Here is a 57,671-nt window from a genome sequence, read left to right as displayed (position 1 = left end):
ATTTACAATAGAGACATTTTCAAATCCAGCATATTTCAACATCCACCAAGCACGAGGAGCAAAAGGTGCTCCCCCTTGGTCATAAATATAAATACGATCTGCTAAATGTAAGCCAACATGCTCAAATAATTCAATAAGTTGCTCTTTTTCTGGCATTGGATGACGACCAGCTTGTTTTGACATGTCCGATAAGTCTTTTTCCAAATCAAAATAAACGGCTCCTGCCACATGCTCTTTTTCGTATTGTGTACGCCCTTCATTGTTGTCCATTAAATTAAAGCGTACATCAATAAAGCGGGCAGGTGTTTCTACTTGATCTACCGTTACAAATACATTTGTCATTTGAGCCACCCCTTATTTTTGAAGTTGTGCATAAATTTCTTTCCACGTTGCAAGACGACTTTCTTCTTGCAGTAGCATGCGCTCTGTTTCGATTTGCTCCAGTGCTTGTCCAAACAGGTGTAGACGTAACCCTTCTGCTTCCTGTGCAATAAAACGCATTGCCCAATCTTGCAGGCGGTTCTTTTCATCTTCAACATATTGTTGTGCATCTGGTTTTGTTAAGTTTTCCAGTGCTTCTTTTAGCTGTTCTTTCTCATTTTTCTCAAAGAACGCTTTTTGATTTTTATAATACGATTTTACGCTCGCGTACTTCTCACGATGACTAAATGGCCCTACGAAGTCTAAAATGCTAGGCTCTTCTGACTCATAAGCTAAAAATGAGAAGCTATGGTTAAACTCTTTTAAGTTTTGTGCATCTTCTTTGAAGCGTTCTTTCATTTTCTTTTGTACAAACTGTGCTAGACGGAAGTTTGTAACACGCATTTCCTGTGAAAAATCAAAACTTAACGCTTGTAATACTTCTTTTAACGCCGTATCTAATGCTTGTTGTGTTGGCATTTGCGCAAACGTTGACGGGTTATAGCTTTCACGGAAGAAATCTGGATAACGATAGTACACACGTTGCATGACGTAGTACAATAACTCATCAAGCTCTTGTTTTGTATCCGACTCAAGCATCGCGGTATTCGTTGAGCTATATGTGTTACGCACATGTTGCTCAAGTTGCGTCAGTTCCGCTAGACGCTCATCTTTACGCTTTAAGTTTTCTTCTGTTTGCTGGATTAAATCATGAAGACGTGCATGTGTCTTCTCTACTTCCTCGTGTAAAGCTTGTACGGCAATACTCATTAACTCATCATTTAGGAAATGATGGAATGCATCTTCGAATGGTGCCATACCTGAATCGAAGTGAGCTTGCTCTTGCTTTTCCTTCAACGCCATTAAACTTGATACGCCGTATAGACGAGGGAAACGGATACCAAAACGTTGTAATTCTGAACGAACATACCCTTTTACCTCTTCGGCTTCTTCTGCTGTTGAAGCTAAGTCAATCGCATTTACGACGAAGAACATTTTATCCAGCTCAAACGCATCTTTTACGCGCCCTAACTGAATTAAAAATTCGCGGTCTGCTTTAGCAAATGCGTGATTGTAATACGTAATAAATAAAATCGCATCTGCATTTCGAATATAGTCGAACGCTACCCCTGTATGGCGTGCATTAATGGAGTCCGCTCCTGGTGTGTCTACTAATGTGACACCCATACGAGTTAACGGTGAATCAAAATAGAAATCGATATTGTCAACAAAACATGATTTGTTTTCTTGCGCAACAAATTTCTCAAAGTCTTCACGATTAACACGAATGACTGTGCCAAGCTTTTCTTTAAATTCATTGTAGCCTTCTGAATAAGCGCGAATAAATGATTTATGCACATTTAAACGCTCATCTGTTAACTCCACAGCCAGTCCTTCTGCAGCACGATTGAATGCCTCATCTAATGAAGAAACACGTAAACCAATTGCTTCATAGGAGCCTTGAATATCTTCTAAAAGCTGAGCGGCTGTTTTTAATTGAACATCTGCTGTTTCGTGTGGATGCTCTGGTGTGACTGGACGGATTTTATTGATGGCTGCCGTCGTTGGGTTTGGCGATACAGGCAGTACCTTTGAGCCCATTAATGCGTTAGAAAAGCTTGATTTCCCTGCACTAAATGCACCGAATAAGGCAATGGTGAAGTCTTTTTTCTGTAAACGCTCCACCTTTTTCGTTAAGAAGTTTGCTACTTCTTTAAAGCCTTGAACATTCCCTACTGCTTGAGCAGTTTTCAGTGCACTTGCAACAACTGCCTCCGTATTATGAGATGAACTTGCTTGCGTTAGCGCCATTTCTTCAAATACTTCTTGCTGCTGCTCTTTTGGTATAAGCATCGATTCATCGAATGGGCGAATATCAGCTAATGCCTTTTCGTAATCTTGTTGCCACTTCACAAATTGATTTTTCGCAGCTGCTCGCGTCTCTTTTGAACTTTGCTTCATTTGCTGATCGCTGAATACTTTCTGTTCATCAATTGCTTGAATTTGTTTAATCGCATGAATTTTATCTTTCATTGCATTCATTTTTAGCTGAACCGGTGCTGCTGCTTCTTGTGCCACTTGCTGTAAAACAGGTTGCATTTCTTTTAACCACGCATCTGTGTCACGAATGAAGAAACGTTTTGTTGCTTCTGCTACACGGTTTGCAAAGTTTAAGACGGCATCCCCTGTTACCATGACGTTTCCTTGTACTTGATCTTCAATTACTGAAAACGGCACCGTAAACTCACGCGCATCAACCTCTGCTGCACGCGCATCTGTTAAAGCACCTACATCTTTTAATGCTTGCTTCATTAAAGACTTCATTAAACCGACGATTTGTGATTGTAAAACGGTTTGGTATTGATCTTTAACCTCTTGTGCACGACGTTCTTTTTCTTCGGCCGTTTTCTTTTTCGCTGTAAATAAACCACCGACTTTGAACCCCTCGGCGCGTGATTCTAAATATGCGCGCAACTTTTCACGCAAATCAGCTGGAATAATCGTTGCATTATCTAAAATATCTTTCCGTTTCTCTTCAAAACGCTCCGTCCATTGTTCATATGAGAATAATTCTGTTTGTGTCGTTAATCTATTGTATTGTTCTAATAAATCCTCGCGGTGTTGCCAATCATCTTCAGATAGTACTTCTTCATATGTTTCAAAGCGCTCCTCTTTTTCAGTCGCTAAAAACGCCTCATGCTCATGGTGCAACTTCACTAATGTATTTTTCGCTGTTAGTACAAGCTGCTCCTGCCAATCTTCCATAGAATCCATGACAATTTTCTTTACTTTTGGAAAATCATTATGTGGATGATCTGTTGCCTTTAATGAAGTAAAGAAAATATCTTTTGGATAAACGCCCCATGCCGCAAATGAACTATGAACAGACTGTTTAAAGTCTTCAAAAGATAATTCTGCATCGCGGTGTTTATCGATTTGATTCACGATTAAATAGACATTTGCATTGTATTTCATTAATTGCTTTGTAAATTGGAAGTTCAATTCAGATTGAACATGGTTATAGTCCATTGTATAAAACACAACATCCGCAATATGTAGTGCTGATTCCGTACTCATTGCATGTGCGTCATCTGTTGAATCTACCCCAGGTGTATCCATAACTGTTACCCCCGCTGGTAAAGTAGATGTAGAATGACCAATTTCAATTTGAGATACAAGCTCACCATTTTTACTTAATTCTTTTACTTGTTTAATATCATATCCTGCTTCAAATTTAACAGGCTTTTCATTGTGCAAATACAGAATCGCGAAATCTTCATCAGATTTATGCACCTTTACAATGTTCGCACTTGTAGGGATTGGACTTGTCGCTAAAATGTTTTCTCCGGAAAGGGCGTTAATCATGCTCGACTTCCCTGCTGAGAAGTGACCGGCAAAGCCGATTACATATTCTTTTTGCAATAGCTTACGGGCAAATAAATGCAGCTTCTCCATTCGTTCTGTGTCGTGGTTTTGTTCATAGATTGTGTATTGGATAGAAGATTGTTGTAATAACTCTTCAATTTGTTGCTCTAAAGCATTCATTCTTTCTAATGCCCCTTTGTTCTTATTTTTGTCATAAACATATAGTAACACGAATGAGCTTGAAAATCGGCTATAAAATTACACGATTCACTACTTTTTTCTATTTTTCTGTTAATTTATTGTTTTAAAATCTGTCTATTTTCTTGAAATTGCATGATAGAAATGCAATAAATAAAATATTCTATTTATTACCTTGCTATATTTAGTCTGTACATACATAAATTCCTTATGATACCATGGGGAAAAAGCAAGAAAAGGGGGATAAGGTTATGAGTACATCGAAGCACATTCAAACAATTTTAAATGGAACGATTCACGCACTACAAACTATTTTACCTATGAATATAAATGTTGCCTCCCCATCTCTTGTAGTAGAACCTTATATTCAGGAGGAAATGGGTGTATTAATTGGGATTGTAGGAGATTTAAAGGGTCGTATTATTATTGATGGCTCGCCTTCTACATTTGGCAGTATTGGCTCAAGTATGTTTGGTATGCCACTTGAAGGTGAAATGCTCGAATCATTTACAGGGGAATTTGGTAATATGATTGCAGGAAATCTTTGTACACACGCTGGTCAACATGAACTTGAGTTAGATATTACACCGCCTACTGTAATGGTTGGTAATACGAAGCTATACGGTTTCCACCATGCTTTTCAATTACCTGCTACTATTAGTGATATCGGCGACATTACTATTTTACTGACAATTGACGAAGAAGATTAAACACGTAAGCAACCGCTTGCGTGTTTTTTTGTTTCAAATTTATTTTCAAACGACTCTCTTCATTTCTTAAATCCTTCAATTTTTTCACACTTTCTTCACAAAATCCCCCTCTCCCTGTGAATTTTCTCACATCGTGTAAAAAGCTTTTTTTATATGATGAAAACACGTACTACTCTAATAAAGCTTAATAAGGAGGGATCTATATGGCACATAAGAAAAAGGCTGAGGCAGATTTAAAAGGTACGCTCCTCATGACGTTCGGAGTAGGTTTAATCATCATCATTGTTTGGGGCGCTTGTTTTGGCATATTCATGGATCGTTTTTAAAATCAAATTGACGCTTTAAGGAGGGGATTATGATGCACATACATAAGTACGAAAAATGGTGGCTTATGTTTGGTGGCGGTGCGCTTGTAGCATTTCTTATTATCTTAGGGATTGGTGCTTTCCATAACGGGACGCATCCAAATGAAGGAAGACAGACAATCGATTATGAAAATGTAGACAATATTGCACCGTTTAACAACCCAGGTGTACACAAAGTAGAGGGAAAAGATTGGGATTATGAAGTTGTACTTGTCGCTTCAGCATTCAACTATAACCCTAGTGATATCGAAGTCCCTCTTGGATCGGTTGTTAAGTTTTACGCAACAACAAAAGATGTCATTCATGGGTATCAAATCGCCCAAACTAATATTAACATGATGCTTGAGCCTGGTTATATTTCCGAATACGTGGCAGAGATGAACCAAGCTGGTGAATATGTAATCGTATGTAACGAATACTGTGGTACTGGACATACATTCATGTACGGTACACTGAAGGTGGTGGACGAAAATGCAGAAGACAGTCAATAATGTACTTGTAGAGGAAAGAACGGTAATTGAAAAAGATTCTAAGCCTACATTACCAAAGCAAAAAAACGTCGCTCAATTTATTCGTGTAGAAGGCAAAGACGCAAAATTAGCCATGGCACATATGTATGTCGCATTTATCGCTTTATTATTAGGTGGCCTTGCAGGTTTACTACAAGTTTTAGTTCGCTCTGGTGAATTCACATTACCAACAGGCATTAAAATTGGCTATTATCAAGTGTTAACCGTTCACGGGATTTTACTCGCGCTTATTTTAACAACTTTTTTCATTCTAGGGTTTCAACTAGCCGCTGTTAGTCGTACTGCTGGTGCCTTTACAAACACACAACGCAAAATCGGTTGGATTGGTTTTTGGTTAATGGTCATCGGTACCGCTGCTGCTGCAACAATGGTTTTATTAAATAAAGCAACTGTACTTTATACTTTTTATGCTCCGCTACAAGCACACTGGATTTTTTATCTTGGTTTAACGCTTGTTGTAGTTGGCTCTTGGCTACTATGTATTATGCAAATAATGAAATACCGCGAGTGGAAAAAAGCGCACCCTGGTGAGATATCGCCTTTACTAACATTTCTGGCGATAGTTAATTCGATTCTGTGGATTACAGCGTCTTTAGGCGTAGCTGTTGAAGTGCTATTCCAATTATTACCATGGTCACTCGGTTTAGTTGAACGAATCGATATACTTTTATCTCGTACATTATTCTGGTATTTCGGGCATGCATTAGTATACTTCTGGTTATTACCTGCTTATATGGCTTGGTATGTTGTAGTTCCAAAAGTGATTGGTGCAAAAATTTTCTCTGATTCGCTTGCTCGTTTATCATTCATGTTATTCTTACTATTCTCGTTCCCAGTAGGTATTCACCACCAGTTAACAGAACCTGGTATTGATGGATTCTGGAAATTCATTCAAGTTGTCTTAACATTCTTTGTTGTGATTCCTTCTTTACTAACAGCCTTCTCCATGTTCGCCACATTTGAACTGCGTGGTCGCGAACTCGGTGGACGTGGCATTCTTGGTTGGTTTAAAGCATTACCTTGGGGCGATTCTCGCTTCTTATTACCATTCATTGGGATGGTAGCATTTATTCCTGGTGGTGCAGGCGGTATCGTCAACGCTTCTCACCAAATGAACCAATTAGTTCACAATACGATTTGGGTAACAGGTCACTTCCATTTAACAGTGGCAACGACAGTCGTGTTAACCTTCTTTGGTGTAGCATTTTGGTTAATCCCTCATTTAACGGGACGAACGCTCACACCAAAATTAAACTACTTAGGTAACATTTCAGGTATTCTTTGGGGTACAGGCATGCTCATTATGTCTTTTACTATGCATATTGCCGGCTTACTAGGAGCCCCTCGCCGCTCTGAGTTTTCAACGTACGGCGGTGCTGAAATGGCTTATGATTGGGTTCCGTATCAAATTGCTCAAGCAATTGGTGGTACCATTTTATTTATCACGATTATTCTTATTATGTATATCGTTATAAACTTAACTTGGTTTGCACCAAAAGGGCAAGAAGAGTTCCCTGTTGCTGAAGTTGCTGCTGGTGCTGAAAAAACACCTGCCATTCTAGAAAACTTTAAAGTATGGGGTATCATTTTAGTGGCGCTTATCTTGTTTGCTTACACAATCCCGATCTATGAAATTATTACGAACTCACCAGCAGGCTCAAAAGGGTTCCAGTTCTGGTAATAAGAAAAGCACAAGCAGCCCACACTCTAGCCCCAACATGCGTTGGAGATAGGGCTTACAGTGTGCTTACACACGAAGAGACTTTCGAAACGTCACGAGGGGCTGGGCGCTTGCCCTAGACACTCTTTAAACTAGAAAAAGTTTATACTTTCTTATCTTTAACTAAAACCTCCCCCTTCTTCAGTTGAGTTGAAGTTGGGGGAGATTTTTTATAATTTATATAATGCCGTATACTTTTCTTTTAAATAGTTCGCTAAATAGGAAGCGTTAAGACCTTCCCCTGTTGCCTCTTGTAATAATTCAAACGGCTTTTTCAATGCTCCGTATTGATGTACTTTTTCTGTTAACCATTCACGGATTGGCTGAAGGTCCCCTTTGCCACATAACTCATCAAAGTTTGGAATAGCTTGATCCATCGCGGCCTTCCACTGTGCTGCATACATATAGCCTAATGCATATGACGGGAAGTAACCAAAGCTCCCACCACTCCAGTGCATATCTTGCAGTACACCTTCCGCATCGTTTTTCGGACGAATGCCTAAATATTGTTCGTACTTATCATCCCATACTTGTGGTAAGTCCTCCACTTGCAAGTTTCCATCAAACAATTCACGTTCAATTTCATAACGAATCATAATATGTAGCGGATATGTTAACTCATCTGCTTCGATTCGAATAAATGAAGGCTCTACAAAGTTAATCGCTTTTAAGAAATTCTCTACCGCTACATCGCCAAACTGCTCTGGTGAATGTTTTTGTAATAGCTTGAAGTTATGCTTCCAAAATTGTTCGTTACGACCAATGAAGTTTTCATAAAACAATGACTGTGATTCATGAATGCCCATTGACGTACCGGTTGATAATGGTAGTCCATTAAGCTCAGGATTAATATTTTGTTCATAGATGGCATGACCACATTCATGAATTGTGCCAAATATAGCTGAACGAAAATTATTTTCATCGTATTTTGTTGTGACACGAATATCTCCACTATTTAGTCCAATCATAAACGGATGTACGGTTTCATCGAGTCTACCTGCTTCAAAATCGTAGCCAAGTTGCGTTAAAAGCTCCAGTGAAGCCGCGCGTTGTCCTTCTTTTGGAAAATGCTTAAACAGCATCGATGTATCTGGTTTATTTGGCGATTCCTTAATTGCTTTCACAAGTGGTACGATGGTGTCACGAAGTTCTCCAAAGACACGATCTAAAATGTCCGTTGTCATTTCTGGTTCATATTTATCTAGCAAAGTGTTATACACTGAGCCATTTTTAATCCCCCAATAGTGTACAAATTTCTTTTGGTATTCAACAATTTGTTTTAAGTACGGTAAGAATAAAGAGAAATCCGATTTTTCTTTCGCCTCTTCCCATACTACTTCAGCTTTTGATTGTAGGATAACATATTCTTTGTATTCATCTGCGGGAATTTTTTTTGATTCATCGTATGATTTTTTCACTTCTTCATATAGACGCTTTGTCACAAAATCTAGCTCTTCCTTCGCAATTTCCTCCAGCAGCTGACCTAATTCGTCAGAACTTTGAAGCGCGAATAATTCAGCTGATAATGTGCCGACTACTTCAGCACGTTGTGGCAACCCTTTTTTAGGTGCCCCAGTACGCATATCCCAATAAATAACCGATAACGCCTCACTATAATTTTGCATTTTTTTCACATAGTTCATAAATGATTGTTTCACTGACATAATACACTCTCCTTTCCAATATTATAATTCGACTTCCGAAATAAAGCCACTTTACATACTTTAAACAAAATAATTTCTACTCAATTATTAAGGCTCTTCACCAAAACGTGTACTTGACCGCACATTCCGTTACGGGCGGACGCTTTCCGCGGGCGAGGTCGAGCCTCCTCGTCGCTCATTCTTCGCTCCTGCGGGGTCTCGACTATCTCGCTTTTCCCGCTGGAGTCGCCGCCCTTCACTCCATGTGCTTTTAGAATCCTACATTTTTTAATCAAGAACATATTTTGATATTGAACCATTATTGATTTCCCTATTAAATATTCATAATTCCACTTAATTTATTACAGTATCTCATTTGTTTAACTATTTCTTTGTACTATTTATGTTTTTTTATGTATTTTATTATAGGGACATTATACTAACATATACATATATTAGAAAACAGTCTATTTATCCTATTTCGAGAGAAGAGAAGTGAATAAAACAATGTCTATTAAGCGAAGAATTTCTATACTAACAACTGCTCTTGTCATGTTTACTGTTATTGCTACATTTAGTATAGACCTTTACTTAAATTGGAATAAATTATTAGATGACAAATACAACGAAGTGACTTCGATTAGTACATTATTAGATAATAGTCTGACAGGTACTTATAATGATTTACTGGAACACCCTAACATGACAGATGCAGAAAAAGTCGCTAGTTTAAACGAAAAACTGCAGCCTTATATCAATAATATCACCGATTCCTACGCAAATTTTGGCGCAGGTTATTATTCGAAAGAGTTAAACTCAGTTGTGGCATTTGGACCCAATTTTGATGAAGTTGGTTTAACGGATATGAGCAAAACATCTGAGGCTAGCGAAGTGTATACAACAGGTCTACCGTTAAAGCTTTATAACTATTCGCCAACACGCAAGAGCTATGTAGTTGCTAATATTCACCCCATCATTCGGGATGGTGAAATTATTGGTCATATATGGACCAATGTATTAGTAGAGGATCTATTTACGTTGTTCAAAGATGCTTTAGTTAAAATGTCATTACTATTGTTTAGTATGATTGCTATTGGATTAATTGGCTCTCGCATCATTACGAATCAATACTTTAACAATTTAAAGTTATTTAAGGATCAAATTATAAGTGAGCAAGAAAATATTGACTTATCTGCTTTCTCACCAGAATTAATTGAAGTGTACGAAGCAGTGTCAAATAGTCGGCTTGCACTCATTGAGAGTGAAAAACGTTTTCGCGATGTCGTAACCGCCTTTGACGAGTATGTTTGGGAAACAGATTTAGATGGACATTATACATATGTCTCAGAACGAGCGAGTTCTATTTTAGGTTACTCTCCTAATGAGTTACTTGGAACATTGAAATTCGACTATATGACGAATAATGACAAAAATCATGTAAGAGAAACATTTATCAAACAGTTTGAAAGCAATGCAAGGCCAGTCTACACAGGTGAAGAGGTATATACTAAGCAGTCTAAAAATCTGACCACTTTCCGAAATATTGTATATAAAAAGCAGAAAAAATCGGGTGAAGTCGTCTATTTAAGTACAAATACGTTACCCATATTTGATATGAACAACCAACTAATCGGTTATAGAGGTGTTACACGCGATATCTCGCTTCAAATGCAACATGAACAACATATAAATCAATTAGCGTATTTTGATACACTCACTCAATTGCCTAACCGAGCATCTTTAACGCAAGAAATAAATCGCTTACTTCAATCCTCCAACAACTTAGCTATACTTTTTATAGATTTAGATCATTTTAAATCAATCAATGATACACTCGGACATCGTATTGGGGATGAATTGTTAGTCGTTTTATCACAAAAAATTGCACACTGCTTAGAAAAAGACGATGCCATATACCGATTTGGTGGCGATGAATTCATTGTTGTTATGCAAAATTTTAAAAATGTAGAGGAAGTCATTTCACGAACACATCGTATTTTACATACTGTAAACACCCCTATTGTCGTACATGATATGTCATTCTTTACAACATTAAGCATCGGTATTAGCCTGTATCCTGCCCACGGATTAACGCTTGATGTATTAATTAAAAACGCTGATATGGCTATGTACAAATCAAAGGAAAATGGTAAAAATCAATATACGATTTATAATGATTCCATGAAAGATGAAGTAGCTGAAACATTTGAAATCTCCAATCTATTAAATGAAGCGATTAACAATTATCAATTTGAGCTACACTATCAACCCCAAGTATGTATTACATCAGGGAAAATTATTGGGGTTGAAGCACTTGTGCGTTGGATACATCCGACAAAAGGATTTATCTCACCAGCTAAGTTTATTCCGATAGCTGAAGAATCCGGGCTAATTATTAAACTAGGCGAATGGATTTTACGACATGCTTGTAACGCGAGAAAACAGTGGTTGAATGACGGCGTTGACAATATTCGAATAGCTGTTAATATTTCACTAAAACAATTTCAGCAGCCTGATTTTATTGAGAAAGTGTTGTCCATTTTAGAGGAAACTGGCTTACAAGGTCGTTATTTAGAGCTTGAAATTACGGAAAGTATCGCGATGAACAACCCTGAAGAAGTAATTAAAAAGCTACAAGCATTGCAACGTCATGCTATTTATATTTCAATTGATGATTTCGGTATGGGGTATTCTTCACTAAATTATTTAAAACGCTTACCCATCCAACAACTGAAAATTGATCGCGCATTTGTGCAAGATATTACAGAAGAAAATGATTACGCGATCGTCAAATCCATTATTACAATGGCTCAAAGCTTAGGGCTTGATGTTGTAGCTGAAGGTGTTGAGACAACTGAGCAAGCAACTATTTTAAATCAATTAAATTGCCCTGTTGCCCAAGGTTATTTATACTATAAACCGATGCCAACACACGAAATTCACCATGAGCTAATAGCCCAAAGAACTACTTAAAGTGTTATGGTATACCTTCAGTCTATGGAGGTATGCCATTCCTTCCCAAAATACGAAGCGCCTATGTCTCCTGTATAAATTTGACCTCATCATATCCACATTCTTGACAAACCATTAAATGCGGACAAATTTGATCTTTCGCCGTATTAGGGTAGCCATCCCCCATTTTTACAGTCTCTTCATCGTTATAATGACCATAGGGGTCTAAAAAATCAGATACCTTTCCTGAATCCTCTAATCTAGCCTTACATGTTGGACAAGTCATTTCTACTGTTTTCAATGCATTACATAAAGGGCACATTGCCATACATATCGCTCCTTTTTCTATTAGTGTCTGTCCTTTTGTAGATAGTATGTAACATATGTTTTCTCTCATTCTCCTCTTTTTCTACAAAAAGCAATTTTTTACTATAAATCTTACTATCCTTCCTTTAGTAAAATGAATTTCGCTATAATACAGAATAAAAAGAAAGTTGTGACGATATGAAATTTGATTCGATTATTATTGGTGCTGGGTCCATGGGGATGGCTGCTGCTTATTTTTTAGCGAAAGCTGGCAAAAAAGTATGTATGATTGATGCATTTGACCCTCCTCATACAAATGGCAGCCACCATGGCGAAACGCGCATTATTCGCTATGCTTACGGAGAAGGGATAGAATACGTACCACTTGCTTTACGGGCTGCAGAACTGTGGGAAGAACTTGAGCACGAAGTAGAGAAACCGTTATTGTTAAAAACAGGTGTGATAAACATCGGTAACAAGGATAATGCGTTTGTCCAAACTGTTATTGAAAGTGCTCGGGCATTTGACTTACCTCTTGAAGTATTAAACGCTGAAGAGATCACCAAACGTTGGCCTGGTATCAAGGTAGATGATCATATGATTGCTGCATTTGAGCCAACTTCAGGTGTCCTGCGCGTAGAAGATTGTGTAGCTGCCTACAAAGCATTAGCAATAGAAGCAGGGGCTACACTTCATGTAAATGAACCTGTACAAAACATTAGATGTGGTGACGTGGTTGTAGTAAAAACAGCTGTTGCTACGTATGAAGCAGACACTTGCATTGTTTGTGCAGGAGCTTGGACCAGTGAATTGTTGAAACCATTCCGTTTATCCCTCAATCCAATTCGTAAAACATTCGCTTGGTTTGAAGCAGAAGAAGGGCTTTACGGACAAGAAAACTTCCCTGCGTTTGCGGTGGAACTGAAAGATGCGTGTTACTACGGTTTCCCTAGCATCGATAGAGCTGGTTATAAAATTGGGCGGCATGACGGCGGTGAAACGATTCACCCGAACGACGAGCTACGACCTTTTGATGAAGGCGATGCATTGGATTTACAGCAGTTCATTCAATCTTATATGCCACAAGTTGGCGCGTTAAAAGAAGGAAAAGTATGTAAGTATACAATGACACCCGATGAGCACTTTATCATTGACTATTTACCTGAACATAAAAACATAATTGTTGCATCAGGATTCTCTGGCCATGGTTTTAAATTTAGTAGTGCAATCGGGGAAATGCTCGCACAGATGGTGATCGATGGCAAGTCAAAATTATCAAATGAGCTATTTAAGTTAAGCCGCTTTTAGAGAAAAAGGGCATACTAAAAATAAACTACTTTTAACATTACAAAGGAGGTGTACAGAAAGTAAAAATCTTCGGTACACCCCTCACTTCTTAATAAAAATATTACTCTTATAGTGATTGGAAAGTTGTCTTCTCAAAATTTCTTTTCAGACGCCCCCTTTCTTAGTTACTTTGCACGACCGAACACCGCTACATACATCCATTTAAAATAACAGCTTGCTTTAGCTTTATTTTATCAATCTTTCCAACTGTTGTTCTTGGTAGTTCATTCAATAGAAAGATTTTCTTCGGGATTTTATATTTTCCTAACTGTTTCGTGCAGCTTATACGAATTTCCGCTTCGAAATCACTCACTTCCTGCTTGCAAACAATACAAGCGGCGACAATTTCACCCCAGTATTCATCTGGTATGCCGATCACTGCTACTTCTTTCACATTTGGGTGTTGAATAATGCATTGTTCCACTTCTTGTGGATAAATATTTTCTCCACCTGAAATAATCATTTCTTTTTTTCGGCCAACAATATAGACATCTTGTTGCTCATCCATCTTTGCTAAATCCCCTGTTTTAAACCAACCATCACTAAATGCCGCTTTCGTTGCCTGCTCATTTTCCCAATATTCCTTGAATAAATGCTTTCCTCTTAGTTGCAATTCGCCAACCTCACCAATAGCGCATAACGAACCATCTGCTTTTACGATACGGATTTGATTAAATTGCATACTTTTTCCGACAGCCCCGCGCTTTTTCACCGCTTGTATCGGATCAATATAAAAATTATTCGGCCCCGCTTCGGTTAAACCATAGCCTTCCTTAAACAGCAGTCCTTTTTGATGAAAAGTTTCGTAAATGGTTTGTGGACACGGTGCCCCGCCAGATAAAAATACTTTCACGGTTGGAAAATGCGCCTGTTGAAAATACTCCGTTTGCACGAGCTCTTGATACATTGTTGGGACAAATAATGAAATGGTCGAATGATATTCATTTAACGCTCGTGCGGCAATTTCTGCATTAAATTTTTTCCCAACAACGACCGTCCCACCTGCCATTAATAACGGCACTGCTAACGCATTAATTCCCCCCGTATGGAAAAGGGGCATATAATTAATCGTGCAATCTTCGTTAGTTAAATTCCAGCTCACAATCGTATTAATTGCATTCCAATTAACTGACTCAAATGACAATACCACTCCTTTCGGATGTCCTGTCGTTCCACCTGTATAAATAATGAGCCATGGTTTTGTTGGTTGCCATGATGAAAAGCTAGATAGCTGTACGGTTCTATCCCCTAATTGCTCAGAAAGCGACCATTTATGCGGTACTGGAAGATTTTCTACAATAGACGCAAATGTATGCTCATATATACAAAGCTGTGGTTTACAATCCGTCACAACATATACTATTTCCTGCTCACTTAAGCGCCAATTAATCGGTACAAAAATAGCCCCTTGTAACCCACATGCAAATAACACCGCAAATGTATCTATATTATTTTCACTCATCATACATACGCGATCACCAATTTGAATGTTATGTGCACATAAAATACGTTGCCACTTCTCAATTTCCTTTGTGAGCTGACGATATGTCCAGTACCGCTTTGTTTCGATTTCAATTAGCGCCTTTTTATCAGGGGTTAGTTGTGCACGCTTTAAAATCCATTGTTGCCCATCATACATCAAACTCCCCCCTTACATCATAATACCCCCATCGACATGAAGAACATGACCTGTGATATAATCTGATTCATTGGAAGCTAAAAATAAATACGCATTAGCAATATCCTCAGGTTGACCTAACCGCTGAAGGGCTGTAACAGATTCCATTCTCGTTAATATTTCCTCAGGCATTTTTTGAACCATTGCTGTTAATGTAAAGCCTGGTGCTACGGCATTTACATTAATGCCCTTTCGTCCTAACTCCTTTGCCCATGTCTTTGTCATGCCAATTAAAGCTGCCTTCGTTGCCGCATAATTCGTTTGCCCTACATTCCCATAAACACCACTGACAGATGACGTGTTAATAATTTTGCCATAACCTTGTGCTATCATGTGGGGAATAACAGCTTGCGTACAGTTAAATACCCCCTTTAAATTAACATTTAGCACATCATCAAATTGCTGTTCCGTCATTTTGTGTAACATCGCATCCTTTGTGATCCCAGCATTATTTACTAAAATATCAATTTTGCCGTACGTATCGACAGCCTTCTGAACAAGTGCCTCTACACTTTGACGTTTAGATGTATCCGTCTGAACAAATAAAATTGGCTTTTCATGTTGCTCATAAGAAGCTACTAGTTCTTTTCCTGCTTCTTCATTAAAATCAGCTACAACGACTGCAGCTCCTTCATCTATAAATTTTTTTACCGCTACTAACCCAATCCCACTTGCACCGCCCGTAATAATGGCTACTCTGTTTTGTAATCGCATACTACCCCTCCAATAAAAATTTTTCAATTTCGCTTGTCAATTGTTCCAAGTTGTCTATTAACGGGGAGTGACCACAGTTTTCCATTTTGACTACTTTTGCTTTACCGCCAAAATCTTCAATTATTTCGTTTGTCATTTGCTCTACTACCACAAAATCTCGGTCACCATACATCACAAGTACGGGTTGTGTAATATGATTTACTTCACCCGTTCCTTTTCCCGCTTCGTGATCTATAGTACTCATATTAAACGTATTTAAACTATAATAAACATCCGCTAAATTTCGTTGTGTCAACATATCCTCTAAATACGCCTCATACCGCTCTGGCTGTGGTTGGCGATGTGTGTAAATAGCGGCATTCCAGATTGCCCGGAGACCTTCCTTATTTTTTGTATCATATAAATACTGTACTGCCTTTGTTTTATATGGGTCCTGTTCAATTTCTTGTAACGTTGTAAACCGATTCTCCATGTCGATTTGTCCAGTAGGTGTCATGCCATAAAACGGATAACCACGTGTAGACCCTGATGCCATCAGTATAAGTTTATGACAGTCCTCTGGATAAAGGGCACAATATTGCATACATACCATCCCCCCTGTTGACCAACCGACTAAATGAAAATCTTTTAATGACAATGCATCGACAAATCGTTTTAAATCTTCAGCAAAATCACTTATATGTGTAATTCGTGTATTGTAACTAGAACCCCCAAAGCCCCTTAAATCAGGGGCAATAATATGGAACCCCTCATGCAAGTTTTCCATTAATAAATCCCAATGTTTCGAGGAAGTCATGTTTCCATGTACAAGAAGAATTACTTGTTCTCCACCTGGCCGTTCACGATAGGCAAGCGTTTCGCCATTGGATAATCGTACTTCTTTTAAACAATCTATACTATTCATATGCATGTTCCTTTCCCCATTTAATTGTAATCGCTCCCCAAGCATAGCCGATCCCAGCACTTACTAATGTGACAATATCCCCTTGTTGAACTTTATTTTCATGCAGTGCTAATTCTAGTGATAAAATTTGATCAAGCTGACCTATATGACCGTATCGCTCTAAATAAATGGATTGCGCCGCAGACAATCCTAGTGTATTTAATACGTAATTATGAGCTGACCTTTTCATATGCAACATCGCAATATATTTTAAATCTTGCTCACTATAGCCACTTTTCGCTAACGATGAACGAATAACTTTAATAAAATTATTCAGTGATTTTTCCTCCAAACGCATCTTCATGCCTTCAGGATCTAATACATCTAAACGATATGCCCCTTGCGCAAGCAATTCAGCTGTAAGCGGCTGCTTTGTTCCACCTGCTGGCACGACCACATCTTCTGAAAAAGAACCATCCGTCATCATTTCAGCTTCTAACACCGTATTTTCATTGAGGTTTTTTTGAAGAATCATCGCGCCTCCGCCTGCAGCTAAATTAAACATAAAACGCGTTCGTTCATTGTGATAGTCAATCAAATCACTATTGCGATATCCTCCTGCCAGAAGAACGGTATGAATGGACTCATCTGTAAGCATTAAGCTTTTCGCTACCTTCATCGCCATAATCGTAGTTCCGCAGCGTAATTGAACGTCAAATGCCCATGCATTACTAGCCCCGAGCTCTTCCTGCATTTTAATGGCTGCTGTCCAAAGCGGATATTCTTTATGTTCCTCCCCAATATAAATAATGACATCAATCTGCTTCGGGTCGATTTTCGCTTTCGCAATTGCTTTGTGAGCCGCCCAAATACCCATTTGAACTGTGTGATCATATTTAGCAGGAATTGGTTTTTCAATTACGCCCATTTTCCCTTTTATAATATTAACAGGGATATTAGACTGTGCACTAATTTCTTCCGCTGTCATCCTGAGTTCAGGTAAATAAACACCTGTTGATAAAATACCGATGTTCATTTTATCTCACCTCTTTCATCCACAGGTATAGACTGCACCTTACTTGGAGGGGGATGATGATTCACTGTTCTCTTCATTTTCCATTCTCCATACTTTTGCGCAAACGTACCGGCAATTCCTTTTGGGAAAAAGATGACGGCTAAAATGTAAATAACCCCAAAGATAATAATCCACCGTTCAAAGATTGGATAGTCTCTTGCTAAGCCCGATAAATAGTGTTGTGCAAATTCAATAACGGCTGCACCAATTAAAGGACCGACTAATGTACCGACCCCACCAATAATCGTCATCAGAAGAGCATCTAACGTAATATCCATTGACATCACACTCGTATTCACAAAACGTAAAGACACGGCGTACAATGAACCAGCAACGCTTGCAATTACCCCTGCTATCATAGAAGCAATAACTTTATAATATAACGTTTTATATCCTAATGAGGCCGTACGTTGCTCATTTTCCCGCACTGCTATTAAAACCCTTCCAAGAGGGGAGCTAACAAAGCGTTTACAAATAATAAAGAGGAGTATTAAACAAGCTAATACAAATAAGTAAAACATCATGCGATCTCGAAAAATCTCTGGTGCACGAAATGTGAAGCCGTCATTTCCTTTTGTCATCGTACGCCATTTTTCCGCTACGACTAATAAAAGTCCTGAAATGGCCAGTGTTAACATTGCATAATAATGACTTTTTAAGCGTAATGTCAATAACCCTACAAAAAAGCTTAAAATAGCGGATAGTATCATACCAATGACAATCGAAATCATAAAAACAAGCATTGTATTTTCATACAGATTAAGCAGTATCGCTGAACTATAAGCACCTAGTCCAAAAAACATGGCATGCCCAAATGACACAATTCCTGTAAAACCTAGCAATAAATCATAGCTCATTGCTAAAATACCAAAAATAAATATTTGTGTCAGTAAAATAAGCATTGTTCTTGAATCTGAAATGAACGGTAAAATAATGAGTGCAATAGCTATTAAACAAAGGACAATATTAGAGGTTGTAAACGCAGATTGTTTTTTCATCATCTCACCCTTTCGCTACCGTAAATAAGCCTTGTGGACGGAAAACAAGGACAATGACCATAATAATCATATTCACCGCAAGTGATAAATACGGTACGTAATAGGCCATAAAGCTACCTGCTAATCCAACTAAAATCGCCGCTAATAATGTACCCGAATAACTACCCATACCGCCGATTACAACAACGATAAAACCTAAAATCGCATATTCCATGCCCATTTCCGCATAAATCACACCAGAATATGGCGCCATTAACACCCCACCAAGTGCCGCAAGTGCTGCACCGACCATAAAAACATATAAAAACACGCGTTTAATATTGATTCCTAATGCTTGCACCATTTCCTTATTCATAACGCCCGCTCGGACAATTAAACCAATCTTCGTTCTTGTCAAAATATAATGGAATATACCGTAAATAATAAAGCCAATGACGATGATGAAAATACGATACTTAATAATGATAATATTGCCTACTTCCCAGCTACCTGCAAGCAATGGCGGTACACTAACAGGAATCCCATTAGGGCCAAATACGACTTTTATACATTCGGATAAAACAATCATTAAGCCTAACGTAATTAAAATTTGTTGAATGTGATTTCCATACACAGGTGTAATAATCAATTTTTCTGTAATTAGTCCAAGTACCGCACCCGTTACGAGCGCTATCAATATCCCGATGATAAAACTATCTGTCGCTGCATAAGCAAATATACCGGTATAAGCGCCCCAAACGAACAAACCACCATGCGCAAAGTTAAGTACGTCCATTAAGCCAAAAATTAATGTAACCCCAGCCGCTAATAAGAAGATTAACATCCCTGTGGCTAAGCCATTAATGATTAAACTAATGATTAGCTCCATTCTCATCCCCCCTATCCGATTCCTAAGTATTTGCGCTTTAATTGCTCATTCTCTATTAACTCCTTCATCACTCCCGATTGCACCGTCTCTCCATCATCAATAATCGTATAATAATTCCCAACCCCACTTGCCATTAAGAAATTTTGTTCGACGAGTACAATCGTTGTTGCTTTTTTCATCTCATTGATCGCTTCCATTACTTTCTCTATCACAATCGGGGCTAACCCTTTGGAAGGCTCATCAATTAATAGCATTTCACTATCATTGACAAAAGCCCGTGCCATCGCTAGCATTTGCTTTTGCCCCCCTGAAAGTTTACCCCCAGCTTTTTTCCAAAATGTTTTTAAGTCTGGGAAAAGTTCAAGTACATAGTCTCTTTTTTGCAGTGTTTGCTCGTCTTCCTTTCGCATCGCCACACGCAAATTTTCCTCTACTGTTAAGTCACTAAAAATCCCCTGATCTTCAGGAACATAGCCAATGCCCATATTGGCAATTTCATACGTCATTTTTTTTGTAATATTCGTTTCATGAAAATGAATAGCCCCTTTGGATGCTGGTGTTAAGCCCATAATGGTTTTTAATGTTGTAGTTTTGCCCGCACCATTTCGACCTAATAGCACATTTACTTCATTTGCTACAATTTCAATATTGATGCCTTGCAAAATATGATATTGCCCAATATGTGTGTGTACATCTTCAAGTCGAAGTAAGCTGTTCATCGTAGAGCCCTCCTAAATACGCATTTTGGACTGTTTCATTATTCATAATTTCCTGTGGTGTACCATCTGCTAATAAGCGTCCATTAAATAGCACCATGATGGAATCCGATAAGTCTAAAATCATATCCATCTTATGTTCAATCAATAGAATCGTTTTTTCACCACTTTGCTTAATTGTGCGGATCACATCTAATATCGCTGGTACTTCCTCTAATGACATACCTGCAGTTGGCTCATCTAATAACAACACTTCCGTATCTAAAGCTAATAGCATGGCAATTTCTAACTTTCTCTTTTCACCATGCGATAATTGGCTTGCTAGTACATAGGCTTTGTTTGCAAGCATCACCTGCTCCAGCATATTCATCGCATCTTCTAGCATTTTGTTATAGGAGGTGAAATGTTTAAATACGTGAAATCGTACCTGTTCTTTTGACTGCACTGCTAATCTCACGTTTTCTAATACAGTTAAATTCGGAAATACATTTGTAATTTGAAAGGAACGCCCGAGCCCTAACCGTGTCCTTTCTACTGGAGAAAGCTTAGAAATATTTTGGTTTTTATAAAATACTTCCCCGGTAGTCGCTCGTAGCTCACCGCTAATCAAATTAAAGAACGTTGTTTTACCCGCACCATTTGGTCCAATAATCGATTTAAAATGTTTTTCAGAAATTTCAATCGTCACATCCTCCACAGCCTTATGTCCACCAAACTGTATACCTAAATGAGTAGTTTTTAAAATAGGCTCCATATTTCCCCTCCTTCGATCTGACTCTCTTAATGTTTCTTTTCGTTCAGAAAGACTAAGAGAGTCAGACCGCTTTTTTTTGCGGTCTGTGTGTAGCATTTATTCATTCATAATTGGAGGCTCTGTTTCTTCAGGTGAAAGTTCACGAATGAGAACAGGTACTGGATAGTCCACACCTTCCACCGTCTCTAAACGGATTGAATACATCGTTTGCAATGCTTGATGGTCTTCTTCACGGAAAGTCATTGTACCCTTTGGTGTTTCAAATGACATGCCTTCCATTAACGGAATTAACGTATTGCCATCTGCATCTCCACCAGATTGTTTTAAAGCCTCTACAATGGCTACAGCCGCTGAAAACCCTCCTGGTGTAAATAAATCAGGTACTTCATTGTTATAGCGTTTTTTATGTTCTTCTACTAACCACGTATTCACTTCATTATTAGGCAGCGTGTGATAGTACACACTAAAGCCTTCCATACCAACTAATGGTCCCATTAACTGTAAGGCAATAATATCTGGGGCTCCTGTCGATATTTTAATCCCCTTCTCTTGTACCTTCATATCTGAAATTTGTTGCCATGGGGAGTTTGCCCCAGCCCACACAACAAATAGGTAATCCGGTTTGGCATCTATAATTTTTTGAATATTGGATGTGAAGTCCGTCGCTGCTGGATCTGCATATTCTTCTAACACAACTTCAGCTCCAAGCTTTTCAGCAGCTGTTTTGAATGCTTTTACACCATCCCATCCAAATGAATAGTCTGGGGCAAATGTAGCGATTTTCACGCCTTCCCCTGCAATCGCAGCCGCAGCAGCGTACGCATCTTGTGAAGAATTACGTCCCGTACGGAAAATATATGGATTAAACTCTGAACCTGTAATACTATCTGCTACTGCAGGCTCTACAACCATAATTTTCTCGTACTCTTCCGCAAGCGGTAACACAGCAAGTGTATCGCCAGAACTAGAAGATCCTACTAGGAAATCTACGCCATCATCTTCTAATAATTTTGTTGCTTTCTGTACAGCTACTTCTGGTTTTGTTTCTGTATCTTCCCAAACTACTTCGATTTTTTTGCCTTCCACTTCTAACGTACCGTTTGTAGCATAATCTAAACCGAGCTCAAAACCGCGCTGCGTTTGCTTACCATAGGATTCTAATGCGCCCGTTAAAGAGGCAAGTACCCCAATTTTAACTGTGCCACCTTCTGCTGCATTTTGACCTTCTTCTGAAGCTACATCACTACCATTTGAAGTAGAATCAGAGTTTGTTGTACCCTCATCCCCCGAACAAGCGACTAACACTAACATGAACAAACATAAAAATAAAAGCGACCACATTTTCTTCATCTTCATTCCCCCTTCACATGAAATAAAGCGCTTACATAATACTTTGATTCTATCTTACTTATTAGTAGTTACAAACGAGTTACAAAAAGCTCTCGAGCTATCCGGTGAGTTTCTAACTCGTAATGAGCAAATCCTAAAATATATTACCATTCGAATAACCGTTGCTTTCCGCTACGGCACTCGCTTTCCACGGGCGAGATCAAGCCTCCTCGTCGCTCATCCTTCGCTCCTGCGGGGTCTTGATTGTCTCGCTTTTCCCGTAGGAGTCTCGTGCCTCCGCTACAAGCAACTATTGTTCAATACGATAAGCGGTTGCTCAAAAATAATGAAAGATTCTCATTAATTACAGTAGAGACTGGGTGATGCTATACACAAGTTGAAAGAAAATGATTTCTTTAAGAGGTGCAATACTAAAATATATTGTTGATTAAAAGGCAGAGCTCTAAAAGCGCATGGAGTGAAGGGCGGCAAGTGTAAGTAACAACATCTACTTTTCGCTACAGGGCATATAACTTCCTACGGGATATAAGAACAAAGGATAAGGTCGGCCACGTCACGAGTCCGACGCCTTTGTGAGCAACATCATGTTACCCTGAGCTGAAGCCAAGCCCATGGAAAATGTCCATCCGTAAAGATATGTGCAATTAATTATATATTTTATTGAAAAGCCCCTTAAGATAAGTAAAATCCATTTTCAAAACATTAAGAAGTAGTAACTTTTTCGCCGTAGCGCGCCATAGCCACAGGAGCCGTAACAGGAGATCCAAACAGGCCACGCCTGTTTTAACTCCTGTGTAGGCTGTGGCAAAGCGCGGAGGCTACGATTACGCTTTCATTTAATATCTTTTACTATTTATCAGGTATTTTTAGGATGCATTTTTGCTCATTACGAGTTCTAAAATAAAAAGGGCGTCCTCAAAAGTCATTGCATCATAACTTTTAGGACAGCCCAAGTGCTTTTATATTTTGATAAGTTTTTCAAAAATTTCTGTTGTGGATGACATCGGTTCCATCTCATACTCTTCTAATAGCACCCTCTCACATCGTTCATATGTTTTTTGAACTTGTACTTTATTTTCAAGATAGAAATGACACCACATCATCAGTCGATACGCTTCTTCCCAAGTGGGATCTTTTACTATGATTTTTTCACATTCTTGCAAACATTTTTCAAACTGTTGTTCTTCAAAATAAATATGCGCCAATTGCTGTAATGTTTTTACATAGAGTGTTTTGTACCGTTCTCTCTCTTGCTGGATCCATTCAACCTGTGCACTGTCTTCGTATAAATCGCCTGTGTATTGCTGGACGGCTTTTAGTAGCCATTGTTTTTGAAGCGACTGATCATCTTGCCTGTCCGCTAGAGAAATGAGCTGTTCGAAATATTCAATATCACTCATAATATACGGCCTCTGGCACATACGATACATGGACTGCTTGCGCTCAATATAAAAAGGTTCTTCCCGTGCACTTCTGTTAGGCTCTAACACTTTTAATAGCGCATTATAGGCCACTTTAAAATCCCTTACAGCTACTTCTTCTATACTATTTGGAAATAGCTTAGCGGTCATTTCTTCTTTTGAGCAATATCGATTTCGATTTAGGTAAAGATAAATAAATAATTCCTTCGCTTTTTCTCGATGCCATACTTTATGCTCAGCTTGCCAGTTCCTTACAAATAATGTTGGTCCAAAAAGCTTTATATAGATGGCAGGCTTATGATCTCCTCTATTAAAATGAAGTACTCTTTGCGTTTCCACCAAATCTCTTGCACCAAATAACGTAACTTTCGATAAAAAGAAATGATAGGCATGCTGATTGATTAATAATTCAAACATTCTCTTATATTCATTATATTCATGTACATCGTTTGTTTTCATTGCTACATACATAGACCAGAAATACGTGACCATTAGACAGTAAGAATCTTTTACCTCTTCAAAAGCAATCCGCGTTTCCTTCGCCATTTGTCTCGCTTCATCCATCAAGTCATTTTCTACATATAAAATGAGAAGAGCTAGTTTCAATAACCCTGTTACCCACCGATCTTCCACCTTTTCCGTCACTGTTAAACCTAAAAATGCATAACGCTTTGCTTCGATTACATTGCCAGTACGGCCATAGGCTATCGCTAATCCTACATAACATTCCGCTTTAATACGTTTAATTCGTATTTGTTCCATTTGCTGTACTGCTGTTTCATAATGGGTAATTGCTTCCGACGGGTCATATGGATTTAGTAATAGCTCTGCATGTCCATTACGTATATGAGCAACAGCTATGTTAAACGCTTCATGCGTCGCTGTACTGTTTTGCAAGCCTCTATAAGCACTTTCCTTAGCACGCGCTCTATTTCCCATCATCGCATAAATCAATGACAATAATGCATCTGTTTCGCGATGAGCAACCGTTCCACCTTGTTGTTCAAATAGCCTTGACTCTGCAAGTAACTTTGCCTCATGTAAAGCCCCTTGTCTTAAATACATACGAATATCGATATTGCCTAAATGCAATAAATCATTATCTAAATTTAATTGCTGCCAATAGTGAATGCCTTGATAAGCTTGCCCAATATTCACTAAATTTTCTACGTACTGAAGATTCAACTGAATATATTCTTGCTTCGGCATTTGACATTTCGCTGATAACGCTAATGCCTCATGTAAATAACCCTTTGCAATAGAAGGTTGCAACGTATCTACATATATTTTGGCAAGCCCCACCTTAGAGCGAACAATCGACAGTAAATCCTGATGGTGTGTCGCCTTTTCGATACATGTATCAAACGCCATACTCGCTTTTTTATAAAAAGCACCGATTCGTAAGCATTCTCCCTCTATATAATAAAGTGGATAAAACTGTTCTCGCATTTCAAACGAACATTTCTTGATTCGTTCTAACAACCATTTATAATTGCCTCTTTGCATAAAATAATCCGCATAATGAATGAACATCTCACAAATAAACGGCTCGTCATTTGTTTGGGTAATATGATAAAACGCTTGTACAATATTGTTACTGTTAATAAAATAAATAGCTATTTTTTTATGCATATTTGCCACATCTTGCTGGTTTAATTTTTCGTATTGTTGCACTAAAAACTGTTTGATTAAGCTGTGAAACCGATATTCTTTATCGTTAGACAATTTTTGTATAAATGCATAATGATTTAAAATATAATCGAGTCGCTCTACTTCCTCTTCCCCAAAAATATCTTGAATAATGTCAGCAGAAAATGTATCAAATAAACTAAATTTAAACAAAGACTGTTGATAATCCCAATCTAAATGCTGAAATAACTCATAGGATAAGTACTCATCAAAGTCTTGCAATGTAATTTTTGAAAAATCAAAAGGATATCGCTCATTTTCAACTTGCATCGCAAGAAGGATTACAGCCATTACCCACCCTTCCGTTATTTCATAAATTTTATTTACTTCATTCTCCGTTAAGATCGTTTCATAATAATCCTCAAATAAAAGGCTAATCTCATCTGTCGTAAATACAAAATCTTCTTCCGAAATAACCGTTAGTAAACGCTTATTTTTTAAATGATGTAGACAATCCCATGTAGGATATGTGCGGGTCGCTATCACAAAGTGCACGTTTGGTGGTGCAAACTTCATCATCTGGTCCAGTACATAATTGATTTGAAACACATGCTGTACCATATGAAAATCGTCGATTACAATAAAAATCTCTTGTTTCATTTGAGCGAATGCATTGCAAAATAATGTGAATAACTTGTTTAAATGTTCTACTTTTAAAAAAGTTGTCACTTGATCCCAAGAAGGGTCAAGCAGTTCAAAGTCCGTATAAACTGTTTTAATACTTTCATATAAATATTTTAAAAATGGCAAAATACTATCATCGTTTTCAGTTACTTGATACCAACTAAATAATATGTTCTCATCTGCAAAATATTGGGCTAACGAAGAGCTTTTCCCATATCCCGGACCACTATGTAACAACGTCAGTGTAAAAATTTTACTTTTTTTTAACTTTTTCATAATCGATGACTTTCGCATATAGTGTGCAGCCGGATTGGGCGCCACTATTTTCGAATATAAAATATCCAACTTCTCTCCCCCCATAATTATCCACTTTGTAATACAAACTATCTATTAAATCACGCGTGTTGATTGACCTTGTATTGTTAATACGTGTATGGGAATACGTTGATTTGCGCTAACAGCTCGTTCCTTGCTGTTCTTGTGGATCCCCTTCTCCACACTCATACGGCGTTAAAAGCGCAAATACATTTTACCACATTATGTAAAATATAACCCTACCTTATATATCACAATACAGGAAAAAACCTTTTCTCTTAAGTATATGAATTATTCAATGCGTTATGAAACATATAAAAAGTGCAGAATAAGTATCACACTTATCCTGCACGCTTTATTTTAACAAGGCTCCACCGGCAAAATGCTTTCAAATTCCGCTTTTACTGTTGCCTCTTGTTCATTTAATAAAATATGAATATCCCCATAATCATTCGATGTGCGAATTAAACGCCCTATTCCTTGTTGCAAACGCAGTTGCATAAATGGCAGTTCCACTTCTTCAAATGGATTTTCTGCAAAAGAGCGCTTTGCATCAAATAGCGGATCGTACGGTGGGAATGGTAAATCAAAAATAATGACACGTGTTAATGCTTCCTCTGGTAAGTCTAACCCTTCCCATAGGTGATACGAGCATAACGTTTTCACTGTGCCTTCTTGGAAATCACGCACGATAGCTGATAATTCCCGATCTCCTTCAAATGCAACTGACATACGGTCCATAATAGATAAGCTGGATTTGAACGTCACCATGGCTTGTTTTGACTTAAATAGCACGAGCGTTTTCTCGCCATCCCGAAGAAGTGATTGCACTTTACTTGCCTTTTCTTCCTGTGATAGCTCATGTACATGAATTTTCATTACATCTTCATAATCAAATGGTGATGGTACGCTAAATGATTGGTGTTTCTTAATCCCTAAGCTATAAGCAATATAAGAGAAATCTTTATTGACCGATAGTGTTGCAGAGGAGAAAATAATCGGCAATTTTTTTGAGAATAGTTTTTCTTGTAACACCTCTGTAATTAAGCGCGGCATAATAACAAGTGTTTCTTCACCATCTGTTTCTTCTAACCAATCAACCGCATCTCCTTGTGCTACAAAAATACGAATGGCTGCGACGTATTGCTCTAAAAATTCCTCCGCCATATTTAGCTCGTATTCTGGAATCATATAAAGCTCTGATTCGAATACAAATTCTTCAAGCAGTTGTTCTACCGCATCAATTACTTGTTTCCCTAAAGATAAAAGACGTTCTGATTTATTAATACGTTTGCGGTCTTCCATTGATTCCACTAGGCAATCGCGTAATTCATCAAAAAACAGCTCATGGTTATCTTGTAATTGCTCCATTGCATAAAGTGTACGTTCACGCACACCATCGACCATTAAACGCTCTAGCATGCCGACAATGGTTGATGCTTGCACTTTTACTGTCATCGCCTTTTGTGCGGCATACTCCAGTAAATGTCCCTCGTCTAATACCATCATCGAAACTTCCGGAAGTAGTGGTAACTGTCCTTCGCGCTCACGCGATTCTTTTGTTGCTAAGTGCTCCATCAAGAAATCTTGCGAACAAATAATTAAATCCGTGGATTGGCGATAATGCATTCGATGCAATGTTTGACCACAACGATTTCGCATATCACAAACAGCACATTGCATGACAGCATTGTAATTTACCTTTTGCCAATCTTCATCCCCAACCGTTGGGAAATCCGAGCGATCACCATACGGCACAGCTTTTGTGAGAGGACCGGAAGCATATACTTCTTCTGGGATTGTAAAGGCGATATCATCAATCCATTCATCTGTCTCTACCTTTTCTGCTTCTTCAAAACGCTTTAAACATAAGTATTGATCTCGTGATTTTGCTAGACGTACATCGATGTTTAAGCCTAGCACATGTTTAAGCTTATGAATATCGCCACCTTCTTTTACAAGCTGGTCAATTAATGTTTCATCAGCACAAGCAATGAGTGCAGGACGTCCTGTATAACGAGCATACGATACCGCTGGCAATAAATAAGCAATTGTTTTTCCTGTGCCTACCCCTGCCTCAGCAAATAACACATTCTTTTCCTTTAATGCCTGTTCAATTTGATAGGCCATAAAAATTTGTTCATCGCGGCATTCAAATCCCTTTTCTGGTAGCTCATCATATAGGACATCCCCTAACCAATCTCCTAATGAATCAAAGAAAGATTTGTCTTTTTGTAACTCAAATGGTAAAGATTCTCTCATATAACGTCTCCCTTAAAACTCCTAAATTACAACGCGAAACGGAAGGAGCCATCCCCTTCCGTCTAGATTAATCTTCGCGCTTCGACTTTTGTCCCCAAAATTGATAAAGATCTGTACGGATAAAGCCATTAAATAGTTTACGCTTTTTCGTTGCTTTTTTCCCGTAAAGTGCCTCAAAATTTTCCATTGAAGATAGCATATAGACAGACCATGTTGGATAATTATTCATAACTTCTCCAAGCTGACGAATGACACGTTCAATTTCTTCTTTCTCCCCGATACGCTCTCCGTACGGCGGATTCGAAATCATGACCCCATCCGCTACTTTTGTTGTAAAGTCTGTTGCTTGCATCTGCTTAAATGTAATTATATCCCCAAAACCTGCTTCTAATGCATTTTCTTGTGCAATATTTACCATTCGATGATCAATATCTGAACCAATGATTTGGATTGGTTGGTCATAGTTGGCTAAACTATCCGCTTCATCCCGTACCTCATCCCAAATTTTCGCTTTCATCCAGTGCCAATCTTCTGAGATAAATTCACGGTTATACCCCGGTGCAATATTTTGACCAATCATCGCTGCTTCTAATGGAATTGTCCCAGAGCCACAAAACGGATCAACAAACGGGCGGTTCGGATTCCATTTCGAAACTTTCACTAATGCTGCTGCCAGTGTTTCTTTTAATGGGGCTTCCCCTTGTACTTGACGATAACCACGTTTATGAAGGCCTGCACCCGATGTATCAATCGTTAAAGTTGCGACATCTTTTAAAATGGACACTTCAATTTTATATGTTGCACCCGATTCATCTAAAAAGCCTAACCGTTTGTAATGGAATTTCATTCGTTCAACAATAGCTTTTTTCACAATTGCTTGGCAGTCTGGGACACTAAATAATTTAGATTTCACAGACTTCCCAGATACAGGGAACGCTGCGTCGACCGGTAAATAGCGCTCCCATTCAATTGCTTTCGTGCTTTCAAAAAGCTGTTCAAATGTTGTAGCAGGAAATTGTGCCACAACAATCTTTACACGATCTGCAACACGCAACCATAAGTTACAACGAGCGATTGCTGTTTCATCACCTTCAAAATATACTTTCCCATTGTCTACACGTGTTTCGTAGCCTAAAGCTTGTACTTCTTCCGCTACAATGGATTCTAGACCCATCGCTGCTGTTGCAACTAATTGAAATTTTGTCATAAATGTATTACCTTCCTTGATGTTCGACTTCCCAGAACTGTAAAAAATCTAACAGTTCATTCATGGGCAATGGCTTGCTGTAATAATATCCTTGAATAATATCACAGCCCATTCCCTTTAATATTTCCACTTGTCGCTCACTTTCAACACCCTCAGCTACAACTTTCATTTTTAAACGATGCGACATTTGAATAACTGCATCGACAACGGCTTGTTTGTCATCAAGAGAGCAAATATGTTGAATAAAACTACGATCAATTTTTAGTACATCAAGTGGAAATCTTACTAAATAGCTAAGTGATGAGTAGCCCGTTCCGAAATCATCTAGCGAAAGTTTAAAGCCAAGTTGTTTTAACTTTACTAACTTACTGATCGTTTCCGCCGCGCTATTCATAACAGTACGTTCTGTCATTTCAATTTCAAAATTTTGAGCAGACGTATTGTTTTTTTCTAGTATTGCTTGTATTGACTCTAAAAATTTTTGTTGTTGGAAATGAATACTCGATACGTTAATAGCAATCGGTATTTTAGGAAAACCAGCTTCCACTAATTGCTTGTATCCTTCACAAGCTTTTTCAAATATAATTTCACTTATAGGGATAATTAGACCTGTTTCCTCCGCATATGGGATAAATTCAGCTGGTGATACGAACCCTAATTTTTCATTTTGCCAGCGAACAAGTGCTTCTACACCATTCACTTGCAATGTTTTTATATCAATTTTTGGTTGAAAATAAAGTGTAAAGTCTTGCTGTTCAATTGCCTTTCGAAGTTCTATATCTAGTAAAAGGACGCGTTTCGTATCTGTACTTAAGTCATCGAAATAAAATGAAAAGCCATTACGACCATTTTGTTTAGAATAGGACATTGCCTTATCGGCACATTTTACTAATTCTTCCGTTGTTTGACCGTCTACTGGAAAGATACTAATGCCCATACTTGCAGAAACAAAAATTTCCTGCCCGTGAATAATAATCGGCGCTTCAATGACACGAATCACTTGCTCTGCAAATTTTGCTGCTTCACGCGGATGGACAATATTTGTTAACGTAATAACAAATTCATCGCCACCGTATCGTGCTAATATGTCTTTATTTTTTAAAAGCGCTTTAATCCGCTTAGCAATTTCAATTAATAGTAAGTCACCCATCGTATGACCGAGTGTTTCATTTACTTGTTTAAAACGATCTAAATCTAAGAAAAATACGGCATGTTGTACATTGTGTGATAAATTCGTACTCGACTCAAGCAATGTATTCATACGTTCTAAGTAGGCAAAACGATTACACACTTCCGTTAATGAATCCGTTAATGTTCTTTTTTCTAATTCATTTTCAACGATTTTACGCTCAGATAAATCAGTAAATATACCACAATAATTCGTAATATTCCCTACTGAATCTTTGACGGAAAAAATAGTAAGCCATTCAGGATACACATCTCCCGTTTTACGGCGATTCCAAATTTCTCCCTGCCAAATGCCGTTTTCATGTATACTTCGCCACATATCTAAATAAAACGAAAGTTCATGGATGCCTGATTGTAAAATGGAAGGGTTTTTTCCCATCACTTCTTCGCTCTTATAACCTGTTACAAATTCAAACGCTGGATTTACACTTATAATTTTTTTATCTTGATCTGTAATCATAATGCCTTCCGAAACATTTTCGAAAATTTTCATGATTAAGTAGTCTGGATATTGGGAAAGCAATCTATATTTCTCCACATCTATAGTGGTACATTCACTCATTGTTTCTCACCCTTATCTCTAAAAGAAAGGCTCTCCAAAAAGTTATGGAGAGCCTTTTTTATTCATCAAAAAAGCATCAATAAAATTCCGTAAGCCATGTTTTGTTCCTGAGTACTCAAACGGGTCTCCCCTCGTACGTATCAGGCAGTAATCATCTATCTACACATTAGCAAGCTAATGCGTCCCTCCATCTGTTCGTTTCCTTCTGGAGAGTGCCCCTACCATAATTTGGGTTTCTCACTCGTGGGGTTTACCTCGTTCCACCTTGCAAGTTTCCAAGCAAGCTACGTCACTGTGGCACTTTCAGGAAGTGTCTACCATATCCAAAGACTTAGGTATTCCTTCCGCCGTCAAGCTAACGCTTGCCTTACCTTATTTTTTCAGTAAGCACGAACACTACGGTCATCTCAGATCCGTGTGAGCATGGACTTTCCTCTACAACATTTATATGTCGCAGCGATTACTCGAATTTCATGATGTACACCTATTATACTAGAAATCAAAAAAAATAACAATAAGTATGTTACTACAGTTTTTCCTTAAGCTTATCACCAAACACAGCTTTTTCCAAGTTTGCTACACGCTTCAAAATATCATAGTTCATATTGCTCGTAGTTGGCTGCGGTGCTGGTTTTCTAACACTACCTGATAATTCCCCTTTTAAACGTTCATTTTCTGCTTTCAGCTCATTAATGACTTGCTCGAAATTATCGTAATCTTCCATTATTTGATCTAAAAATTGATCTACTTGATCAATATTATAGCCTTTTACACTTTTTTTGAATTCTTTTTCCAAAATATCTTTTGATGTTAATTTAATATCCAATTCACATCGCCCTTCCATACTTAACATGCGTGGCTTCATTATAACATAAAGCCTCTAAAAAAACGTGAATGAAAGTGCTAGTTATTTATATTTTTCTACCTTCGTTCTAAGTCTTTGGAGACGTTTTTCCCATGCCAATGTTTGCTTATCTTTTTGTGCCCTTGACCATGTGTTATGTTTACCAATTAAATGTAAGCCTGTTTGCGTATGCGTGATCGCTTCCTCGTAATCTCTTAGATGATGTTCAGCAATGATGGCTAATTGTTCATACGCTTTAATTTTATAAGGGATATCAATCGTTGGTAGCGCTTTTGTAAAAGATTTCACCGCCAGTTCAAATTGGGCAGTACGTTTTTGTTCAAGTGCTAAATAATAATGCGCTAATCCGGTATCCGCTACATCAAAGTTTTCTGTAACAGTCGAAAGAACGTCCATCCCCGTATCCTTTAACTTTAAATCATTAAACCATTTCCCGATGTTAGTATAAGTTGTAGCAGAATCTTGTAACTGACGATTAAAGAGCAACTGGGTTGAATGAATATACAGTGTAATAAGCGACAAAAGATCCCATTCATTATGCTGTAATACTTTCATAAGGGCATCTGGCTGACCACTTTTTACCGCGTCTAGATATATAACAGGCGCTAAAAAGCCTGGAATATCACCTTGCCTACAAAAACCTAATTTTTCTTGTTCAATCGTTGTTAACTTCATCTTTTCCAAATCGTTTTTCCATAGCCGCTTCGTACTATGTAAAAGATCAATTTGTTTTTGCGAGCGTAGTCGAGGAATATGCGCCCCGTTTAATGTCCAGCGTGTTTCAAGCTGCGGCCAGTCAAAACTTTTTCCGTTATAAGATACGATTGTCACTGCCCTTTGCCATAGCTTGGATTCAAACAAAAATGCCGCTTCATTGGATGGATCAGCAAGCACATATTGTGTCAACGTAAATTCTTCTTCATCTGTTTCTAAAAAGCCCAGTAAAAAAATATGTGTACCAACACCCTTTAAGCCCGTTGTTTCCGTATCAAAAAAGACTAGTGTATCATCAAACGTCACCGCATAAGGATGCTCATGCCCTGCATCTACCCAGAGCTGAATCGCCTCAAAAAGCTCACGTAGCTCGTACGCCCCGTGCTTATAATCAAGCGGATATGTGACGACTCGTTTAAATAGCACACCAAAATCATTTTCAATAAGCGTTAATCCAGCGTTCTCCCACTGCTTGACATAGCTTGGTCGGTTTGGTTTTTGAAAGACGGGCTTTTCTACTTTGTTCTCTGTTTTTTTACCGAGCATTTTTTTCATTTGAAGAATTTTGTTTTCATAACTCATGGAATCCAGCTCATTTCTTCAATTAGGATAGACAGTACTTTTAATACTTGTTGTTTGCTTTCACCGATACTATCTTGTGCACCAATACAGGACGGGCAGCCGGATTTACATGGGCATTTTTCCACATGCTCCTTTGTCCGCTCTAGCAAACTCATTAAAATATCGTACACGCGCTCACTTAAGCCAATGCCTCCTGGATAGCTATCGTAAATAAAAATCGTCGGACGTTCATTATGAATGGCCTTTACTTGTGGGACAACCGATAAATCACTGCGATCACAATGCACAAAGAGCGGAATAAAGCTCCCCATCGCATAAGCTGCTCCATTTAATGCATCTGTTAATTGCTCTTCAGACCAATTTCCCGGTAAGTCAAAGCTTATCCATGTCGCACTCGTGTGCATTTCCATTGGGGGTAAGTTGATTGGACCACTGCCGATATTGTCGTGCGTGTTAAATCGAATCTTTTTAAAAATAGTTGGTATCGCCAATAAACCAACATCTCCGTAACTTGCCGTTGCCGATTTATACGTAGCGGATTTATCCTCGCTTAACACCTTCAACTCAACAGCTAAATTAGCATCTGTAAAATAGTCTACATCGACTTCTCGCACATACGCTTTCTTCTCTTCCCAATCGAGTTTTTCTACTTGGAACTGAACACCTTGATGCATGTAAATGGCTTCCTCATGCAACAGTGTCATCGCACTATACGTATCCATTTCCCCAATCACTTTATTTTTCGGCTGTGTCATATCAATAATGACGACATTTTCCCCGGCGGCAGAACGTAACGAAACATCATGTGCAGGAAAACGATCACTCATCCAATGCCATTGTGTACTCGTTTTCACAAGGACACCTTCTTCTTCTAAAAAGCTAAGCAATTCTTGTACTGTAAATTCACCGTATGTATCGGTCATCGAAAACGGCAATTCAAACGCAGCACATTTTAAATGATCCATTAAAATCATAATATTATCTGGATTAATGCGTACTTCCTCTGGGTCTGTTCCAAAAAAGTACGTTGGATGATTCACAATATATTGATCCAATGCAGTCGATTGGGCAACGTAAATAATTAGCGCTTCATCTTGTCTACGCCCAGCTCTTCCCGCTTGTTGCCAGGCACTCGCGATATTGCCAGGATATCCTGTCATAATACATGCCTGCAATTGTCCAATATCAATACCGAGCTCAAGCGCATTGGTGGAAACAACGACTTGAATCGAACCATCGCGAAGTCCTTTTTCAATGGCACGGCGTTCACTCGGTAAATATCCTCCTCGATACCCTTGAATGGATTCATCTTGAATCTTTTTTGCCGTTAACGATTTCAAATAGGTCACAAGCATTTCCACACGAACACGAGATTTCGCAAAAATAATCGTTTGAATACCCGCTTCAAATAATCGTTTCGATAAATCACGCACTTCTAGCACCGCGCTACGTCTTACCCCAAACGTCGTATTCACAATTGGTGGATTATAAAAAATAAACGTCTTTTTCCCAATAGGTGCACCTGATTTTGTGATTAATTCATGCGTTTCATTTGTTAAACTTTCCGCTAGCTCTTTTGGGTTTTTAATCGTGGCTGATGTACAAATAAATGTTGGATTGGACCCATAAAATGCACAAATACGCTGTAGTCGGCGAATTACATGGGCAACATGACTACCGAATACCCCTTTATACGTATGCAGCTCATCAATGACAATATATTTTAAGTTCTCAAATAGTGATACCCATTTTGTATGGTGGGGCAAAATACCTGAATGCAACATATCAGGATTGGTCATCACAATGTGACCCGCTTTTCGAATTTTCGTCCGAATGCCTGGCGCTGTATCACCATCATACGTGTAACTTAAAATCTCTTCCTCTGTTGCTTCGATTAATTCATTCAAGTCTGTTTTTTGATCTTGTGCAAGGGCCTTTGTTGGGAATAAATAAATCGCACGACTTGACTTATTTTGAATGATTTCTTGTAAAACAGGTAAATGATAACAAAGCGATTTTCCCGATGCTGTCGGTGTAATCGCTGTAAAGGAAGCACCACGCATAGCGAAATCAAATGCTTCACGCTGATGTGTATACAATTGCTCAATGCCGCGCGATTGCAATGCATTTTTTAAAGATGGATGTAGCTCGCTAGGGAACGGCGCATATTCGGCTGCTTTACCATCTAACGTATGCCAGTGAACAATGTGTTGCTTTAGCTCTTCATCATACTGCCATGATTGCAATAGTTCACTAATGGATTTCTTTTTACTAAACATGGTGCTCGCCTTCCTCTACATATCGTTTCAAACTAGTGAGTGTATATTTTGTTGATTCAACAGATTGAATGAATCTCTTTTTACTTGTCTGTTTATAAAAAGATTGAACAAAAAATTGTTCCATTGCATCATAGGCATGATCGATTTGTTGCTTATGCATATACTTTGGCTGCTTGGCTGTAATCCATTCATAAGCGAGTTGCTGCCACTGTTGTAATTGCGTACGCATGTCATCCGCATACGGTTTTACCTCCTTAAAAAAGTCCGGCTCCATATCGCGTTCACGCATGTCATAAAAACGATGAATGGCTTGATCACATGCATGTAGTAAGTTCGCTGTTATTTCTAGTAAGTCCATCACGTACACCTCAAAGTTTTTCATTACTGCTAGTGTACCAAAAACTAATTGTTTTCACTACTTTCAGACGAACATGCATTCTTTACGTAATACTTTTTTTCTGCTAAGCTAACTCTTTGATGAGCCTTTAATAGTTGTGTGCTAAATGTAGCTTTTACTTGCATTTGTTCATATTCCATACGCCCTGTTAATAAATCGTCTATACATTCAATAAGGTTTAATAATCGGTTTATTCTACCCATCGTTTCTGCCCCCTTTAGAACACATATTAGACGAAAAAATGAAAGTTCCTAGCTGCAATACAAAACTAGTCATCGTTCGCTAAAACTATCATTTTTTCAACAGATGTTGTGGTAAACTAAAAAGCGTAAACAAATGGAAAGGGTGATTTCATGGCTATTCGCTATCCAAATGGAAAAGTGTATCAACCAACGCAAAATGAGTCGCCTGAAAAAAAAAGGCTAACGAAAAAAGATCTTTCATTTAGTAATCGTGGGAAAAGCTTAGAAGATGATTTAAATGAAACAAATGATTTTTATGTGAGAAATGGCATTGCCAGCATTTACAAGAAACCTGTCCCGATTCAAATCGTCAAAGTAGAATATCCGAAGCGAAGTGCTGCTGTTATTCGAGAAGCATACTTTCGTACTCCTTCGACTACCGATTATAATGGAGTATGGAACGGATATTATATCGATTTTGAGGCAAAGGAAACGGAAAGCAAAACTTCCTTTCCACTAAAAAACATCCATGATCACCAAATCAAACATATGCAGGACGTGATTGCACAAAAGGGAATTGCTTTTTTTATCGTTCGCTTTACAACGCTTGAACGTACGTTTGTTGTTCCTTTTCACATGGTTGAAGAAGCGTGGCGAAATATGGACAATGGTGGCCGCAAGTCAATTCCACTTGCTCTATTTGAACAAGTAGCGGAGGAACTACAACTCGGGCTTAGTCCCCGACTCGACTATTTGCTAGTCGTTAATAAGTTTGTCGCAAACAATTAGTTTGTGAAAGTGAGGAGATACAACGTGACACAACAAAAACGCACACGTGAAGATATAAAAAAAGCACGTGAATTACAAAAGAAAAAACAACGTTCGCCTATGAAAATATGGTTCAAAAGAATACTTTTAGCCGTCGTTACACTCGGCATCGTTGGCTTTTTAGGCGGTGCTGGTCTATTTGCTTACTACGTAAGTAAAGCACCTGAACTCGATGAAGAATTATTAAAAGACCCGATTTCATCCGAATTTTATGATGCTAGTGGCGAATTATTTGCTACAATCGGTGTCGATGAAAAACGGAAATATATTAGTTATGATGAAATTCCAACACAGATGGTCGATGCCATTATCGCCACAGAAGATGCACGCTTCTTCGACCATTTCGGCGTAGACTTATGGCGCCTAGGCGGTGCAGTCATCGCAAACTTCCGTGATGGCTTTGGTGCACAAGGTGCCAGTACGATTACACAACAAGTCGTAAAAAATTCATTCTTTACAAATGAGAAAAGATTAGAACGTAAAGCGCAAGAAGCGTGGCTAGCGATTCAACTTGAACGCAAATATTCAAAAGAAGAAATTTTTGAAATGTACTTTAATAAAGTGCTCATGTCAGGAACGGTGTACGGTTTTGGTACAGCGGCAGAGTACTTTTACGGTAAAGAGCTTTCTGAATTAACACTTGATGAAATGGCATTGCTTGCCGGGATGCCTCAAAGTCCAAACAACTATAATCCTGTTAAGCACCCTGACCGTGCTGAGAAACGCCGCAATATCGTATTAGGTTTAATGGTGCAACATGATAAAATTACACAAGCTGACGCGGATGCAGGAAAAACAGTTGATGTAACAGCCGGTCTTTTACCAGAAGATCAACGTAAAACAAACTTAGTAACAAATTACCCTGCATTCTTAGACGTTGTATTATCTGAGCTTGAAGCAAATGGGAACACAGAACTGCTTGCTGAAGGGATTAAAGTCTATACAACACTCGATCCACAAGCACAGGAAATGGTCGAATCTGTCATGAATAACGATAGCAATTTCCCAACGGATTCGATTCAATCAGGTGTCTCTGTTGTAGATACAAAAACAGGGGCTCTTGTTGCAGTGGGTGGCGGTCGTAATTACGGGGCTGAACGGCCCTATAACCATGCCTATGATTTAACATCACGAGCACCAGGTTCTACATTAAAACCACTTGTTGACTATGGTCCTGCCATCGAATATTTAAAGTGGTCTACTGGTGAAACATTAGTAGACGAAAAGATGACTTATACTGGGACAAGTCAAAACATTAATAACTGGGATAATAAATATTTCGGTGCCATTACAATGCGTGAAGCATTATATGCCTCTCGTAACATACCTGCCGTAAAAGCCTTAAAAGAAGTGACAACCGATAAAGCACAGGAATTCATTTCTAAATTAGGTATTGACGTAGATTATTTAGTAGAATCTGATGCAATTGGTGGTGGACGTGTTAATATCTCCCCTATCCAAATGGCCGCTTCTTATGCTGCATTTGGGAATAATGGGGTATACACAGATCCGTATGCCATTACAAAAATCGAATTCCGCGATGGCACATCGAAAAACTATGAACCTCAACCAACAGTTGCGATGAGCGATTCTACAGCGTATATGGTAACAGATGTGTTACGTGACGTTGTAAGTAATAAACAAAATGCTTCAGGAACAGCAGCAAATGTACCTGGTGTGGATATTGCAGGTAAGACAGGGACAACGAACTATTCGGCTGATGAATTCGCTAAATATAACTTAGGTTCTTCAGCAGTACCTGATTCGTGGTTCGTTGGCTACTCACCAAATTACTCGATTGCGATTTGGAGTGGATACTCACAACGCAGTGATGCTATTACTACATGGGAGGAGCGTCGCTTACCTCAGAAATTGTTTAAATCTATTATGACGGGGTTATCGAAAAATGTACCAAATACTCGATTTGAACAGCCTAACTCTGTTGTTTCTGCCACAATTGAAGTAGGTACAAGCCCATTAAAGCTTGCGAGTGACTATACACCAGATAATTTAAAATCAACAGAGCTATTTGTTCGCGGTACAGTACCTACTGAAGTATCTACAAACTATGAAGCAGAAGAAATTGAAGCACCATCTAATGTACGTGCTGAGTATAATGAAGTCGCTCAAGTCATTGATTTAACATGGGGGCATAATGAGCTCCCTGAAGAGGGCGAAGGCAGTGAGCCTAAAAATTACACATACGAAGTAACGATGCAAGTAGACGGTGGTGAAGCGACTGTCATTAGCACGACAGGTGCTAAACAAGTAACCGTGCCAAATATTCAATTAGGTAGCAACTATACATTTACTGTCGTAGCAATCGAAGGGGAAAACCGAAGTGAGCCTGGTAGCGTATCAATTTATATTGATGGGGCTCCTCCGACAACTGAGGAACCTGACCAACCTGATATCGAATCTCCAGAGATCGACGACGAGGAGAATCCAGGAAATGAAAACAACTGGAACAACGGTAATGGCAGTAATAATGGCAATAACGGTAATAACAATGGGAATAGCGGCAACAATGGGAATAACGGTAATGGGCAAGGCGGCCAGCCAGAACAGCCCCCTTCTGTAACTCCACCTACTGAACCGAATTATCCAATAGAGGATAACGAAGATTCTCAAGAATAACGATCTAAATCCCCTTTCATTAGGCAATATGCTAATGAAGGGGGATTTACTTTTATGATTTAATATATACATCGATCTTCGTCAGCTATGAAATTATAACCAATCATTGCATTTATTAGAATGTCATAATTCAGTCCTTCCTCATTGATACATACGTTAGCATTGTTTAATACGAAGTTATTCAGCATTTTTCACAAAATACACGTCACTTTATTATAAGCATACTATACAAGAAAGGATTATAAAGGGGTGATATAATGGGGCTATTTATGAATAACAGGCAGCATCCAGAACTGTTTAAAAATACGAGTACACTAATTGAAAATCATCAAGTCGAGTTTCGAAGTGATTATTTATCTGAGCTCATCAAGGAACAACAAGTGTCCAATCAGGGGATTCAGCAGGCTATTCATATTTTAAAACGGGCACACAATAAATCTAGCATGCAGCAAGTGCGACAATGGAAAGTAATCAATCGACAGTTAAAAGAGTTACAAGCATTGCATGCTCAACATGAACAAGTTGAACAACAAGTGATGGATGGGCTAAAAAAGCTCGAAAACCAAAATATGCAACTGCAAACAATCGTGATAGATGAGCAACAAACGAAGAAAGACTTAGTAAATCAAGTCGATAGTATTCATCAATCGCATGACGCACTAGAAAATCAACTACACGAATTTACATCGGCAATTGATGAGATTGTCAATCAGCTAAATCAATACGCACAAATGAATAATGAAGTTGTTGCTCAATTAGAACAAGTTGGGACAACAAATGAACAGTTAGTAGAAAAAATAGATGAACAACATCTATTGAACAAACAACTAGCCAATCAAATTTCTACTATGGAAGAAACACAAGAGGAAATGATAAATCGTGTAGATCATCAAGAAGGACTAATGGAAAAAATATTACGTCAAACGGATCACTTACGTTCCATCCTGTATGAGCGAACAAACTTCTTAGATGAAAAAATTAAAAAAGTGTATGAGTACTTCAATCAAATGTACTCTAAAAATTCAACTTAAAGTAAGCACGACCTCTTATCACATTTTTCGAATCGATCTTTACACAATAACATACTTAACTAGCAATATGTTAGATAACAGAAAATGCAATAAAAAATCTCTCAATTGTCATGATTGAGAGATTTAACTTATTTCATTAGAATGAGCAAATCCTGAAACATATATTACTATTTTTTTAACCGTTGATTTCCGCTTCATTCGGCTCGCTTTCCACGGGCATGGCTTCAGCCTCCTCGTCGCTCGTACCTCGGTGCTCCTGTCGCTACGCTTTCGTCGCAAATAAATTTCCTGCGGGGTCTTCAGCTCATGCGATTCCCGTAGGAGTCTCGCCGATTCCGCTTCAATCAACTGGCAAGTCATTTTTTATCATGTTTTGCTAAAAATACACTTCTATAAAGGAAATATTTTGTTAATCAACACACCTGGCTAAAAATAAAGGAAGATTCTCATGCATGACGGTAAAGGCTGGGTAATTACACTTGTAAATAGGAAAAAATGATTTCTTTTAGTAAGAGAAATATTTTTCTAGGACATCGAGAAGCATTGACTTTTGCCGTAGCGCGCCATAGCCACAGGAGCCAAGATTTTCTTTGCGACGAAAGCGTAGCGTCAGGAGCAGGAACAGGAGATCCAAACAGGCCACGCCTGTTTTAGCTCCTGTGTAGGCTGTGGCAGAGCGCGGAGGCTATAATACAAACCTTTCACTATTTAAATGGTATTTTTAGGATGCATTTTTGCTCATTACGAGTTATTTCTTTAAACGTAGTCTTGCTGCACGCTTTTTTGTTTCTTTGAATAACTCATCTAGCTGACGATAGCAAGCGTATTGCCCAGGCTTTGCTTTAATAAAGCGAAGGCGTTCTCTACCATTAATCGGATAGAGCTCAAAGTCTGTATCTAGCCCTACTTCACTAGTTGCCGATTCTACTAAAAGCTGTTCAAAATGGGCAATACCTTGTTCCATCAAGCTTTTCGCTTCACCATTTCTTGCTTCGTGGGCGGCATGAATTTGTGCCTCTAATGCTTCCCACTGAGCAAACCATGCATCGACCGTTTCCTTTGAAAGAGCTTCTTTGTTTACTTCAATCACAGCTTTACCAATCCCTTCTTCAGACGCTTTTGCCCTTCTCGACAGTCAGGTAATAGTGGGCATTCATGACATTGTGGGTTTTGCGCCTTACAATGATAGCGTCCAAAGAAAATCATTTGATGATGCGCACGGCTCCAGCGTTCAATCGGTGTTTTCTTCATAATCGTTTCTTCCACTTCAAGCACCGAATCCTTCCACCTGCAAAGACCTAAACGCTTTGTAATACGCTCAACATGTGTATCAACGGCCATAGCTGGAATATCAAAGGCAACCGATAGCACAACGTTCGCCGTTTTACGCCCTACACCTGGTAGTGTGACAAGCGCTTCCCGATTGGCTGGAATTTCGCCGTCGTATTCGTCAATCAGTCTCTGACAAAGAAGCTGAATATTTTTTGCTTTATTACGGTATAAGCCAATCGAGCGAATATCGTTTTGTAGCTCTTCTAAATCTACAGCTAAGTAATCACTCGGTGTTTTGTATTTTTGGAATAAATTTTTTGTCACGCGATTGACCAGTGCATCCGTGCATTGTGCCGATAACAGCGTCGCAATCGTCAGCTCAAATGGATTGTCATGCACAAGCTCACAATGTGCCTCTGGAAACATCTCATCCATCACGTCTAAAAAGTGAAGCCATTTTGCTTTTGTTAGCACGTCACTTCCCCCTATTCCCGTTCATCTAGCCAATTATAAAACATGCCACTTTTTACTGGCTGTTCATGGGCTGGCTGAACTACTTGTACAGAACGGCTTCTAAATTGCTCCGCATGCTGTTCTATTTGTTTGACCGATGTAATATTTTTCTTTTTCCATTCAAATAAAATCCGATCGATATAACGAAGTGAGATTTTCCCTGCTACAACCGCTTCTTTTAATGCTGCTTTAATAATGGCAGGTGTGTGTCCATCCTTATCAAACCACATTGAAATCGTTTCAATCTCCATCGGTGATAGCAATCTTCCAAATTCTTGTTCAAACATCATAAAAATTTCGCCCTCGTCATTTTTGGCACTCATTTCAGATTTGGCCATCGCTTTTTGGTCGAGTAGTTGCATAATGCGCTCCCAAAGTGGATATAATGAATACTTTTCAAAAATCATACCGTTGTTGTCTACACCTTGTGTAATTTCTAAAAAGCCTTTTTGAAGGAGTCGCTGAATGCGAATTGTTATATCATTTGCCGTAAAGCTCGTACGCTTCGCTAAATCCTCGGGTGTTGGAAAATCGATACTTTCCTCAAAGAAGCTTAACAGATGCATAATTAAAACTGCTTCATCATCTAGTATACCGAGCTCTTTATATGTTTGGAAAAAGAAGTGTGGCACAGTAACATGCCGTTGTTGTGTCCATGAACGGAGTCGGTTGTAATCATTATTCATTTTGTTAGACTCCTTTCTTTTTACAGAATAGAAAGCGTCCGAAACCACATTCGGACGCTCTCTTTTTTCTATATCTCGTCTTATTATCTACAATAGGTCATTTTCATGTTTCATTAAGGATATAAACGATTTAATAAACGCGGGAATGGGATTGTTTCACGAATGTGCTCCGTTCCTGAAATCCATGCTACTGTACGCTCTAAGCCTAGACCAAAGCCCGAGTGCGGTACAGACCCTTGTTTACGTAATTCTAAATACCATGCGTATGCATCCATTGAAAGATTATGCTCTTCCAGACGTGATTTCAATAAATCATAGTCGTGAATACGCTCAGAACCACCGATAATTTCCCCGTAGCCTTCTGGTGCAATTAAGTCCGCGCAAAGTACTACATCGTTACGCTCTGGATGTGGCTGCATATAAAATGGTTTAATGCCTACAGGATAACACGTAATGAATACAGGCTTATCATATGCATTGGCAATCGCTGTTTCATGTGGTGCCCCGAAGTCATCACCCCACTCAATATCGTCAAATCCTTGCTCGTGTAAGAATGTAATCGCATCATCGTAAGAAATGCGCGGGAACGGTGCTTTAATGTTTTCTAATTTAGAAGTATCACGACCAAGGCGTTCTAAATCTAGCTTACAGTTTTTCAGTACTGATTGAACGATATGCTCCACATATTGCTCTTGTACTTCTAGGTTTTCTTCAAACTCAACAAACGCCATTTCTGGCTCAATCATCCAAAACTCAATTAAATGGCGACGTGTTTTTGATTTTTCAGCGCGGAATGTTGGACCGAACGAAAATACTCTTCCTAACGCCATCGCAGCCGCTTCCATATACAGCTGACCTGACTGAGAAAGATAGGCATCTTCATCAAAATATTTTGTCGCAAAAAGCTCAGACGTACCTTCAGGAGCAGATCCCGTTAAAATGGGCGGGTCCATTTTTGTAAAACCATTTGCATTAAAGAATTCATATGTTGCTCGAATGATTTCATTACGGATTTTCATAATCGCATGCTGCTTACGTGAACGCAACCAAAGATGACGGTTATCCATTAAAAACTCTGTTCCGTGCTCTTTTGGTGTAATGGGGAAGTCTGTTGCCGCATGAATGATTTCAATACCTGTTACGTTCAGTTCGCAACCAAATGGCGAGCGCTCATCTGCTTTCACTTCACCCGTCACATACATCGACGTTTCTTGCGTTAACCCTTTGGCTACGGCAAATAATTCTTCCCCGACTTCTGCTTTTACAACGACGCCCTGTACAAAACCAGAGCCATCACGTAATTGTAAAAACGCAATCTTACCGCTTGAGCGTTTGTTCGCTAGCCAAGCACCTAGTTTAACTGTTTCGCCAATATGCGAAGGCATATCCTTGATCATAATTTTCTTCATACAATGTCCTCCAAAATGAGAGAGCAGTAATTAGTCTTGCCATTTGGATTTTACAAATGTATCAATCCGACGAACTGCTTCCTCTAGTAATTCTAGTGATGTTGCATACGATAAGCGGATTGTCGCATCTGCCCCAAAGCCTGAACCTGGAATGACTGCTACATTTGCTTCTGTTAATAGCGCAGCTGCAAATGCATCAACTGATTCAAAGCCTGTTTTCGCTGCTGCTTCAGCCACATCTGGTAATAAGTAAAACGCACCTTGTGGCTTTAACACTTTAAAGCCAGGAATGGCAGCAAGCTGTGGGTAGATTTTCTCTAGACGCGATTCAAATGCTTGGCGCATTTCTTCTACAGCATCTTGCGGGCCATTATATGCTTCAACCGTTGCATATTGTGCTGTTGTTGTAGCATTCGAAGTTGAGTGTGAAGCAAGGTCTGTCATTGCTTTAATAATATCAGCGTTACCTGCTGCATACCCGATGCGCCAACCTGTCATTGAGTGCGATTTCGCTACACCATTTACAACAATCGTACGCGCTTTAATATTTTCTGACAATTGCGCGATAGAAAAATGTTCCACACCATTGTATACAAGTTTTTCATAAATTTCATCTGATACGATTATAATATCTTTTTCTTCAGCAACTTTTGCTAATGTTTCAAGTTCTTCACGAGAATAAATCATACCTGATGGGTTCGATGGTGAATTGATGATCACTGCTTTTGTTTTCTCTGTTACGGCTGCTGCTAATTGTTCTGGCGTAATTTTGTACCCTTGCTCAGCTGTGCCTTCCACATAAACTGGTACACCACCTGCTAATTTCACTTGTTCTGGATACGATACCCAATAAGGAATTGGAATAATTACTTCGTCGCCTTCGTTTAGGATCACTTGGAATAATGTATATAATACGTGTTTCGCCCCAACACCGACCATAACTTCATTTGCTTTGTATGTAAGGTTGTTATCACGCTGTAATTTATCAATGATTGCTTGTTTTAATACTGGTAAACCGCCTGCTGGTGTGTACTTTGTTAACCCTTTGTTCATCGATTCAACTGCAGCGTCTAAAATATTTTGTGGTGTATTAAAATCTGGTTCCCCAGCACCTAAGCCGATCACATCAATCCCTTGCTCTTTTAGCTCTTTTGCCTTTGCTGTAATAGCTAAAGTTGAAGATGGTGTTAAAGTTTTTACTCGATTAGCTAATAATTGTTTCAAGAAAATCTCTCCTCTACAAATTCAATATGCGTTTCCACCATTGCCCGTCTTCAAACAAAATATACACATAATTTAGCTTCTCTGCGTCATTCGTATAGGTGATTTCCCATACGGCGCCTGCTTCCTCATAGCCTAATTTTGTATGAATTATTTCTTTTACATTCGTTTCATTACGTAAAACCGATAAAGCTTGTTCCTCTGTAATACCGTCTTGCAAAAATACTTCCTGAATCAAATCCTCTTCTAAGCTGATTGGAACAAATATTGCTTTTTGCTTACCGTATTCATCTTCCCCGAATACCGTAACATACGGTTTATTCCCATTGTAAACATAACTATTTGAAACAATTGCAAGAGACTTCGACTCGATGGCTAAATCCTCTGCTTTTTGTTCCCATTTATTAAATGGAGCATCGGCTTTCCAAAGGACTAAAGAAACGATAGCAAGACCTAACGAAATCATAAATATGATGCCGAAAATGAGCCAATTTTTCATCGTACCACCTTCTTTAATCTATATGCCGAAAAATATTTATCTAGTCGCTTCATCTTGCTACCCTGCTTTCTTTCCTCATCGTTCATTATTATACCAATCTTCAAGTGCTAATACCATATCCCGCAGTGATAGTTTTTGTACAGAAATCGGTGGTAATGCATGGATAAACTCATGTCCGTAAGATTTCGTTTCAATTCGTCGATCTAGTACAATGAATACCCCTTTATCTTGTGACGAACGGATTAGACGACCAAACCCTTGCTTAAATCTTAAAATGGCTTCTGGAAGAGAAAGTTCAGTAAACGAATTTCTCCCTTGCGCCTGTATATAATTAGCACGTGCTTTGAATGTTGGCTCATCTGGCGAAGAAAACGGTAATCGTACAACAATGACTGACGCAAGACCGTCCCCTGGTACATCTACCCCTTCCCAGAAGCTATTTGTACCAAATAAGACAGACTGATTGAACTTTTGAAATGCTTTTAAAAGACGCATGCGACTACCTGGTGTCACACCTTGGGCAAATACCATATACTCATCGAGAAGCCCACTATCTTGAATGAGTTCTACTGTTTCCCGCAACATTTGTTGTGATGTAAATAAGACGAAACAGCGTCCTTCTGTCGTTTTTACTGTACGTGTCACAGCATGAGCAACCGCTTCAATATACTCTGATTGACTAACCGTCTGAATATCCGGCATATCTGTTACAACAAATGCTTTAGCCCCATTAAAGTAAGTCGCTGGTGCTTGTAATACTTCTAGTGGCACATCACGCGCAATACCTAGTTGATCGGTTATAAAATGGACATTATGCGGTACCGTCATTGTGCCCGATGTCCAAATAATCCCTACCTTTTCTCGGTATGCACTAAACAATTGTTCAATGGTGGATGTCACTTGAATCGGCTTTTTCAGTAGTTGCAGGGAGCTTGGGATACTGCGTCTATCTACCTCAATCCACGTTGAGTACTCGGTATTGGAACGTAAAAATACATCATCCCACTGTGCAATCGCTAATTTGTATTCTCGTATCCAAAAGCGCCACTCATCTAAAATAAATACATGTTCTGGTGCTAACTCATCTACACTTTTTTCGAATTGTTTCCCTACCTCTTCTGCTGCATCAAGCCAACGTTGTACCATCGTAGAAAACTGTTCAAATTGTTGACGGTCAATAGCTAGTTGCTCTAAAAACACCGTCGTTTTCATATCATGTTTATTTGAACGTTTTAATTGTTGCATCAATAAATGTGTAAGATGATGCATTACTTGATCAAATTTCGCTAACATTTGCATAAATAATTTTTCTAACTGCTGCATCACTTGCATTGGTACACGATACGTTTTTAATGCCAATCGCTGTAATTTATAAAACTGCGCTTCATCCGTGTATATCCCAATCTGTCCAAAAAGGTATTTCCAGTTTTTAAACGAAAATAATTTTTCGTCTTGCGTAATAGCAGCTTGCACAAATTGATGTGCTTCATCAATAATCCATCCACCTATTTGCTCAAAAATAGGCGTTGGACGCATCAAATCCGCTAACAGCATTGCATGATTTGTTAAAAGAATATCTGCATACTTCGCTTTTCGTAACGCGCGTTCATAATAATCAAAGTCAGACTGTAGTAAAATTGAATTTTCGTTTTTGCGAATTTTATTCAGGAATAGTTGTCCCCCACCAGATACATTGATTTCATCCAAATCGCCTGTTTCCGTTTTAGTTAGCCACACAAGTACTTGTAAAATAATGAGCGTTTCATCATAAGAATCATCTTGCATCATATATTGCTGAGAAAAACGAGCTACGTCCACATAATGATTCATGCCTTTTAGGAGCGCAATGTTTACCGATTCTCCTGTGATTCGTTCAAGCCTTGGAATTTCCTCTTGTAATAGCTGATCCATTAAGTGTGATGTATACGTACTAATCCCGACTTTACATGTCGATTTCCTTGCATAATAAAACGCAGGAAGCAAATACGATAGCGTCTTTCCGATACCTGTTGAAGCTTCGATGACCCTTTCTTGCTTATGATTTAAGCTATCCCATACAAAATCCATCATTTGAAATTGTCTTGGACGCTCCTCAAAGTTTGGGACCGTTTCCTTTAGCTTTTCTATTTTTTCAGTTAGAGTAGCGGGATAATTCACTACTGGATACGAATCTTTGCCTCCAACGTATAACTTTCGCATCGCTAATTGATGGTAAAAAATATACTCTTCATAGTGTTCCACTTTGCTACGTTTTAATTGAAGTGCTTCAAAAAATAGCTGTGCTAAATTAGACCTCAAACGAAATGAACGCTTATGTAGCTGTTGCAATGTTGATAAAGGGAAACGTAGTAGCTCATCCCAGCATGTTTTTAATAGCTCTGCCGTCGCTTTTGCATCAGCATCTGCCCGATGAGCCTTTGTATGCTGAATCCCTAACTCATATGCTAAATCTCCTAGCTTATAACCTAGCGCTGTAGGAAATACAATTTTCGCAAGCTCCACTGTATCAATCACTTTGCCATGCCACTGCGAAAGTCCTACACGTTTAAACTCTGCCTGCAAAAACGATAGATCAAAATCTGCATTATGGGCTACAAAGACGGCCCCTTCTAACAACTCATATATATAATCTGCATGTGCCTCAAAAGGCAAAGCATCTCGCACATCATCATCTGTTATATTGGTTAAATCTTGAATGAAAAGCGGGATTGGCTTCCCTGGGTGAATGAATGATGTAAAAGTCTTTTCAATACACCAATCCTTCATGATGACAATTGCAATCTGAATCATCCGATCTCCGTTGGCTGGATGATGACCCGTTGTTTCTAAATCTACAATTGCGTATTTTGGACTTTCCATCATTGCTCTCAACTCACTATCCTCATAATTATATGCGCATTTTATCATAGAACATACAGTTCGGTCATGCTTTACATACAGGTATTAACGTTTTACATGAAAAGGTCCGTATTAAATAAAGATATATTTTAAATACATCTTTATAGTATAATTAAAGAGCAATATTGAAATTACATCGGTTTTTAGAAAGGAGTCATTAGAAATGATGAAACTAAATCATTCGTTAACTTTCCAACTCGGCACAATCATTGCTGGCATACTGATTGTCATGCTTGGGATTACCTCAATAGCTACATATATAACAGCTTATAATAAATTGTATGATGCTGCCGGTATAGAGGCATATGGCTGCGCTAACATTACAACTGGCTTGATCAACCCACAAGATTTGGAACAGGCGCTTACAGGCAACCGTGTCGCAATGGACAAAATCAGTAGTGACCTCAATTGGACAACAGGTCATAAAGATATTTTTGAAACACAATATATTTTATCGCTTGACGGCACACTTATCGCACTGGATAAAAATCTTGCAGAGAAAGGCTTTGCGCCAGGTGACTCCTTCCAAACAGATGCACAAGCGATTGACATGTTGCTTACTATGCATCATCCAACGTATTCAGAACCGTATACATTTGGGGATATGGAGCGTCTATCTGGTTATGCACCGATTTATAAAGATCATGATCCGACAAAAGAAATTATCGCCATTAATGTCATCGATTTTAATGCTAACATCGTAAAAGAGCGTACATGGGATGTTGTACGGAATGGCATTTTAATTAGTTTCATCCCTATGCTGATCGCTTCTATTTTTACCGGCTTTTTAATTCGCCGTAAAACAAAGCTCATTAGTCAATTAATCGAACAAGCAAAACAAATTGCAGATGGAAATTTAGTTGTCGCTAAAACAACAGTTAAAGGAAAGGATGAAGTAAGAGACTTAGCGCGTACATTAAATCAAATGAAGGATAACTTGCAACATATGTTGTTAACAATGCAATCTACTTCTCATCAATTAACAACGAATGCAAATGAAACGGCTAGTGCCATGGATGAAATGACAGATGCTGCGCAAACTATTGCACATAGTATGGAGGATGTAACAGTAGCCGTAACGAGTGGCATGCATCATGCAGAAAACGCATCAGGCATGCTATCCTCACTTGCACAAGATTTACAAACGATTAAAGCAAAAGCCGATGAAACAGTAGAAAAATCCAATCAAACGATGCAAATCGCCATAACGGGTGAACAACGGGCAAAAGAAACACAAAATGATATGACTTTAATCCGTCATAGTTCCAATGAAGTACAACAAACAATTGAAAATCTCGTTGCGTCCGCCACAAAAATCCAAGACATTACCACTTCTATTGGAGGTATTGCAACACAAACGAACCTTTTAGCATTGAATGCTTCCATTGAAGCGGCTAGAGCAGGTGAACATGGAAAAGGTTTTGCCGTTGTAGCGGAGGAAGTTCGAAAGCTAGCAGAACAATCGAATCAAGAAGTATTAGAAGTAGAAAAACTCGTTCAAACTATTATGGGGCTTATTCAGCAGGTGACTGCTTCAACAAAAGAGAGCACACAATCAATCGAAAAAGGGACGACAACGGTGCAGTTAACTGCTCAATCACTTAGTGATATTTCGTCTGCTGTAGCCGAAACGGTCAGCGCGATTACAAACATCTCAAATTTAATAACGGTAGAAACAGCAAAATCCGATCATGTTGCTCAAATGATTGAACAGCTAACAGAAGCGATCCGTGAAATTGAGAGCACAATGTTAAACATTTCAGCAGCGATTCAAGAAACAACCGCTAGTATTAATGAAGTGACACAAGGTTCAACTAAAACAAATGAAATGGCACAACAATTAGAATCATTTGTCGGTACATTTAAACTAAAAGAATAATAACCGTTTTATATACTAAAAAAGCGCGATTACTTTGTCTAAAATTAGACTAGTAATCGCGCTTTTAAAATAATCATCCATATAAAATTAGAAAAACGCACTACATAAAAGTAGCGCGTGTTAACGTATATGTAAATCGAGCAGGGGCTCATCTTCCCTGCTCTAAAAGCAAAAACTCCCTAGCAAATCCGTGCTATAAACGGGAACTTTTGTTGTAAAGTAAAAACTTTACATAGGTTGTTTGGCACCTAAACTTCATTATACTCAAAAGTTAGCAAAACTTCAAGGTGTAGTAGTTACTATAATGAAAGAAAGTATGATTCAACACTAAAATCTACTACTTTCACGAAGCATGCTTTTCTTTTTGAAATACCCACTTCCGCTGTACAATAAATGCAACAATAAACAACGTCGTATCTACAAATACTTTTAATAGCACTTCACCGTTGTGTAGCCATTCACTATACAATAACTGCACTAAACTCGCTGAAGCTAACATAATAAATACCGCTAATACATAATACCTGTAAAATGATTTTTTGGAGCCACTCTTAAAAACAGCATGGCGATTTACATAATAATTAAAGAGAGAAGATAACAGACGTGCCAACACCGTTGCAATTACAATAAACGACATTGGGGCAACGATTTTAAAGATTTTCGCAAAAAGGAAAAAGAGTAGTATATCAATTAAAAAGGAAGCTCCACTTACCATCGCATATCCAAAAAATACTTTATAAATTTGGAACGAATCGTGTAATGGTCGAAAATGAGATGATTTATTACTTTCAAGATAAACCGTTTCAATCGGAATTTCTACTATGGGTATTTGTAACTCTTTTAAGTTAGCTAATATATTCATTTCATATTCGAAACGTTCACCAGTCACTTGTAATAAAGCAGGCAAAAATTTAGTTGGAATCCCCCGTAGACCCGTTTGTGTATCACTAATTTTTGTACCAATGATTAGCCGATAAATAATTTTTGTGCATTCGTTGCCAAATTTAGAGCGGAGCGGAATATGCTTTTGCGAAAAATTACGTACACCTAACAGGAGAGCGTCCGCTGCCTCATGTAGTGAGTGTACAAGCTTTATAATGTCCTTTGTCAAATGTTGACCATCTGCATCGATTGTAACGATTGATCGCAAGTCTGGGCGCTCATTTAGTACATAATGAAAGGCTGTTTTCAGTGCGCGCCCTTTTCCTTGATTCATCGCGTGATGTAATATGGTTACTTCTGGAAATGTAGCTAGTTTATTAAAAATATAGCTAGCATCACTTCCGTCATTTACGATAATAATCGGACCTTTATATACTTGTCTTAACTCTTCGATGACGCGAATGGTCTTTTCATCAGGTTGATATGCCGGCATAACTATTCCTACTTCTTTCATCATGTCACCATCTTTCAAAGCAATTACACCTTGGAATCATTGCATCCGAAGGCTTGAATTTCTTATTCCCAGTAAAAAATAGTCATGATACACTAGTAAATAGTTTATTAATTTTCGAGGAATATTATGCGCACTCAACTTATTTGTTTCTTTATATTATTACTAGGCTTGCCACTTTTTCTGACGAATTGGTTACCTAGTGCTGATCATGATGATACCTATATAATCGTTTTAGGAACAAAATTAAATAAAGACGGCACACCTTCTACTATGTTAAAAAATCGATTAGATGCTGCTCTATCTTATAAAGGTCGGGATATTAAATATATTGTCAGTGGAGCTGGGGAAGCAGAAGCGATGGGGAATTATTTAATACAGCACGGGATTAATGAAAACAATATTTTAGTAGAAAAACAAGCAAGGAATACATATGAAAATATACTAAATTCTATAAAGCTTATACCAAAATCTATTACTTCCTTTACCATTATCTCAAGTGATTTTCACATTTACCGCGCACAAGCCATGGCTTCCTCGCTCGGGTACGATGTAAATACGATTGGGGTAAAAACACCACTTATTGACCGGGGCTATTGGCAATTTCGCGAAGTTATGGCAATCGGGAAATATTGGATTATCGGAAATTAAAAGGCTATTTAAAATAAAATTCAAATAGCCCTAAAACATACGAGGTAAAAATTCCGATTTAAACGTAGCATTTTTTCGTAACCATACTTTTAATATATCGCGATGTGTAAGCAATTTACGACGTCGTTTAAAACGGCCTTTCACTTCGATTAAACTTTCAAGTAACACCCTCGTCTCTGGCAAACATTCTATCGGATCAACCAACACATCTAATTTGTAATCAATTAACTGTGCTACTTGTACAGAAGTAAGTAGTTTGGCAAATACTTGACCCATCTGTACAATTTCTTCTTCTATTTCAAGCTCCATCAGCTGATATAATGTATACTCTATTTCTTTTTCTAGTTCAGTCAAAACATCGCCCCCTCCCATCTCATTATAGCAAAAAAAGTCTGCGAAAGAATTCACAGACTGTTACGAATTATAGATGGATTGCTTTGCCGAACACAGCGCTTGCCGCATCACCAATATGTTCACTTACCGTTGGATGTGGGAAAATCATACGCGCAAGGTCTTTTACGGAGCCACCTGCTACTTTTGCGGCCAACATCGCATTAATCATTTCCGTTGCGCCGTCCCCAACAACACAGGCACCGTAAATATCACCTTCAGGACTTGCTACGAATTTCATAAAGCCTTGTGTATTCCCTTCAAGTAATGCTTTAGGATTTGTCGGTAAATACATTTTTGTGACGATAGCATCAGTTGGTGCTTCATGCTCTAACATACCGAACGTCGCAATTTCAGGATGCGTATATACACAACGCGGGATTTCCATTTGATTAATGACACGTGGTTGCTTCCCTAACATATAATCCACTGCATGAATGCCTTCTGCTGAGGCAGAATGTGCAAGTTGGAAACCACCAACTAAGTCACCAATTGCAAAAATGCCCGGAATGCTTGTTTCGTAATCATTATTTGTCCAAATTAAACGCCCATCCATTTGCAGTTCAAGCGCTTCTGCAATTTTAGTATTCGGTCGACGCCCTGTTGCAAATAATAAATTATCGTATTGAAATACCCCGATGGATGTATGAATTTCATTTCCTTTTATTTCTTCAAAGGCGAAATCTGTGACAAGCTGAATACCTAACTGCTCCATTTTCTCTTTAATAATCGGTCTTGCATCTGGCTCTTCTGTTTGCAGAATATCTTTACTATGATTTAATACCGTTACTTTTGTCCCCATTGGAGCTAGCGCAAACGCCATTTCGATTGCGATAACCCCACCGCCAATAATAGTTAACTCTTCTGGTAGCTCTTGGATATCAAAAAATGTATCCGTTGTATAATAATTCGCTGTTTCAATGCCTTTAAATGGCGGCACAAACGGGCGGCTACCTGTTGCTAAAATGACATGTTTCGCTTCAAATACATCATCATCTACGGTTACTTTACGATCCCTAGAAACAGATGCTTCCCCGTGATACATTGTAATTTGTGCTTTTTCTACAAATGTTTCAATGTTATGTAGTAATTCTGCTACTACCTTGTCTTTCCGTTGCATGAGTTTAGGGAAATCAATGTTAATCGTCGGTACGGTTACACCCCAATCTGTACCACGTCTAATTTCCTGCACTAATTTACTATGCTCAAGCATAATTTTAGATGGAATACAGCCTACATTATAGCAGGCACCCCCCACTTTGTTCTTTTCAACAAGCGCCACTTTTAGACCGCTTTTTGCCGCGTGAATGGCCGCTACATATCCGCCTGGTCCTGCACCAATTACCGCCAAATCATAAATTTTCACTATGTATTCACCTCATTGTTAACGATAACATTTGCTGATTTTGTTTGCAAAAGTATTTTACAAAAAACTGTAAATTGTTCATATCCTATTGAAAATAGTACCCTAAAGAACAAAAGCGCTAAAGGGCCTGCTAATCCCCGACACGGGCTAGAGAATCTCGACAAGTGTGCTTGCCACAGTCAAAGCGTCGCGAGGGGATGGCGCTTTCGCCTAGACGTAGATGTTCTTTTCAACAACCGTAATCCACAATGCAAAATTTTATAATTTCCTGAACAACAAAAAATCGACTCCCTATTTAAAGAAGTCGATAATCCTTTAGATCGCTGCGATGATAACACAAATCCATGCAGCAAGCTGTAAAACGCCGCCAATTGGTGTAATCGCTCCAAGTTTACGAATGCCTGTTAACGATAAAATATATAAGCTGCCTGAAAAAATTAATGAGCCAATAAACATGCACCATGTTGCCGTTGTTAAGGCACCTGATTCACCTAAAATATTAATTAAAATACCAACTAACATTAATCCTAATGCATGGTACATTAAATAACGACAAGCTGTCTCCCAATTATCTGCATATTTCTGCTCCTTAAACTTATCCTTTAATGCGTGTGCACCGAATGCACCAAAAGCAACTGCTAAAAATGCCATCGCTGCTCCTAAAATAATGGCTACTTGCATCGTTTAATCCTCTTTCTATTTCTTGTTATTCATATATAATACCACATCTTCTGTCGTTGGAAGGGCTGTCATTGCGCCGACTGCTGTACAAGTTAAAGCACCGACGATATTGCTAAATTGTGTTAGTTGCTTGAAATGTTGAAAATTAAAAACTTTTAGAGTCGGATAATCAGCAAATTGCTTTAACATTGCACCGACAAATGCATCACCAGCACCTGTCGTATCGATTGCTTGAATGTGGATACTTGGGATCAGGGCACACTCCTCACCGTTCGAAATCCACGTTCCTTCTTGTCCCTTCGTCACAGCAAACCATTTCCCAAGCGGCACTTGCCCTCCGTATAACTCGAATTCCTCTTCACTCATTTTTATAAAATCGGCTAGTGCCACGCAGGCAGCTACACGCTCGCGATACACCTCTTCTCTTCCTGTCCACAAATCTGCGCGAAAATTAGGATCAAACGAGATAAAAGCACCGCGTTTTTTCAACATATGCATGACTTCCATGTACGTGTCATAAAATGGACTTGAAAGCAGTGCTGTTGCTGAACCAAAATGCGCAATTTCGACATTCAACTCTTGACGATCGATCTCACTCATTACCAACGTTTCATCTGCCCCACGGTTAAAAATAAAATCACGTTCACCACCTGAAATACGCGATACAAATGCCAATGTTGTCGGAGACTGTCCCTTTACTAACATGGCAGTATTAACTCCTGCTTCTACTAGCGTTTTTTCTAAAAAGGCACCAAATGCGTCATTTCCTACCTTACCGCAAAATTTTGCCTGTCCACCAAGTTTAGCAATGGTTGCACAAACATTTGCCGGTGCTCCACCAGCTTGCTTTTGAAAATGAGTAGCCTCTACTAAATTTACATTCATTTCAGCACAAAAAAAATCGATTAATAGTTCCCCTATGCATAATATTGTTTTCACAAGATCACCTCTCTATTTATCTTACTTTGATTATTCACAATTTAATAGTTCATAATGAGCACAAATACATCCTAAAAATACCAAGTAAATAGTAAGAGATATTAAAAGAAATTGATATCGTAGACTCCGCGCTTTGCCACAGCCTGCACAGGAGCTAAAACAGGCATGGCCTGTTTGGATCTCCTGTTCCTGCTCCTGACGCTACGCTTTCGTCGCAAAGAAAATCTTGGCTCCTGTGGCTATGGCGCGCTACGGAAAAAAAAGTGAATACTTCTCGATATTCTAGAAAAATCATTTATCTTCTCTATTCATGAATCATTTTCTTTCCATTTGTACGTATAATCGCCTACCTTCTACTATAATCAATGAGGATATTTCATTAATTTTTATTGAACACTAGTTGCTTGTAGTGGAGGCACGAGAGTGTAGCTGACGGCATGCGCCTTTCGCTACAGAGCAAAGCTTCCTACGGGAAAAGCGAGACAATCAAGACCCCGC

Annotated in this window: 45 protein-coding genes and 1 other RNA gene (1 of these 46 running past the window's edge); 11 read left to right on the top strand and 35 right to left on the bottom strand. The window is 38.6% G+C overall.

Annotated elements, in window-relative coordinates; all coding sequences use genetic code 11:
* Together AAGS61_RS12345 and AAGS61_RS12340 are read right to left on the bottom strand one after the other, a co-directional pair.
* Positions 1 to 342, bottom strand: the 5' end (the start) of a protein-coding gene (locus AAGS61_RS12345) for a sulfurtransferase (RefSeq protein WP_391372125.1). Its footprint begins 465 nt before the window's first position; the window shows 342 of its 807 coding nt (coding positions 1-342); it begins with the start codon at positions 340 to 342; its stop codon lies beyond the left edge, outside the window.
* 12 nt (positions 343 to 354) lie between these two features.
* Complete coding sequence (locus AAGS61_RS12340) at positions 355 to 3,966, bottom strand: dynamin family protein (RefSeq protein ID WP_391372123.1); 3,612 nt, start codon at positions 3,964 to 3,966, stop codon at positions 355 to 357.
* Positions 3,967 to 4,235: 269 nt separating this feature from the next.
* Here AAGS61_RS12340 and AAGS61_RS12335 point away from each other — a divergent pair, with 269 nt between their 5' ends.
* The 4 genes from AAGS61_RS12335 to AAGS61_RS12320 all read left to right on the top strand — a co-directional run bounded on the left by AAGS61_RS12335 (position 4,236) and on the right by AAGS61_RS12320 (position 7,270).
* Positions 4,236 to 4,694: a chemotaxis protein CheX gene (locus AAGS61_RS12335; protein ID WP_391372121.1), complete on the top strand. Its 459-nt coding sequence runs from the start codon at positions 4,236 to 4,238 to the stop codon at positions 4,692 to 4,694.
* Between the two features lie 203 nt (positions 4,695 to 4,897).
* On the top strand, positions 4,898 to 5,020 hold the full coding sequence (locus AAGS61_RS12330) for a hypothetical protein (protein ID WP_391372119.1): 123 nt from the start codon (positions 4,898 to 4,900) through the stop codon (positions 5,018 to 5,020).
* A 32-nt stretch (positions 5,021 to 5,052) separates the two neighbouring features.
* Positions 5,053 to 5,550: a cytochrome c oxidase subunit II gene (locus tag AAGS61_RS12325; protein WP_391372117.1), complete on the top strand. Its 498-nt coding sequence runs from the start codon at positions 5,053 to 5,055 to the stop codon at positions 5,548 to 5,550.
* A gap of 112 nt (positions 5,551 to 5,662) precedes the next feature.
* A complete protein-coding gene (locus tag AAGS61_RS12320; RefSeq protein WP_391372212.1) occupies positions 5,663 to 7,270 on the top strand; it encodes a b(o/a)3-type cytochrome-c oxidase subunit 1 in 1,608 nt (535 codons plus the stop codon).
* 209 nt (positions 7,271 to 7,479) lie between these two features.
* Here AAGS61_RS12320 and AAGS61_RS12315 read toward each other — a convergent pair whose 3' ends face one another.
* Complete coding sequence (locus tag AAGS61_RS12315; protein ID WP_391372115.1) at positions 7,480 to 8,973, bottom strand: carboxypeptidase M32; 1,494 nt, start codon at positions 8,971 to 8,973, stop codon at positions 7,480 to 7,482.
* A gap of 474 nt (positions 8,974 to 9,447) precedes the next feature.
* Between AAGS61_RS12315 and AAGS61_RS12310 the strand changes: the two genes are divergently transcribed.
* Entirely contained in the window at positions 9,448 to 11,925 is a 2,478-nt protein-coding gene (locus AAGS61_RS12310; RefSeq protein ID WP_391372113.1) for an EAL domain-containing protein, read from the top strand.
* Positions 11,926 to 11,986: 61 nt separating this feature from the next.
* Here AAGS61_RS12310 and AAGS61_RS12305 read toward each other — a convergent pair whose 3' ends face one another.
* Positions 11,987 to 12,232 (bottom strand): hypothetical protein, encoded by a 246-nt coding sequence (locus AAGS61_RS12305; protein ID WP_391372111.1) that lies wholly within the window; start codon positions 12,230 to 12,232, stop codon positions 11,987 to 11,989.
* 176 nt (positions 12,233 to 12,408) lie between these two features.
* On the opposite strand from AAGS61_RS12305, the gene solA reads away from it, so the two are divergent.
* Positions 12,409 to 13,518 carry an N-methyl-L-tryptophan oxidase gene (gene solA / locus AAGS61_RS12300; RefSeq protein ID WP_391372109.1) on the top strand — a complete coding sequence of 370 codons (1,110 nt, stop codon included), beginning with the start codon at positions 12,409 to 12,411 and terminating at the stop codon, positions 13,516 to 13,518.
* A gap of 187 nt (positions 13,519 to 13,705) precedes the next feature.
* On the opposite strand, the gene AAGS61_RS12295 is transcribed toward solA, so the two are convergent.
* The 19 genes from AAGS61_RS12295 to AAGS61_RS12205 form a co-directional block, all read right to left on the bottom strand.
* Positions 13,706 to 15,196: a class I adenylate-forming enzyme family protein gene (locus tag AAGS61_RS12295; protein ID WP_391372107.1), complete on the bottom strand. Its 1,491-nt coding sequence runs from the start codon at positions 15,194 to 15,196 to the stop codon at positions 13,706 to 13,708.
* 12 nt (positions 15,197 to 15,208) lie between these two features.
* Positions 15,209 to 15,949 carry a 3-oxoacyl-ACP reductase FabG gene (gene fabG, locus AAGS61_RS12290; protein ID WP_391372105.1) on the bottom strand — a complete coding sequence of 247 codons (741 nt, stop codon included), beginning with the start codon at positions 15,947 to 15,949 and terminating at the stop codon, positions 15,209 to 15,211.
* A gap of 1 nt (position 15,950) precedes the next feature.
* Positions 15,951 to 16,853, bottom strand: a complete 903-nt coding sequence (locus AAGS61_RS12285) for an alpha/beta fold hydrolase (protein ID WP_391372209.1) — start codon at positions 16,851 to 16,853, stop codon at positions 15,951 to 15,953.
* Complete coding sequence (locus AAGS61_RS12280; RefSeq protein WP_391372102.1) at positions 16,846 to 17,868, bottom strand: 3-oxoacyl-ACP synthase; 1,023 nt, start codon at positions 17,866 to 17,868, stop codon at positions 16,846 to 16,848. The genes AAGS61_RS12285 and AAGS61_RS12280 overlap by 8 nt, the downstream gene beginning before the upstream one ends.
* The gene (locus AAGS61_RS12275; protein WP_391372099.1) at positions 17,865 to 18,905 is read right to left on the bottom strand and encodes a branched-chain amino acid ABC transporter permease; all 1,041 of its coding nucleotides are present in this window, start codon (positions 18,903 to 18,905) and stop codon (positions 17,865 to 17,867) included. The genes AAGS61_RS12280 and AAGS61_RS12275 overlap by 4 nt, the downstream gene beginning before the upstream one ends.
* A 4-nt stretch (positions 18,906 to 18,909) precedes the next feature.
* Positions 18,910 to 19,773, bottom strand: coding sequence for a branched-chain amino acid ABC transporter permease (locus AAGS61_RS12270; protein WP_391372096.1), 864 nt, complete (start codon positions 19,771 to 19,773; stop codon positions 18,910 to 18,912).
* A gap of 11 nt (positions 19,774 to 19,784) precedes the next feature.
* Positions 19,785 to 20,492, bottom strand: a complete 708-nt coding sequence (locus tag AAGS61_RS12265) for an ABC transporter ATP-binding protein (RefSeq protein WP_391372093.1) — start codon at positions 20,490 to 20,492, stop codon at positions 19,785 to 19,787.
* Positions 20,470 to 21,243, bottom strand: a complete 774-nt coding sequence (locus AAGS61_RS12260) for an ABC transporter ATP-binding protein (RefSeq protein ID WP_391372090.1) — start codon at positions 21,241 to 21,243, stop codon at positions 20,470 to 20,472. The genes AAGS61_RS12265 and AAGS61_RS12260 overlap by 23 nt, the downstream gene beginning before the upstream one ends.
* Positions 21,244 to 21,339: 96 nt before the next feature.
* Complete coding sequence (locus tag AAGS61_RS12255) at positions 21,340 to 22,593, bottom strand: substrate-binding domain-containing protein (RefSeq protein ID WP_391372087.1); 1,254 nt, start codon at positions 22,591 to 22,593, stop codon at positions 21,340 to 21,342.
* A gap of 959 nt (positions 22,594 to 23,552) precedes the next feature.
* Positions 23,553 to 26,672, bottom strand: a complete 3,120-nt coding sequence (locus tag AAGS61_RS12250) for a BTAD domain-containing putative transcriptional regulator (protein WP_391372084.1) — start codon at positions 26,670 to 26,672, stop codon at positions 23,553 to 23,555.
* A gap of 330 nt (positions 26,673 to 27,002) precedes the next feature.
* On the bottom strand, positions 27,003 to 28,904 hold the full coding sequence (locus tag AAGS61_RS12245; protein WP_391372081.1) for an ATP-dependent DNA helicase: 1,902 nt from the start codon (positions 28,902 to 28,904) through the stop codon (positions 27,003 to 27,005).
* A gap of 67 nt (positions 28,905 to 28,971) precedes the next feature.
* A complete protein-coding gene (locus AAGS61_RS12240; RefSeq protein WP_391372078.1) occupies positions 28,972 to 30,111 on the bottom strand; it encodes a THUMP domain-containing class I SAM-dependent RNA methyltransferase in 1,140 nt (379 codons plus the stop codon).
* 7 nt (positions 30,112 to 30,118) lie between these two features.
* Positions 30,119 to 31,861 carry a putative bifunctional diguanylate cyclase/phosphodiesterase gene (locus tag AAGS61_RS12235; RefSeq protein ID WP_391372075.1) on the bottom strand — a complete coding sequence of 581 codons (1,743 nt, stop codon included), beginning with the start codon at positions 31,859 to 31,861 and terminating at the stop codon, positions 30,119 to 30,121.
* A gap of 85 nt (positions 31,862 to 31,946) precedes the next feature.
* An RNA gene (gene rnpB, locus AAGS61_RS12230) (RNase P RNA component class B) lies at positions 31,947 to 32,333 on the bottom strand.
* 54 nt (positions 32,334 to 32,387) lie between these two features.
* Positions 32,388 to 32,705 (bottom strand): cell division regulator GpsB, encoded by a 318-nt coding sequence (gpsB, locus tag AAGS61_RS12225; protein WP_391372205.1) that lies wholly within the window; start codon positions 32,703 to 32,705, stop codon positions 32,388 to 32,390.
* Between the two features lie 63 nt (positions 32,706 to 32,768).
* Positions 32,769 to 34,022: a ribonuclease H-like domain-containing protein gene (locus tag AAGS61_RS12220; RefSeq protein ID WP_391372072.1), complete on the bottom strand. Its 1,254-nt coding sequence runs from the start codon at positions 34,020 to 34,022 to the stop codon at positions 32,769 to 32,771.
* The gene (locus AAGS61_RS12215; RefSeq protein WP_391372069.1) at positions 34,019 to 36,301 is read right to left on the bottom strand and encodes a DEAD/DEAH box helicase; all 2,283 of its coding nucleotides are present in this window, start codon (positions 36,299 to 36,301) and stop codon (positions 34,019 to 34,021) included. Before AAGS61_RS12215 ends, AAGS61_RS12220 begins: the two co-directional genes overlap by 4 nt.
* Positions 36,294 to 36,659, bottom strand: coding sequence for a YppE family protein (locus AAGS61_RS12210; RefSeq protein WP_391372065.1), 366 nt, complete (start codon positions 36,657 to 36,659; stop codon positions 36,294 to 36,296). The genes AAGS61_RS12215 and AAGS61_RS12210 overlap by 8 nt, the downstream gene beginning before the upstream one ends.
* Positions 36,660 to 36,703: 44 nt before the next feature.
* On the bottom strand, positions 36,704 to 36,901 hold the full coding sequence (locus AAGS61_RS12205; protein WP_391372062.1) for a molecular chaperone: 198 nt from the start codon (positions 36,899 to 36,901) through the stop codon (positions 36,704 to 36,706).
* Positions 36,902 to 37,051: 150 nt separating this feature from the next.
* On the opposite strand from AAGS61_RS12205, the gene recU reads away from it, so the two are divergent.
* From recU to AAGS61_RS12190, 3 genes are all read left to right on the top strand, one after another.
* Entirely contained in the window at positions 37,052 to 37,669 is a 618-nt protein-coding gene (gene recU / locus AAGS61_RS12200) for a Holliday junction resolvase RecU (RefSeq protein ID WP_391372059.1), read from the top strand.
* A gap of 24 nt (positions 37,670 to 37,693) precedes the next feature.
* Complete coding sequence (locus AAGS61_RS12195) at positions 37,694 to 40,345, top strand: PBP1A family penicillin-binding protein (RefSeq protein WP_391372056.1); 2,652 nt, start codon at positions 37,694 to 37,696, stop codon at positions 40,343 to 40,345.
* A 257-nt stretch (positions 40,346 to 40,602) separates the two neighbouring features.
* Entirely contained in the window at positions 40,603 to 41,376 is a 774-nt protein-coding gene (locus tag AAGS61_RS12190) for a hypothetical protein (protein ID WP_391372053.1), read from the top strand.
* Between the two features lie 748 nt (positions 41,377 to 42,124).
* Here AAGS61_RS12190 and AAGS61_RS12185 read toward each other — a convergent pair.
* The 7 genes from AAGS61_RS12185 to dinG all read right to left on the bottom strand — a co-directional run bounded on the left by AAGS61_RS12185 (position 42,125) and on the right by dinG (position 49,838).
* Positions 42,125 to 42,466, bottom strand: coding sequence for a YpoC family protein (locus AAGS61_RS12185; protein WP_391372050.1), 342 nt, complete (start codon positions 42,464 to 42,466; stop codon positions 42,125 to 42,127).
* Complete coding sequence (gene nth, locus AAGS61_RS12180) at positions 42,463 to 43,122, bottom strand: endonuclease III (RefSeq protein ID WP_391372047.1); 660 nt, start codon at positions 43,120 to 43,122, stop codon at positions 42,463 to 42,465. Before nth ends, AAGS61_RS12185 begins: the two co-directional genes overlap by 4 nt.
* An 11-nt stretch (positions 43,123 to 43,133) precedes the next feature.
* Positions 43,134 to 43,847: a DnaD domain-containing protein gene (locus AAGS61_RS12175; protein ID WP_391372044.1), complete on the bottom strand. Its 714-nt coding sequence runs from the start codon at positions 43,845 to 43,847 to the stop codon at positions 43,134 to 43,136.
* Between the two features lie 113 nt (positions 43,848 to 43,960).
* On the bottom strand, positions 43,961 to 45,256 hold the full coding sequence (gene asnS, locus AAGS61_RS12170) for an asparagine--tRNA ligase (protein WP_391372041.1): 1,296 nt from the start codon (positions 45,254 to 45,256) through the stop codon (positions 43,961 to 43,963).
* Between the two features lie 30 nt (positions 45,257 to 45,286).
* Positions 45,287 to 46,480: a pyridoxal phosphate-dependent aminotransferase gene (locus AAGS61_RS12165; RefSeq protein ID WP_391372038.1), complete on the bottom strand. Its 1,194-nt coding sequence runs from the start codon at positions 46,478 to 46,480 to the stop codon at positions 45,287 to 45,289.
* A gap of 13 nt (positions 46,481 to 46,493) precedes the next feature.
* Positions 46,494 to 46,976 carry a DUF5590 domain-containing protein gene (locus AAGS61_RS12160; protein ID WP_391372035.1) on the bottom strand — a complete coding sequence of 161 codons (483 nt, stop codon included), beginning with the start codon at positions 46,974 to 46,976 and terminating at the stop codon, positions 46,494 to 46,496.
* Between the two features lie 75 nt (positions 46,977 to 47,051).
* Complete coding sequence (dinG, locus tag AAGS61_RS12155; protein WP_391372202.1) at positions 47,052 to 49,838, bottom strand: ATP-dependent DNA helicase DinG; 2,787 nt, start codon at positions 49,836 to 49,838, stop codon at positions 47,052 to 47,054.
* A gap of 199 nt (positions 49,839 to 50,037) precedes the next feature.
* On the opposite strand from dinG, the gene AAGS61_RS12150 reads away from it, so the two are divergent.
* Positions 50,038 to 51,753 (top strand): methyl-accepting chemotaxis protein, encoded by a 1,716-nt coding sequence (locus tag AAGS61_RS12150; protein ID WP_391372032.1) that lies wholly within the window; start codon positions 50,038 to 50,040, stop codon positions 51,751 to 51,753.
* Positions 51,754 to 52,096: 343 nt separating this feature from the next.
* Here AAGS61_RS12150 and AAGS61_RS12145 read toward each other — a convergent pair whose 3' ends face one another.
* Positions 52,097 to 53,167, bottom strand: a complete 1,071-nt coding sequence (locus AAGS61_RS12145) for a glycosyltransferase (protein ID WP_391372029.1) — start codon at positions 53,165 to 53,167, stop codon at positions 52,097 to 52,099.
* A 108-nt stretch (positions 53,168 to 53,275) separates the two neighbouring features.
* Between AAGS61_RS12145 and AAGS61_RS12140 the strand changes: the two genes are divergently transcribed.
* Positions 53,276 to 53,797, top strand: a complete 522-nt coding sequence (locus AAGS61_RS12140) for a YdcF family protein (RefSeq protein ID WP_391372026.1) — start codon at positions 53,276 to 53,278, stop codon at positions 53,795 to 53,797.
* A gap of 30 nt (positions 53,798 to 53,827) precedes the next feature.
* Here AAGS61_RS12140 and AAGS61_RS12135 read toward each other — a convergent pair whose 3' ends face one another.
* The 4 genes from AAGS61_RS12135 to AAGS61_RS12120 form a co-directional block, all read right to left on the bottom strand.
* Positions 53,828 to 54,151, bottom strand: coding sequence for a hypothetical protein (locus AAGS61_RS12135; RefSeq protein ID WP_391372023.1), 324 nt, complete (start codon positions 54,149 to 54,151; stop codon positions 53,828 to 53,830).
* A gap of 67 nt (positions 54,152 to 54,218) precedes the next feature.
* Positions 54,219 to 55,553 (bottom strand): dihydrolipoyl dehydrogenase, encoded by a 1,335-nt coding sequence (gene lpdA / locus AAGS61_RS12130; protein WP_391372020.1) that lies wholly within the window; start codon positions 55,551 to 55,553, stop codon positions 54,219 to 54,221.
* Between the two features lie 315 nt (positions 55,554 to 55,868).
* Positions 55,869 to 56,234 carry a DUF423 domain-containing protein gene (locus tag AAGS61_RS12125; RefSeq protein ID WP_391372017.1) on the bottom strand — a complete coding sequence of 122 codons (366 nt, stop codon included), beginning with the start codon at positions 56,232 to 56,234 and terminating at the stop codon, positions 55,869 to 55,871.
* Positions 56,235 to 56,249: 15 nt separating this feature from the next.
* Positions 56,250 to 57,173, bottom strand: a complete 924-nt coding sequence (locus AAGS61_RS12120; RefSeq protein WP_391372014.1) for a carbohydrate kinase family protein — start codon at positions 57,171 to 57,173, stop codon at positions 56,250 to 56,252.
* Positions 57,174 to 57,671 lie beyond the last annotated feature (498 nt).

Source organism: Lysinibacillus sp. KU-BSD001 (assembly GCF_042920265.1).
Classification (GTDB): Bacteria; Bacillota; Bacilli; order Bacillales_A; family Planococcaceae; genus Lysinibacillus_B.
This window is presented reverse-complemented; position numbering and strand designations above follow the sequence as displayed.

Excerpts from the sequence above, each read along its gene's own strand:
- AAGS61_RS12340 (WP_391372123.1), bottom strand. The coding sequence starts at position 3,966 with ATGAATGCTTTAGAGCAACAAATTGAAGAGTTATTACAACAATCTTCT.
- AAGS61_RS12335 (WP_391372121.1), top strand. The coding sequence starts at position 4,236 with ATGAGTACATCGAAGCACATTCAAACAATTTTAAATGGAACGATTCAC.
- AAGS61_RS12330 (WP_391372119.1), top strand. The coding sequence starts at position 4,898 with ATGGCACATAAGAAAAAGGCTGAGGCAGATTTAAAAGGTACGCTCCTC.
- AAGS61_RS12325 (WP_391372117.1), top strand. The coding sequence starts at position 5,053 with ATGCACATACATAAGTACGAAAAATGGTGGCTTATGTTTGGTGGCGGT.
- AAGS61_RS12320 (WP_391372212.1), top strand. The coding sequence starts at position 5,663 with ATGGCACATATGTATGTCGCATTTATCGCTTTATTATTAGGTGGCCTT.
- AAGS61_RS12315 (WP_391372115.1), bottom strand. The coding sequence starts at position 8,973 with ATGTCAGTGAAACAATCATTTATGAACTATGTGAAAAAAATGCAAAAT.
- AAGS61_RS12305 (WP_391372111.1), bottom strand. The coding sequence starts at position 12,232 with ATGGCAATGTGCCCTTTATGTAATGCATTGAAAACAGTAGAAATGACT.
- solA (WP_391372109.1), top strand. The coding sequence starts at position 12,409 with ATGAAATTTGATTCGATTATTATTGGTGCTGGGTCCATGGGGATGGCT.
- AAGS61_RS12295 (WP_391372107.1), bottom strand. The coding sequence starts at position 15,196 with ATGTATGATGGGCAACAATGGATTTTAAAGCGTGCACAACTAACCCCT.
- fabG (WP_391372105.1), bottom strand. The coding sequence starts at position 15,949 with ATGCGATTACAAAACAGAGTAGCCATTATTACGGGCGGTGCAAGTGGG.
- AAGS61_RS12285 (WP_391372209.1), bottom strand. The coding sequence starts at position 16,853 with ATGAATAGTATAGATTGTTTAAAAGAAGTACGATTATCCAATGGCGAA.
- AAGS61_RS12280 (WP_391372102.1), bottom strand. The coding sequence starts at position 17,868 with ATGAACATCGGTATTTTATCAACAGGTGTTTATTTACCTGAACTCAGG.
- AAGS61_RS12275 (WP_391372099.1), bottom strand. The coding sequence starts at position 18,905 with ATGAAAAAACAATCTGCGTTTACAACCTCTAATATTGTCCTTTGTTTA.
- AAGS61_RS12270 (WP_391372096.1), bottom strand. The coding sequence starts at position 19,773 with ATGGAGCTAATCATTAGTTTAATCATTAATGGCTTAGCCACAGGGATG.
- AAGS61_RS12265 (WP_391372093.1), bottom strand. The coding sequence starts at position 20,492 with ATGAACAGCTTACTTCGACTTGAAGATGTACACACACATATTGGGCAA.
- AAGS61_RS12260 (WP_391372090.1), bottom strand. The coding sequence starts at position 21,243 with ATGGAGCCTATTTTAAAAACTACTCATTTAGGTATACAGTTTGGTGGA.
- AAGS61_RS12255 (WP_391372087.1), bottom strand. The coding sequence starts at position 22,593 with ATGAAGAAAATGTGGTCGCTTTTATTTTTATGTTTGTTCATGTTAGTG.
- AAGS61_RS12245 (WP_391372081.1), bottom strand. The coding sequence starts at position 28,904 with ATGAGAGAATCTTTACCATTTGAGTTACAAAAAGACAAATCTTTCTTT.
- AAGS61_RS12240 (WP_391372078.1), bottom strand. The coding sequence starts at position 30,111 with ATGACAAAATTTCAATTAGTTGCAACAGCAGCGATGGGTCTAGAATCC.
- AAGS61_RS12235 (WP_391372075.1), bottom strand. The coding sequence starts at position 31,861 with ATGAGTGAATGTACCACTATAGATGTGGAGAAATATAGATTGCTTTCC.
- gpsB (WP_391372205.1), bottom strand. The coding sequence starts at position 32,705 with ATGGAAGGGCGATGTGAATTGGATATTAAATTAACATCAAAAGATATT.
- AAGS61_RS12220 (WP_391372072.1), bottom strand. The coding sequence starts at position 34,022 with ATGAGTTATGAAAACAAAATTCTTCAAATGAAAAAAATGCTCGGTAAA.
- AAGS61_RS12215 (WP_391372069.1), bottom strand. The coding sequence starts at position 36,301 with ATGTTTAGTAAAAAGAAATCCATTAGTGAACTATTGCAATCATGGCAG.
- AAGS61_RS12210 (WP_391372065.1), bottom strand. The coding sequence starts at position 36,659 with ATGGACTTACTAGAAATAACAGCGAACTTACTACATGCATGTGATCAA.
- AAGS61_RS12205 (WP_391372062.1), bottom strand. The coding sequence starts at position 36,901 with ATGGGTAGAATAAACCGATTATTAAACCTTATTGAATGTATAGACGAT.
- recU (WP_391372059.1), top strand. The coding sequence starts at position 37,052 with ATGGCTATTCGCTATCCAAATGGAAAAGTGTATCAACCAACGCAAAAT.
- AAGS61_RS12190 (WP_391372053.1), top strand. The coding sequence starts at position 40,603 with ATGGGGCTATTTATGAATAACAGGCAGCATCCAGAACTGTTTAAAAAT.
- AAGS61_RS12175 (WP_391372044.1), bottom strand. The coding sequence starts at position 43,847 with ATGAATAATGATTACAACCGACTCCGTTCATGGACACAACAACGGCAT.
- asnS (WP_391372041.1), bottom strand. The coding sequence starts at position 45,256 with ATGAAGAAAATTATGATCAAGGATATGCCTTCGCATATTGGCGAAACA.
- AAGS61_RS12160 (WP_391372035.1), bottom strand. The coding sequence starts at position 46,976 with ATGAAAAATTGGCTCATTTTCGGCATCATATTTATGATTTCGTTAGGT.
- dinG (WP_391372202.1), bottom strand. The coding sequence starts at position 49,838 with ATGATGGAAAGTCCAAAATACGCAATTGTAGATTTAGAAACAACGGGT.
- AAGS61_RS12150 (WP_391372032.1), top strand. The coding sequence starts at position 50,038 with ATGATGAAACTAAATCATTCGTTAACTTTCCAACTCGGCACAATCATT.
- AAGS61_RS12140 (WP_391372026.1), top strand. The coding sequence starts at position 53,276 with ATGCGCACTCAACTTATTTGTTTCTTTATATTATTACTAGGCTTGCCA.
- AAGS61_RS12125 (WP_391372017.1), bottom strand. The coding sequence starts at position 56,234 with ATGCAAGTAGCCATTATTTTAGGAGCAGCGATGGCATTTTTAGCAGTT.